This is a genomic window from Streptomyces sp. NPDC022910 (assembly GCF_055561075.1).
In genome coordinates, this window is the sequence record NZ_JBVHHL010000011.1 from 56341 (window position 1) to 113471 (window position 57131).

The window sequence follows — 57131 nt, forward strand, 5'->3', positions numbered from 1 at the left end:
GTGAGCCGCCAGGCGCGGCCGGAGCCGTCCACCTGGGCCACCCACAGGTCGTCCTCGGCGGCGAAGCACAGACGGTCGCCGTGCAGATGCGGGAAGCGGAGGTAGCCGGGTGCGTTTTCGAACACATCGCTCGCATCGCTCACCTACCCATGCTTTTCCCGTGGACGGGGCACGGCAACTCGTACGGCCGGGTGGGTTGCGGGCCCGTCCGCCGGTTGAGCGCCGGGCCCGTGATTCAAGACACGTACGAAACGGTTTCGTTTCGCTTGCTCGTCGGGGTATCGTCACTGACGTACGAAACCGTGTCGTTCGGCGTCCTGCGGCTCCGGGCGCGGAGCAGGAAGGTGAGTCAGGTGGCTGAGGCATCCAGGGGCGTGGCGTCAGCCGCTCCGGTGGAGCCGGTGCTTGCACCGGGGCGTCGCAGTCGGATCACCCCCGAACGCGAGGCCGAGTTGTACGAGGCCGTGCTCGACCTGCTCCGGGAGGTCGGCTACGACGCCCTGACGATGGACGCCGTGGCCGCCCGCACGCGGTCCAGCAAGGCGACGCTCTACCGTCAGTGGGGCGGCAAGGCCGAGCTGGTGGTGAAGGCCATCCGGCACGGCAAGCCGGGCCCCGTCGACGCGATCGACACCGGTTCGCTACGGGGCGATCTGCGCGCCCTGTTGGCGCGTGAGGACGACTGCGTCATGGAGCAGAACTCCGCCCTGATGCGGGGCGTCGCCATGGCGATGCACCACAACGACGACCTGCGCCAGGCGTTTCGGGAGCTGCTGATCGAACCCGAGATGGCCGGGTTGCAGCGCGTGCTGCAGCGCGCCATCGACCGGGGCGAGATCCGTGCGGACTGCCCGGCACTGGACTTCCTGGTGCACATGCTGATCGGCGGGTTCGTCACCCGTGCGCTGATCGACGACCAGCCGCCGACACAGGCCTTCCTCAAGTCGTACGTCGACGCCGTGGTCCTCCCCGCCCTCGGCGTGCCCACCACCTGAGCAGTCCCCCGAGCTAGCCCCCTCCTGACGTCACCGCTCACGTCGTCGGGCTGATCACCCCTGCCCTGAATACCCCACGACCTGACCGGGAGTACGCCCTCGTGGCCACATTCCTCTATAAACTCGGCCGGCTCGCCTTCCGGCGCCGGCATTTCGTCGCCCTGATCTGGGTGGCGCTGCTGACGCTCGCGGGCGTCGGCGCAGCCAGTGCCCCCGCAGCGGGCTCCTCGTCCTTCTCCATCCCGGGCACGGAGGCGCAGCAGGCCTTCGACCTGCTGGAACAGCGCTTCCCCGGCATGAGTGCCGACGGGGCCACCGCACGCGTCGTCTTCAAGGCGCCGGGCGGGGAGAAGGTGACCGCCAAGGACAACAAGGCGGTCGTCAAGGAGACGGTCAGGGAGCTGCGTGACGGCTCGGAGGTCACCTCCGTCGCCGACCCGTTCACCGCGCACGCCGTCAGCAAGGACGGCTCGATCGCCTACGCGCAGGTGAAGTACAAAGTCTCCGGCATGGAGCTGCAGGACGCCTCGAAGGACGCTCTGGAACAGGCCGCGCAGCACGCGCGGGACGGCGGGCTGACCGTCGAGATCGGCGGTGACGCGCTGTCGGCGGTACCGGAGACGGGTGCCACGGAGGTCATCGGCATCGCGGTCGCCGCCGTCGTCCTCATCATCACCTTCGGCTCGCTGGTCGCGGCCGGACTGCCCCTGCTCACGGCCCTGATCGGCGTCGGCATCGGCGTCTCCACGATCACGGCGCTGGCGAGCGCGCTGAACCTGGGCTCCACCACCTCGACGCTGGCGATGATGATCGGCCTTGCGGTCGGCATCGACTACGCGCTGTTCATCGTCTCCCGCTACCGGGCCGAGCTGGCCGAGGGCCGCGAGCGCGAGGAGGCGGCGGGCCGCGCGGTCGGCACGGCGGGATCGGCGGTGGTCTTCGCGGGTCTGACGGTCGTGATCGCACTGGTGGGTCTCGCGGTCGTGAACATCCCGATGCTGACGAAGATGGGTGTCGCCGCGGCGGGCACGGTAGCCATCGCGGTCCTGATCGCACTGACGATGATCCCGGCGCTGCTCGGCTACGCGGGCCGCAAGGTCAAGCCGGCGGGCGAGAAGAGCAAGCTGCTGGGCGGCGGCCGGACCGCCGCCAAGAAGGACCGGCCGAACATGGGCACGCGCTGGGCGAGCTTCGTCGTGCGCCGTCCGGTCGCCGTCCTGCTGCTGGGCGTCGTCGGACTCGGTGCCGCGGCCCTTCCGGCGTCGAAGCTGGAGCTGGGCCTGCCGGACGACGGTTCGCAGCCGACGTCAACGACGCAGCGCCGGGCGTACGACCTGCTGTCGGAGGGCTTCGGCCCCGGCTTCAACGGGCCGCTGATGGTCGTGGTCGACGCGAAGGCGAGCGACGATCCGAAGGCGGCGGTCGCGACGGTGACCGACGACATCAAGGGCTTGAAGGACGTCGTGACGGTGACGCCGGCGACCTACAACAAGTCCGGTGACACGGCGACGATCACCGTCATCCCCGGTTCCAAGCCTTCCTCCACCACGACCGAGGACCTGGTGCACGGCATCCGTGACGCAGGTGTCGGCATCAAGGCGGACACGGGCGCGGAGCTGCTGGTCACGGGTTCGACGGCGATGAACATCGACGTGTCGCAGAAGCTGAACGACGCGCTGGTCCCGTATCTGGCGCTGGTCGTGGGCCTCGCCTTCCTCCTCCTGATCGTGGTCTTCCGTTCGATCCTGGTCCCGCTGAAGGCGGCGCTCGGCTTCCTGCTCTCGGTGATGGCGGCGCTCGGCGCGGTGGTCGCGGTGTTCCAGTGGGGCTGGCTGTCCGGCCTGATGGGGGTCGAGGAGACGGGTCCGATCATGTCGATGATGCCGATCTTCATGGTGGGCGTCGTCTTCGGCCTGGCGATGGACTACGAGGTCTTCCTCGTGACCCGGATGCGCGAGGCGTATGTCCACGGGGAGACCCCGGGTCAGGCGATCGTGACCGGCTTCCGGCACGGCGCGCGGGTCGTCACCGCGGCCGCCGTCATCATGATCGCCGTCTTCTCCGGCTTCATCGGCTCCAGCGAGTCCATGATCAAGATGATCGGCTTCGGTCTCGCGATCGCGGTCTTCTTCGACGCGTTCGTGGTGCGGATGGCGCTCGTCCCGGCGGTCCTCGCGCTGCTGGGCCGGAAGGCCTGGTGGCTTCCGAAGTGGTTGGACCGTGCCTTGCCGAACGTGGACGTGGAGGGTGAGGGGCTGCGTGCGCAGGCCGGTGGTGGCCGCAGGGACCCGGACGCGGATCAGGACCGGGAGCTGGTAGGGGTCTGAGGCCCGCTTCACGGATGCGGATTGCCGTGCCATCGCGGCGAGGTGGCGCGGCAGTCGGCGTACGGCCGTAGGGGCGGCCCCTGTCCGCCGGTGCCGGCGGCGGACGGAATTCATTCGTGACCCACGTGACCGGCGGCTAGCCTGCCGTTCATGACGACGACCGACGCTGAGAATGCCGGAGCTCATCCACGGTTCGCCGAGGCCCTCGAAGAGCTCGGGCTCGGTGAGCTCCACGGACGGATCCGGCGATTCCCGGACGCCACCCGTACCGCCGCCGAGGCCGCCGCCGCGATCGGGTGCGACCTCGGTCAGATCTGCAAGTCGTTGATCTTCGCGGCATGGGGGTCCCCGCAGCTGGAGCAGAGCGTAGGGCTCGGGGGAGGGGTGCCCGTCGTCGTCCTCATGGACGGGGCGTCCCGGGTGGACGTGGAGCGCGTCCGGGAGGAACTGGGCGCCGAGAAGGTGACCCGAGCCAAGGCCGACGTCGTGCGGGAGACCACCGGGTACGCGATCGGCGGAGTGCCGCCCTTCGGGCACCGTACGAAGACACGCGTGCTCGCCGACCGCTCGCTGCTCGCCCACGACACGGTGTGGGCCGCGGCGGGCACCCCGTACACCGTGTTCCCGATGGACCCGAGGACGTTGATCGCCCACGCGGGCGGTACGCTGGTGGATGTGCGCGAGCAGTCCGTGTGACGTCGGCGGTCACCGTGGCGGTGCTGCTCGCCGCGTCACGCACGCCGGCTGGAACGCGATCGCGCACCGCATCACCGACAAGGCGGACGGCTTCACGCTGATCGCGGGCGGTGGGATGCTCATCGGGCTTGCCATGACCACGGTCACGGTCTTTCCCGCGCCGCGCGCGTGGCCGTACCTCTTCGCTCCCGCCGCCATCCACATCGCGTACGGCGGGGCTGGTGGTCGTGGGGACAGTGCTGATGCTGCACGCCGGCGGGCGCTACGGGCCGCCTTGTCCGTGGCGCCGCGGGCGCGCGCCTGAGCGAGCATAGGAAGCGCGCACTACCCACCGTACGGATCAGGAAGTTGACGTCATGACAGACAAGCTCACCGTGAGCGTCCTGGGCACAGGGATCATGGGTGCGGCGATGGCCCGCAACATCGCCCGCGCCGGACACACCGTCCGCGCCTGGAACCGCACCCGCGCCAAGGCCGAGCCGCTGGCCGCCGACGGCGCGCACATCGCCGACACCCCCGCCGAGGCCGTGCGGGGCGCGGACGTCGTCGTGACCATGCTGTACGACGGCAAGGCCGTGCTCGACGTCATGCGGGAGGCCGCCTCCGGGCTGCGCTCCGGCATCGTCTGGGCCCAGTCGACCACCGCGGGGATCGAGGACGTCGGCGACCTGGCGGCCGTCGCCCGGGAGCACGGCCTGGTCTTCTACGACGCCCCGGTGCTGGGTACCCGCCAGCCCGCGGAGGCCGGGCAGCTGACCGTCCTCGCCGCGGGTCCCGCCGAGGGCCGGGACACCGTGACGCCCGTCTTCGACGCCGTCGGCGCCCGCACCCTGTGGACGGGCGAGGACGGTGCGGCGGGCAGCTCCACCCGTCTGAAGCTGGTGGTCAACAGCTGGGTCCTCGCGGTCACCGCCGCGGGCGGCGAGGTCCTGGCCCTGGCCCGGGCCCTGGACGTGGACCCGCAGAACTTCTTCGATCTCATCGGCGGCGGCCCGCTCGACATGGGGTATCTGCGCGCCAAGGCCGACGTCATCCTGAACGACAAGCTGACCCCGGCCAGTTTCGCGGTGGCGACCGCGGAGAAGGACGCCCGTCTGATCGTGCGGGCCGGTGAGAAGAACGGCGTGCGCCTCGACGTGGCCGCCGCCACCGCGGAACGCCTCCACCGCGCCGCCGCCCAGGGTCACGCCGACGAGGACATGGCGGCCGCGTACTTCGCCAGCTTCGAGGAAGAGCCCCGTTCCTGAGCTGTGAGCCCGCTCCCTGTTCGGCCACGGCTGCCCCGGAAGCGTCGCACGGCCGCGCCGATCCTCACGAGCCGTGCCCGCACCGTGCGTCGGGGATCGAGGAGGAGCACCCTGGAATCAGCGGTTCCGGAGGTGATCGTGATGATGCACACCGCAGTCGGATGGCATGTGGAACTCGAATTCCAGGAGGACGATGAGCGGACGCGGGCGGCGGCGCTCGTACGGCTTCCCGACGGGAACGAGGTCCGGTCCCACGGGTACGCCAGCCGCCACCACTCCGACGCGAATCAGCCCCGTGTCGGGGAGGAGATCGCGGGGGCGCGTGCGCTCAACGACCTTGCCATGCAGTTGCTCACGAAGGCACATGAGGAGATCGACGAGGCGTCGGGGAGGACGTCTCACCCGCTGACGCACTGAGTGCGTTTCGGTGATGCCTGTACGCGGTGCCGCGTACAGGCATCACGCTGCCTGCCGTGGTCGCGGCTACGCCGACGACGTACGCACCGCCCGCACCAGCGCCTGCGCCCGTGGGTCCGCCGTCACGCTCTTGCGGAAACCGTTGGTGACGTAGCCGAAGGCGATGCCGGACTCGGGGTCGGCGAAGCCGAGGGCGCCACCGCGGCCCGGGTGGCCGAAGGAGCCGGGAGCGAGGAGCGGGGACGCGCTGCCGTGGAGCATGTAGCCGAGGCCGAAGCGGGTGGTGACCACCAGCACGCGGTCGGGGCCCGCCGAGGCCTCCGCGCGGGCGCGTTCCAGCGTCTGTGGTGCGAACAGGCGTACGCCGTCGACCTCGCCGGTCAGCGCCGCGTAGAAGCGGCCGAGGCCGTCGGCCGTCGCGATGCCGTTCGACGCGGGGAGGACCGCCGCGCGGTAGGCGGGGTCGTTCTCGTCGGGCAGCGGGGCGATCGCGGCGAAGGCGCGGCGGGTGAGGCTGTCGGGGTTCGCGTAGGCGTCGGCGACCGCGCGCTTGGGGCGGGTGCGCGGCGTGCCGTCCTGCGCGGGCGCCTCGACCGAACCCACCCGGCCCACGCGGTGCGCCTCGGCTTCAGGCAGCCCCACCCACAGGTCGAGGCCCAGCGGCCCGGCGATCTCCGTCGCGATCCACTCGCCGATCGAGCGGCCGGTGATCCGGCGCACCAGTTCGCCCGTCAGCCAGCTGTACGTCTGCGCATGGTAGCCGTGGTCCGTGCCGGGCTCCCAGGCGGGAGCCTGCGCGGCCAGCACGGCGGCGGCGAGATCGGGGTCCGCCGCCTCGGCGGGCGTGAGCGGACGGTCGAGCGCGGGTACGCCGGCCCGGTGCGCCAGCACGTGCCGCACCACGGCGCGCTCTTTGCCCTGTGCCTTGAACTCGGGCCAGTAGTGGCCGACGGGGGCGTCCAGGTCCAGCTCCCCACGCTCGGCCAGCATCAGCAGCACGGCCGCGGCGACGCCCTTGGTCGCCGAGCGCACGATGTGCGCGGTGTCCCGCTCCCAGGGCTCGGTCCCGTCGACGTCGCGCGTCCCGCCCCACAGGTCCACGACCTTGCGCCCGTCGCGGTACACGACGACCGCGGCCCCGCGCTCGCCCAGCGTCTCGAAGTTCCGCACGAACGCTTCCCTGACCGGCTCGAAGCCCTCGGCCACAGTGCCGTTCACGTCCACGCCCGTGTTCCCTTCACTCACCTACGACGGATCGCCTAGGACAGTGAGTGAAACACGGGTGCCCCGCCTTCGATTCCTCAGCCCAGCACGACCGTCACGTCGATGTTCCCCCGCGTGGCGTTCGCGTACGGGCAGACTTCGTGGGCCGCGTCCACGAGCTCGGCCGCGACCTCCTGGTCGAGGACGGGCAGCGAGACGCTGAGGGCGACCGCGAGGCCGTAGCCGCGCTGCTTGTTGGGGCCGATGCCGACCTTCGCGGCGACCGTGGAGCCGGTCAGGTCGTAGCCCGCGGTTGCCGACCAGGATGAGCGCGTTGTGGAAGCAGGAGCTGTAGCCGGCCGCGAAGAGCTGCTCGGGGTTGGTGCCGTTGCCGTCGCCGCCCATCTCGGACGGCATCGCCACCCGCAGCCCGATATGGCCGTCTGGCTGGTGACGTATCCCTCACGGCCGCCGTGCGCGGTGGCCTCTGCGACATACATGATCTTCGTCGGACGGGTGTCGACAGCGGCACCTTCGGTCACGGCAGGACCTCCCCAGGACGGACACATGGCAGGCAACACAAATGTGCGCAACTACATGGCGCACAAAGTACCCGTCGGTATATGGGGTCGTTACCAGGAGGTAGCAACCGTGGGTAACCCGGCCGGTGTCACGGACGGCCCATGCCGACCGGTACGGATCGGGGATCGAAGCCGAATGGCAGCTCCAGACGGTGCGCGCGCATGAGTGCGTCGTCGGCGAGCAGTTCGCCCGTCCTCCCGTCCGCCGCGATGACACCCTCGCTGAGGATCAGCGACCGCGGGCACAGCTCCAGTGCGTACGGCAGGTCGTGCGTGACCATGAGGACCGTGACGTCCAGCGACCGCAGGATGTCGGCGAGTTCGCGCCGCGACGCGGGGTCGAGGTTCGACGAGGGCTCGTCCAGGACAAGGATCTCCGGCTCCATGGCCAGGACGGTCGCCACCGCCACCCGGCGGCGCTGGCCGAAGGAGAGGTGGTGCGGTGGGCGGTCCTTGAAGTCCGCCATGCCGACCTGCGCGAGGGCACGGTCGACGCGGTCCTCCAGTTCGGTGCCCTTCAGACCGGCCGCCGCCGGCCCGAAGGCCACGTCCTCACGGACCGTGGGCATGAAGAGCTGGTCGTCCGGGTCCTGGAAGACGATGCCGACCCTGCGCCGGATCTCGGCCATGTGCCGCTTGCCGACGGGCAGCCCGGCGACCTTCACCGTTCCCGCGCCGCCGGTCAGGATGCCGTTGAGATGGAGCACGAGGGTCGTCTTCCCGGCGCCGTTCGGCCCGAGCAGCGCGACGCGCTCGCCGCGCGCGACGGTGAAGTCGACGCCGAACAGGGCCTGATGCCCGTCCGGATACGCGAAGGCCAGTCCGGCCACTTCCAGCGAAGGTGTCACAGGGTCCATCCCAGCAGGCAGACGACGAGGGCGGCGAAGGGCAGGGCGAGGGCGTACGACCACTGCGCGCGGGACGCGGTCACCTCGTCGATGACCGGCATCGAACCGGAGTAGCCGCGACTCACCATGGCCAGGTGCACACGCTCGCCGCGCTCGTAGGAGCGGATGAAGAGCGCGCCCGCGGACTTCGCGAGCACACCCCAATGGCGGATGCCCCGTGCCTCGAAGCCTCGCGACTCCCGGGCGATCCGCATCCGCCGCATCTCGTCGGTGATGACGTCCCCGTAGCGGATCATGAACGACGCGATCTGGACGAGGAGGGGCGGGAGCTTGAGGCGTTGCAGCCCGAGCAGCAGCTCGCGCAGCTCGGTGGTGGACGCGAGCAGGACGGAGGCAGCGACGCCGAGGGTGCCCTTGGCGAGCACGTTCCAGGCGCCCCACAGCCCGCCGACGCTCAGTGAAAGACCGAGGACGTCGACGCGCTGGCCCTCCGCCACGAACGGCATGAGGACGGCGAAGGCGACGAAGGGGACCTCGATCAGCAGGCGCTTGAGGAGGAAACCGGCCGGTATGCGGGCCAGGCGCGCGACCACGCCGAGGAGCGCGGCGTACAGCGCGAACGCCCACATCGCCTCGCGCGGCGTCGACACCACGACGACCACGAAGGCGAAGGTGGCGGCGAGCTTGGTGTGCGGCGGCAGGGCGTGCACGGGGGAGTGCCCGTGGCGGTACAGCCGGTGTGTGTGGCCCGCACCCATCAGGCGACCGGGGAGGTGTCGTGCGCACGGCGCCTGCGGACGGCCCAGAAGACCGTGCTGCCCGCGACGACGGTCACACCGACGCCGATCACGCCCGCGAGACCGCCGGAGAGACGGGCGTTGTCGACGTCCTTGACACCGTAGTCGGCGAGCGGGGAGTCGGCGGCCGCGTGCTTATGGGCCTTGCTGTCGATGCCCTGGTCGGTGGCGACCTTCTCCAGGCCGTCCGGGCTGGCGGAGGCGTAGAAGCTGACGAAGCCCGCGAGAACGAGGGACGTGACGAGGCCGGTGATCCACAGCCGGCGGCGGGACCGGGCCGTTGCGGGCACGGGCTCGGCGGCGGGCGCGTCGACCAGCTCGCCGCCGACCCGCAGCTTCAGACGCTGCTGCAGGCCCCGGGCGCCGTACACGAGATCCGGGCGTACGGCGATCACGGCGCCGACGGTGAGGGTGGTGATGGTGGCCTCGCCGAGGCCGATGAGGACGTGGACGCCGATCATCGCGGTGGCGACCTTGCCGATCGAGACGTCGGTGGTGCCGCCGACCGCGTAGATCAGGGTGAAGGCGACGGCGGCGGCCGGGACGGAGACCAGCGCAGCCAGGAAGGACGCGACGGTGACGGAGCGGCGGCCGCGCGGCAGGACCCTGACCAGTCCGCGGAAGACGGCGTAGGCGACGACGGTCGTCACGATCGCCATGTCGGTGATGTTGACGCCGAGGGCGGTGAGGCCGCCGTCGGCGAAGAGGATGCCCTGCATGAGCAGCACGACGGACACGCACAGCACCCCGGTGAAGGGGCCGACGAGGATGGCGGCCAGCGCCCCGCCGAGCAGATGTCCGCTGGTGCCGGCGGCGACCGGGAAGTTCAGCATCTGTACGGCGAAGATGAACGCGGCCACCAGGCCGGCGAGCGGCGCGGTGCGTTCGTCGAGTTCACGCCGGGCACCCTTGAGGCTGACGGCCAGGGCACCCGCGGCGATGACGCCGGTCGCGGCGGAGGTGGGGGCGTTGATGAATCCGTCGGGCACATGCACCGTTCGAGGATACAAAGTTATTGCGAACGCTTTGCAAGAGCCGGGAAGGTGTGAGTGTCTCACGTGAGCACCAGGCGCCGCATTTGTCCGCTTATGAGACATTAGAGAAGTAGCGGATTCACCTATCGCTTGGGTGACGCAGCGTGAGGAGTAGTCCGATGTCCGTTGTGGAACAGTACGCACGAGCTCATGTCGTCACGGACTCCCCGGAAGCTCCGGACGCCGTCCCCATAGTCCTGCGCTACGACCCCGACGCCGATCCGCGCTCCGTCCGTATCGGTCTGCCCGGCCCGCACGAGTGGGCCTTCTCCCGAGACCTCCTGGAAAGGGGCCTGCGCGCCCCCGCGAGCAAGGGCGACGTCAGCATCTGGCCGTGCGGCCGGGTCCAGGCGGTGATGGAGTTCCATTCGAAGCAGGGGGTCGAGGTGGTGCAGCTCGAGTCGAAGGCGCTGCTGCGCTTCCTGCGGCGGACGTACACGGCGGGCGCGACGGTGGGGCGGCCGGTGTCCTAGCCGAGGCGCGTGGCCGACAGGGGTGCGGGCCCGTGGCGACGGGCCCGCGATGCGCCGCCGGGTCAGCTTCCCGCGCGCAGCAACGCCGCCACGATCGGCCCCGCCGAGTCACCGCCGTGCCCGCCCGCCTGGACCACGCCCGCAGCGGCCAGGTCGCCCTTCCAGGCCGTGAACCAGCCATTGGGCTGCTGCTGGCCGTCGACCTCCGCCGAACCGGTCTTCGCGCCGTCGTCCGGGCCCAGGCCTGCCATCGCCTTGGCGGCCGTACCCGCCGCGGCCGTGTACTGGAGGACCTCCTTCAGCTGGGCCTGTGTCGACGCCGACATCGTGCGCGTCGCCTTCGGCAGCGTGCGGTCGTCCACCGACGGCGAGACCAGGTAGGGCTGATGGAAGACGCCCGTCTTGGCCGTCGAGACCACGGAGGCCATGTTCAGCGGGTTCATGCGCACGCCGCCCTGGCCGATCAGGGAAGCCGCCATCTGGGCCGCGCTCTGCACCGGGACCGAGCCGTCGAAGGACGGGACGCCGATGGCCCAGTTGTTCATGCTCAGGCCGTAGATCTGCTGGGCGACCTTGGTGAGGTCCTCGTTCTGCAGCTTCTGGGCCTGGCTGATGAAGGCGGTGTTGCAGGACGCCGCGAAGCTCGCCTTGAACGTGCCGTTCTTGATCTCGAACTTGTTGTCGTTCTGGAACTTCCAGCCGCCGTACGTCACGTACTTGGGGCAGGGATGCGCCTTGTCGGCCGACGCGAGGTTCTTCTCGAACAGGAGCGTCGACGTCACGATCTTCATCGTCGAACCGGGCGCGAGGGAGCCCTGGAACGCCACGTTGAAGCCATGGCTGGAGTTCGCCACCGCCAGGATCTCGCCCGTCGAGGGGCGCATGACGACCACGGACGCCTTGTCCTTGGTCGTCACCTCCTGCTCCGCCTTCGCCTGGAGCGTCGGGCTCAGCGTGGTCCTCACCGTGCCCGGTGTGCCCTCGCTCAGCGTCACCAGCGTCTTGTCGGGCGTCTTCTGGGTGCCCTTCGAGGCCGCCTTGCGCACGATGCGCAGCTCGATGCCCGCCTTGCCGCCGGCCTTCTTGCCGTACTTCTCGCGCAGGCCGTCAAGCACCGTGCCGAGGGACGGATACTTGGCGGTCGTCAGTGCTCCGCCGTCCCGGTCCACGGCCTTGATCGGGGGCGTACCGGCCTCGCCGGTCACCAGGCGGTCACCGTCGGTCAGGTCGGGGTGCACCACCGACGGCTGCCAACGCACCAGCGGCGCACCGTCGTGGGCCCGGCGCACCACCGTCAGCTTCGACTGGTACGCCAGTGGCTCGCTCTTGCCCTGGTACGACACCGTCGCTTTGACGGAGAACGGCACCGAAGTCCCCGACGGTGTGCCGCGGGTCAGCGTCACGCCCGTGATGTGCGCGTCCTTGCTGTAGCCCGTCAGGAGCTGCGTCGCCGCCGCCGAGTCGTCCGTGGCGGCCGCCGCCTTCGCCACGTTGCCCTGCTGCCAGGCCGTGAGGAACGCTGTGGCCGTCGTGCGGACCTCGGACGCGGACGGCGGGCCGGTCTTCGCGGGCTTGAGAGCGCCCGTGATCGCCTTGCCGTCGTCGGCCGCCGCGCCGCCGCCCAGCAGGCTGTAGGCGCCGACCGCCCCGGCCACGCCGACGAGGGCGATCAGCCCTCCGATCACCAGCGGCCGGCCCTTCTTGCGTTCGGTGACGCGCCTTCTCTTGCCCACAGCTCCCGATCCTCCGCAGTCCCCAGGCCCCCGGTGCCCTCACGCTCCTCAACGAGAGCAACCACACTAGAGTCCCGGGGTGACACGGGTGACTTCAGCCGCCCGTTCGTAGCACAGCTGCGACGATAGGACCGGCCGCGTCGCCGCCGTGCCCGCCCTCCTGGGTCATGGCCGCCGCCGCGATGTCGCCCCGGTAGCCGGTGAACCAGCTGTTGGACTTCGTCTGTCCGTCGACCTCCGCGGACCCCGTCTTCGCCCCGATGTCCCCTCCGAGCCCCGCCATGACATGCGCGGCCGTGCCCTGGGTCGCCGTCAGCCGCATCATCGCCTTCAGTTGGGCGACGGTGCCGGCGGACAGGCCCTTGGCGTCGGCCAGTTGGCGGTGGTCGAGCTTTGGCGAGACGAGGTACGGCTGCCGGAACGCGCCTGTGATCGCGGTGGCCGTCACCGACGCCATGTTCAGCGGGCTCATCTGGACCTGGCCCTGGCCGATCAGATTGGCCGCGGTGTCCGGGCCGCCGGAGGCGGGCACCGAGCCGTCGAAGGACACGATGCCGGTCTTCCAGTTGTTCTGCCCGAGGCCGAAGCGGTCTTCGGCCTCACGGGTGAGCGAGTCGACCTTCACCTCGTCCGCGTACTTCACGAACGCCGTGTTGCACGACCGCATGAAGCTGTTGGCGAGCGTGGCCTTCTCGTTGGGGACGAGGCCCGTGAGGTTGTGGAAGGTCTGGCTCTGCCAGACGGCCGTGTCGGGGCAGGGGGCCGGGCCGTTCATCGCTGTGATGCCGTTGTCGATGAGCGTCGCCGCGCTGATGATCTTCATCGTGGAGCCCGGCGCCAGCCGTCCCTCGAAGGCCGCGTTGAACTCGTCCTTGCGGTGGTTGGCGACCGCGAGCACCTCACCCGTGCTCGGCTTGACCGCCACGACCGACGACTCCGCGTACTGCTGCACGGCCCGTTCGGCCGCGGCCTGCGCGGAGGCGCTGAGCGTGGTGTGGAGTCTGCCCGGGGTGCCTTTGGCCAGAGTCAGCAGTGTCTTGCCGGGTGTGGTCTGGTCGGCGCGCTCGACGGAGAGCTCGATGCCCGGCCTTCCGCCGGCCTCGTCTCCGTACTTCTCGCGCAGCGCGTCCAGGATCGGGCTGAGGGACGGGTACTTCTCCCCGGTCAGCACCGTGCCGTTGCGGTCCACAGCCTCGATCGGCGGGACCTTGGCCTCACCGGTGACGAGCGTGTCGCCCTTCTGGAGGGCGGGATGGACGACCGACGGTTGCCAGTCGACCAGCGCGCGCCCGGTGGTCACTCCGCGCACGACCGTCAACCTGCTGTCGTAGTCCAGCGGTTTGGACTTCCCGTCGTAGGACACCGTCGCCTTCACGGAGAACGGCACCGAGTCCCCGCTGCGCGCGCCCGGAGTGATGTGCACCTTGGTGATGTGCGCGCTCGTGCCGTACGCGGTCAGCAACTGCTCCGCGGCCTCGGCGCTGTTCGTGTACGAGGCGGCGGTGGCCGCGTCGCCCTTCTCCCAGGCGGCGAGGAACTTCGCGCTCGCCTCCTTCACCTCGCTCGCGGACGGCGGCCCGGTCTTCACCGGTGCGGGCCCGTCGGAGTTGCTCCCCGTGCTCCCGTCGAGCGCGCTCACGACGTTGAACGCGCCGTACCCGGCGCCCCCCACCATGACCGCGAACACCCCGCCGACTATGGCGGCCTTGACCCCCTTGCGCATGACGCGTCGCCCCTCCCCGTAGATCTCGAACTGTAGACGGCCTGAGGGGTGGTTGTGAGGGCTGTGGTTGTTTGTTGACCGAAGAGTGATCAGAGGTGTGACCTGAACCCTCGTATCCAGTCACATTCGTGAACGTCGGAGGTCGGGAACCGTCGTGACCCCTTCTTCCAGGGGTCCGCGATGGACTCCGGTCCCTCGGCGGCCCCCGCCTCCAGCAGGAGCACCCGATTCCGCACCACGGCGCACCACACCGATCGGGCCACCACGGCGCGCCGACCCGAATAGTCGACGGGTCGGCCGGCTATGGCGTCGGTCGTGATACCCCTCGGACTCCGCAATACCTCGCCGACAACGCAAGCGCCGCAAACGTTCCGCTGTCTCCGGTCGACCTCGCCGACCTCGACGCCGTCCCGGCCCCCGTCGGCGCCCGGTACTGACCGTCCCGCCCCAGCGCCGAGCGCCCGCGCGTGCCGCCGCTCGCCACTTGAGTTGCTCCACGACCAAGGGGCCGCCGGACGGCCTTCGGCCGTCCGCGGGCGGTCGGCAGCAACCGCTAACGACCGCCAACGACCACGAGGGCGCGGCAGTCTGCCGCGCCCTCGTGGTCTGTCTGCCCAGCTAGACCCAGGTGTCCAGCCACATCCGCGACCGCCACTGGTCGATCGGGATCGCGGTTCCCGTGTACAGGGGCCAGAAGTAGATGAAGTTCCAGGCGATCAGCAGGACCAGGACGCCCGCGCCCGCCGCTCCCACCACCCGGCGGCGTTCGTCCGAGCCGGGTGGGCCGAGGACGGCGCCGATCATCATCGCGACCGCCAGGCACAGGAAGGGGACGAAGACGACCGCGTAGAAGTAGAAGATCGTCCGCTCCTGGTACATGAACCAGGGCAGATAGCCGGCCGCGATGCCGCAGGCGATCGCGCCCGCCCGCCAGTCGCGGCGGAACGCCCAGCGCCACAGGACGTACAGGATCGCGAAGCAGGCCGCCCACCACAGCAGGGGGGTGCCGATCGCCAGCACCTCGCGGGCGCACTTGTCGCCCGCGTCCGGGGGGCAGCCGGCCTGGCCGGGGGACGGGGACTCGTAGAAGTACGAGACCGGGCGGCCCACCACGAGCCAGCTCCAGGGGTTCGACTGGTACGTGTGCGGGGACGACAGGCCGACATGGAACAGGTAGACCTCGTGCTCGTAGTGCCACAGGCTGCGCAGCCAGTCGGGCAGGAAGGTCCAGTTGCCACCCTTGCCGTCGGTGGCCGCCCAGTTGCGGAAGTAGCCGCCGGAGCCGTTGGCGGGGGAGAGGATCCAGCCGGTCCAGGAGATGAGGTACACGACAAGTGCCACCGGGACCGTCGCCAGGAACGTGATGCCCGTGTCGCGCTTGAGGACCGTCACATAGGGACGGCGGTCGCCCGCGATCCGGCGCGCGCCCACATCCCACAGGAGGGCCATCACGCAGAAGGCCGCCAGGATGTAGAGCCCGTTCCACTTGGTGCCGATGGCGAGACCGAGCATCAGGCCCGCCATCCAGCGCCACGGCCGCCGGCCGAAGCGGGTCGTCTCGGCGGCGTACGGGTCGGGTCGCACCCGGCCGTCCGCGTCCGCCGGGAGTGCCGCAGCCAGTCTCGCGCGCGCCTTGTCCCGGTCGATGAGCAGACAGCCGAAGGCCGCCAGCACGAAGAACTCCAGGACGCCGTCCAGCAGCGAGGTACGGCTCATCACGAACTGCAGCCCGTCCACCGCCATCAAGGCGCCGGCCAGACAGCCCAGGAAGGTCGACCGGAACAGACGGCGGCCGATGCGGCACAGCAGCAGCACCGCCAGCGTGCCGAGCAGCGCCGTCATGAAGCGCCAGCCGAACGGATCGAATCCGAAGATCAGCTCGCCGAGCCCGATGACGTACTTGCCGACCGGCGGATGCACCACGTAGGAGGGATCCGTCGGGATCGCCACGTGGCCGTGGTTCTTGAGGATCAGGTCGTTGGCGTCCTTCGCCCAGTTCGCCTCGTACCCGTTGTGGACGAGCGCCCAGGCGTCCTTGGCGTAGTACGTCTCGTCGAATATCACCGCCCTGGGGCTGCCCAGGTTCCAGAACCGCATCAGCCCGGCCATCAGCGTCACGAGCAGCGGGCCGCCCCACCCCGACCAGCGCGTGATGCGGTCGGCGACCTCCTTGCGCAGGCCGAACGCCGCCCAGATGCGGGGACTGGGCTCGCTGTACGGCGGCACGAGCCGGTCGCGGACGTCGCCTCTCGGGCGCTCCGTGTGTCCGAAACGGCGCAGCCGCTGCTGCCACGACGGCCGCTGCTCTTCGGTGGCCTGGCCCTGCCGGGTGTCCGTGGAGGACGCGGTACTGGTCACCGCGCCATCGTAGGGAACACGTCTGTGTGAGTCCCGCGCTTGGGTCCTACCCGATCGGGTACGAGCGGTGCCTGGGAGGATGGAAAGGTGACAGTAACGCCCGGAACCCTGGTCCTCGCCGGCACTCCCATCGGGGACATCGAGGACGCGCCGCCGCGGCTCGCGCAGGAGCTGACCACCGCCGACGTGATCGCCGCCGAGGACACGCGACGGCTGCGCCGGCTCACCCAGGCGCTGGGCGTGCAGCCGGCCGGGCGTGTTGTGTCGTACTTCGAGGGCAACGAGTCCGCCCGGACGCCCGAGCTGGTCGAGGCACTGGTGGGCGGGGCGCGCGTGCTGCTGGTGACCGACGCGGGGATGCCGTCCGTGTCCGACCCCGGCTACCGGCTCGTCGCCGCCGCCGTCGAGAAGGACGTCCGGGTCACGGCCGTGCCCGGCCCCTCCGCCGTGCTCACCGCGCTCGCGCTGTCCGGGCTGCCCGTCGACCGGTTCTGCTTCGAGGGCTTCCTGCCCCGCAAGGCGGGCGAGCGGCTGTCGCGGTTGCGCGAGGTCGCCGAGGAGCGGCGCACCCTCGTCTACTTCGAGGCCCCGCACCGGCTTCAGGCGACGCTCGCCGCCATGGCCGAGGTGTTCGGCACGGGGCGCCGTGCGGCCGTCTGCCGTGAGCTGACCAAGACGTACGAGGAGGTCAGGCGCGGTCCGCTGGGCGAGCTGGCGGAGTGGGCGGCCGAGGGGGTACGGGGCGAGATCACCGTCGTCGTGGAGGGCGCGGGCGAGCAGGCCCCCGAGGAGCTGGACGCGGCCGAGCTGGTGCGCCGGGTACGGGTGCGCGAGGAGGCCGGGGAGCGCCGCAAAGAGGCCATCGCCGCGGTGGCCGCGGCGGCGGGCCTGCCGAAGCGGGAGGTCTTCGACGCGGTGGTGGCCGCGAAGAACGCCGCCGCGAAAGGCTGAGCGCGGCCGCCCGGTGCCGCTGCCGGTGCGCGGGGCCCGCACGCCCAGGGGGGCGGCTGCGGGGCGCACCCGGCCCGCGACGGGGCGCGACGGGCTCGCACCGCCGCTGAGCAGGGCGCATCTCCCATGAGCAGGCGCCCCATGGCCGGGCAAAGGGCTGTCGTGGAAGGCAAAGCCGAGACGGTGCGATCGGGTGGGTTTGGCAAGCAGAATCCAAATCGCCTCCAACACTCGACAGGCCTTGGTGCCTTCGCGCCGCTGTGGGCGTCCACTGGGTGAAGGGACGCACCCGTCCCTCGCCCACAGTGGGACCCCGCGGGATTCAGGGGGAACCCCGCCCCACCGGGGCGCTTGTCCAGCGGACAAGAGGAGCTGGCATGAGTGAGATCGCAGGGCAGACCGGCCAGGTCGCAGCGGCCGGTCCCGTCACCGGGCAGTCCGAGCGAGGCGCGGCGACCGCCGTCGTACACGAGTCCTACTCGTTTGCCTGTATGCGATGCGGGCACGGCTGGGAGCAGTCGTACGAGATAGAGCACCACCTCGACGGAGACGGCAACGAGTTCGTGATGTACGTCGCGGGCGGCCGCGTCGTGCCGTCGCCGCTGAGCCGGCCCAGCTGCGTGAACTGCGACAGCCATGTGGTGCGCATCATGCGCCCCGGCCAGGTGTCCTCCGTGCAGAACTCCATGCACCCGCACCACGGCGCGGCGCCGCAGACCACCGCGGAGACTCTCGATGAGCCGCCGAAGGCGGCCGGGTCCGAGGAACACCACCACTGGCACCTCTCGGACCTGCTCCACCCGTTCCTGCACCGCAAGGCCGGATGACGGGTCCTCCGTACGAGGGACGGCGTGCCCCTTTCGTAGGATCGGGGCATGCCTTCCCAAGCGTCCGACAAGAACGCGCCGCCGCCACTGCCCGAGCCCCTCGGCGTGCCCGTCGCCGACTCGCACACCCATCTCGACATGCAGTCCGGCACGGTGGAGGAGGGCCTCGCCAAGGCCGCGTCCGTCGGGGTGACCACGGTCGTACAGGTCGGCTGCGACGTGAAGGGCTCGCGCTGGGCCGCCGAGACGGCCGCGGCGTACGACTCCGTGCACGCGGCCGTGGCGCTGCACCCGAACGAGGCCCCACGGATCGTCCACGGCGATCCTGGGGGCACCTCCCAGCCCCCCGGGGCTGGGGGAGGCTGGTCCCGGCAGGGGGCGCGCGAGCCGGGTGGCGACGCGGCCCTCGACGACGCGCTCGCCGAGATCGACCGCCTCGCCGCTCTTGAGTACGTCAAGGGCGTCGGTGAGACGGGGCTCGACTACTTCCGCACAGGGCCCGAGGGCAAGGCCGCCCAGGAGCGGTCCTTCCGAGCGCACATCGAGATCGCCAAGCGGCACGGCAAGGCGCTCGTCATCCACGACCGAGACGCCCACGCCGACGTGCTGCGCATCCTCGAGGAGGAGGGCGCGCCCGAGCGGACGGTCTTCCACTGCTATTCGGGTGACGCTGCGATGGCCGAGGTCTGCGCGCGTGCCGGGTACTTCATGTCGTTCGCCGGCAACGTCACCTTCAAGAACGCGCAGCCGCTGCGCGACGCGCTCGCCGTGGCGCCCCTCGATCTCGTCCTGGTGGAGACCGACGCTCCCTTCCTGACACCCGCGCCGTACCGTGGTCGGCCCAACGCGCCTTATCTCATTCCGGTCACGGTCCGCGCGATGGCCGCGGTGAAGGGGGTCGAGGAGGACGTGCTGGCGGCAGCCCTGGCGCTGAACACGGCGCGTGCCTTCGGTTACTGACCGATCACGCTCACGGCGTCGTCGGTGGCCGGACGCCGCTCCCGGTGCCCAGGGTTCCGGCGCGGGATCGTGTCGCCACACCGAGTGACGGCGTTGCTTTGGAGAGTGACGACCAGGCGCTAGGTTCTGGTCTCCCGTTTCGGATCCTCTCTGGAGCGTGTCGTCGTGAGCAAACGGCAGTACTCGCCTTACAGGACGTACGACCCGACGCCGGCGTACGAGGACCATGAGCCGCACGTTCGGTCGTACCCGGACACGTACCGGCCCGCCTACGAGGCGCGGGCCCGCGTGGTGCGTGCCGGGGAGATAACGGAACCGATGCCGCGCCCGGAGACGGAGGGCGCCGGGCGCACCGGGGGCCGCGCCCAGGCGCGCCACGCCGCGCGGCGCAGGAAGGGCGGCGCGGGACCCGAGTCCGTGCGCCGTCTCCTCCCCCAGGCGCTGGTCGTCGCCTTCCTCGCGGGCGGAACCACCGCCTTCGTCGCCAACGACAAGGCGATCGAGCTCACCGTGGACGGCAGGCCGCGCGCGCTGCACACCTTCGCCGACGACGTGGGCGAACTGCTCGCCCGGGAGGGTGTCGCCGTGGGGGAGCACGACGTCGTCACCCCCACGCCCGGGACGCCGCTCGCCAGCGGCGACGAGGTCGCGGTGCACTACGGACGCCCCCTGTTCCTCACCATCGACGGGCACCGGCGCCCGATGTGGACGACGGCGCACACCGTGGACGACGCGCTCCAACAGCTGGGGGTACGCCCCGAGGGCGCGTACGTATCGACCTCACGCTCCCGGAAGATCGGCCGCGAGGGGCTCGTACTGGACGTCCGCACCGAGCGCACCGTGACGGTCATGGCGGACGGGTGGGCGCGCACCATCCGGACGAACGCGGCCACCGTCCGCGAGGCCGTCGAGCAGGCCGGCGTCACCCTGCGCGGGCAGGACACGACCTCCGTGACACCGGGGAGCTTCCCGCGCGACGGGCAGACGGTGACCGTGCTGCGGGTGAAGGGCTCGAAGGAGTTCCGGGAGGAGCCGATCCCGTTCGGCGTGCGGCGCACCCACGACCCGACCCTGTTCAAGGGCTCGCAGATCGTGGCGCGCGCCGGACAGCCGGGCACGCGCCGGGTGACCTACGCCCTGCGCACCGTCAACGGCGTCAAGCAGAAGCCGAGGCGGCTCGCGGCCGAGGTGGTGCAGGAGCCGAAGGCCCAGCTGGTCCGGGTGGGCACCAAGCCGCACCCGGACTCCGTGAACGGCGCGGAAGGCCTGAACTGGCGCGGCCTCGCGGCCTGCGAGTCCGGCGGCCGGCCACGCGCGGTCGACCCGTCCGGCACCTACGGCGGCCTCTACCAGTTCGACAGGCGCACCTGGCGCAGCCTCGGCGGCTCCGGCCGGCCGCAGGACGCCCCCACGGCGGAGCAGACCTACCGCGCGAAGAAGCTGTACGTGCGCCAGGGCACAAGCCCCTGGCCGCACTGCGGGTCGCGGCTGTACCGGTGAGCGTGCGGTGCGGTGCGGTGCGGTCGCCGCCGCCGTCCTCGGGGACGGGTGCCGTCTGCGGGTCCCCCGGGCCGTCCAGGCACCGGGGGAGGCCCGGCTGCCCGCGGCCACGCATGTACGGCCGTGTCGTGCCGCCCCGTACCCTTGGTCCGTGAGCAGCCCCACCCCCGACGCCCTCCTGGGCCCCGCCGACGTCCGTGAGCTGGCGGCCGCCCTCGGCGTACGCCCCACCAAGCAGCGCGGCCAGAACTTCGTCATCGACGCCAACACCGTGCGGCGCATCGTGCGCACCGCCGACGTGCGGCCCGACGACGTCGTCGTGGAGGTGGGGCCCGGGCTCGGATCGCTGACGCTGGCGCTGCTGGAGGTCGCCGGGCACGTCACCGCCGTCGAGATCGACGACGTCCTGGCGGCGGCGCTGCCCGCGACCATCGCCGCGCGCATGCCCGAGCGCGCCGGACGGTTCGCGCTGGTGCACTCCGATGCCCTGCACGTGAGGGAGCTGCCGGGTCCCGCGCCCACCGCGCTCGTCGCGAACCTGCCCTACAACGTCGCGGTGCCCGTTCTCCTCCACATGCTCGACACCTTCCCGGGCATCGAGCGGACGCTGGTGATGGTGCAGTCCGAGGTCGCCGACCGGCTGGCCGCCGCGCCCGGCTCGAAGGTGTACGGGGTGCCGTCCGTGAAGGCCAACTGGTACGCCGACGTCAGGCGCGCCGGGGCCATCGGGCGCAATGTCTTCTGGCCCGCGCCCAACGTCGACAGCGGGCTCGTCTCGCTGGTCCGGCGGGCCGAGCCGATCAAGACCTCCGCCTCGAAGACGGAGGTGTTCGCCGTGGTGGACGCCGCGTTCGCACAGCGGCGCAAGACTCTGCGGGCCGCCCTCGCCGGGTGGGCGGGGTCGGCCGCCGCGGCCGAGGCCGCGCTCGTCGCCGCCGGGATCTCGCCGCAGGCGCGCGGTGAGTCCCTGACGGTGGAGGAGTTCGCCCGCATCGCCGAGCACCGCGTCCCAGTGAACCGCGCCCCCGACAACCGCGTCACCGAGAACCGCGTCACCGAGAACCGCGTCACCGAGAACCGCGTCACCGAGAACGAGGAGCAGGCCCAGCAGTGAGCGTGACCGTACGCGTACCCGCCAAGGTCAATGTGCAGCTCGCCGTGGGCGGGGTCCGCCCCGACGGCTTCCACGACCTGGCGAACGTCTTTTTGGCCGTCGGCCTGTACGACGAGATCACGGTGACCCCGGCCGACGAACTGCGCGTCACCTGCTCGGGGCCGGACGTCGCGCAGGTGCCGCTCGACCGTACGAACCTGGCGGCTCGGGCGGCGCTGACCCTCGCCGGGCGCCACGGGCTCGAGGCGACTGTGCACCTCCACATCGCCAAGGACATTCCTGTCGCCGGCGGCATGGCGGGCGGCAGCGCGGACGGGGCCGGGGCGCTGGTGGCGTGCGACGCGCTGTGGGGTACGCGTGCCTCGCGCGAGGAACTCCTCGACATCTGCGCCGAGTTGGGCAGCGATGTGCCGTTCAGCCTGGTGGGCGGGGCGGCGCTGGGCACCGGGCGGGGCGAGAAGCTCACGCCGCTGGAGGTCGGCGGGACCTTCCACTGGGTGTTCGCGATGGCCGGCCGGGGGTTGTCGACTCCGGCGGTGTTCCGGGAGTTCGACCGGCTGAACGAAGGGGTGCGGATCCCCGAACCCGTCGCCTCGCAGGACCTGCTCGACGCCCTTGCGAAGGGAGACGCCGGGGCGCTCGCGGCGGCGGTCTCCAACGACCTTCAGCCGGCCGCGCTGTCCTTGTTCCCGGAGCTGGCGGACACGCTGGCCGCGGGGCGGGCGGCCGGAGCACTGGCGGCGCTGGTGTCGGGGTCGGGGCCCACGACGGCGTTTCTCGCACAGGACGCGTCCGGTGCGCAGAAGATCGCTCAGGCGCTGACGGCGTCCGGTACGTGCGGGTCGGCGCGGGTGGCCGTGTCCCCGGCGCCGGGGGCGACCGTGATCTGACACCACTGCTCGCAGTCGGCCAAGTCCACGTACTCAGTCCTCAGTTGAGTACGAGCGCCCTGTGGCTGCTGGTGGAGCGGGCGGGGCGGGGCCGCGGTACCCCCGCCTGACGGCGACCGGGGCTCAGAGGTTGTCGATGGCGGTCAGGTCGATGTCGATGGAGTAGGGCACGTCGACTTTGAGGTGATCGTGGTGAATTCCGGTCAAGGCGTACGTATGGGTGGTCTGGGCCAGCTCGTAGACCTGTACGACGGGGCGGCTGTCCGGACCGGTCATCTCGACCAGCCAGAAATGGCCAATGCCCGCTGCGGCGTACTTGTGCGGCTTGGTGTGGCGGTCGCGTGACTCGGACTCCGGAGAGATGACCTCGACGGCCAGCAGGACGTCCGTACCCTTGAAGTGGGTCTGCGTCGGCCCTGTTTTGGCACTCGCCTTGACAACGGAGATGTCCGGCTCGGGCCCGTTGCGTTCGTCCAGCACGACAGTCATCTCGCGAGCGACCCTCAGGTCGGGCGGCAGGGTGCTGCGCAAGCCGCTCACCAGCAGGTCGATCGCTGAGAAGTGGAAATAGCGCTGCGGACTCACGAAGACCAGGCTCCCGTCGATCAGCTCGGTGTGCGGCGGGAGATCCGGCAGCGTGAACAGGTCGTCCACCGTGTAACCGTCCATCGGCGGCATCGGCCAGCGAGGCTGCTCGGTGGACTCGGCAATCATGGTTCCTCCCATGGGCGGGATCCTGCGGCCTGCATTCCCACCGTAGCCGTCGATCACTGATCACGTCACCACAAAGAGTGACGATCCCCTCGCGCGCCGCCACCTCCCCCGCAGGCCCTACGCTTGAAGGCTGACCGACCCCCGCGAGCAGGAGTGAAATGGCCGTCAACCTGGTCAATGTCGAGAACGTCAGCAAGGTGTACGGCACCCGCGCCCTGCTGGACGGCGTCTCGCTCGGTGTGTCCGAAGGGGACCGGATCGGGGTCGTCGGGCGCAACGGCGACGGCAAGACCACCCTGATCCGGATGCTCGCCAAGCTGGAGGAGGCGGACACCGGCCGGGTCACCCACTCGGGCGGGCTGCACATCGGCGTGCTCACCCAGCACGACTCCCTCGACCCGGCCGCCACCGTCCGCCACGAGGTCATCCGGGACATGGCCGACCACGAGTGGGCGGGCAACGCCAAGATCCGTGACGTGCTCACCGGGCTGTTCGGCGGGCTCGACCTGCCCGGCTTCCCGCAGGGACTCGACACCGTCATCGGGCCGCTGTCCGGTGGCGAGCGGCGCCGGATCGCGCTGGCCAAGCTGCTCATCGCCGAACAGGACCTGATCGTCCTCGACGAGCCCACCAACCACCTGGACGTCGAGGGCATCGCCTGGCTCGCCCAGCATCTGCGGGGGCGCCGCTCCGCGCTCGTGTGCGTCACGCACGACCGGTGGTTCCTCGACCAGGTGTGCACACGGATGTGGGACGTGCAGCGGGGCACGGTCTACGAGTACGAGGGCGGCTACTCCGACTACGTGTTCGCCCGTGCCGAGCGCGAGCGCATCGCCGCCTCCGAGGAGGCCAAGCGGCAGAATCTGGTCAGGAAGGAGCTGGCCTGGCTGCGGCGCGGCGCACCCGCCCGCACCTCCAAGCCCCGTTTCCGAGTCGAGGCCGCCAACGAGCTGATCCAGGACGTGCCGCCGCCCCGGGACAGCAGCGAGCTGATGAAGTTCGCCAGCTCCCGGCTCGGGAAGACCGTCTTCGACCTCGAGGACGTCACCGTGCAGGCCGGACCCAAGGTGCTGCTCAAGCACGTCACCTGGCAGCTCGGCCCCGGCGACCGTATCGGCCTCGTCGGGGTGAACGGCGCGGGCAAGACCTCCCTGCTGCGTGCCATGGCCGACGCCGCGCGCAGCGAGGGGGAGCGACAGCCTGTCGGGGGCCGGATCGCCGTCGGCAAGACGGTCAAGCTCGCCTATCTGTCGCAGGAGGTCGTGGAGCTCGACCCCACCTGGCGGGTCCTGGAGGCCGTGCAGCGCGTGCGGGAGCGGGTCGACCTCGGCAAGGGGCGCGAGATGACCGCCAGCCAGCTGTGCGAGACCTTCGGCTTCAACAAGGAGAAGCAGTGGACGCCCCTCGGGGACCTCTCCGGCGGTGAGCGGCGGCGGCTCCAGCTGCTGCGCCTGCTCATGGACGAGCCGAACGTGCTCTTCCTCGACGAGCCCACCAACGACCTCGACATCGAGACCCTCACCCAGCTCGAGGACGTCCTCGACGGCTGGCCCGGCTCGATGATCGTGATCTCGCACGACCGGTTCTTCGTCGAGCGGACCACGGACAAGGTGTACGCCCTCCTCGGTGACGCCACGCTGCGGATGCTGCCCCGCGGTATCGACGAGTACCTGGAGAGGCGCCACCGCATGGAGGAGGCCGCCGCCGCGGCCGCCATCCCGGCACCCGTCGACCGGAAGCCCGCCGTCTCCGCCGCCGACACCCGCGCCGCCAAGAAGGAACTCCAGCGGATCGAGCGGCAGTTGGACAAGGTCTCCGAGCGGGAGACCAAGCTCCACCAGCAAATCGCCGACAACGCAACCGACTTCGAGAAGGTGGCCGGGCTGGACGCCGAGCTGCGCGAACTCGTCGGCGAGCGAGAGGAACTGGAGCTGCGCTGGCTGGAACTCGCGGACGACGCCTAGGCGTTCGGCGTGCGGCGCGCGCATGGGGTGAAGGGTCCGTGAAGGCGCGTAACGAGGGCATCACGGGCCGGTCCTCCCTTGGGAACAGGGGCAGGACCGGCCCCGTGTTCATGAGCCTCACAGTGGTAGAAAGGGCCGCCGAGACCAGTCTGAGCACCACCGGCGTGGGGGAAAAACGGGCACCACGGGTGTGGGGACACATCAGTCAAGAGGGGGAACGCGCTGATGACTCAGCCGCCCGATCAGCCGCCGCAGGGCGGCTTCGGAGCACCGCAGGACCCGCCGCCGCAGGGCGGCTTCGGAGCACCGCAGGACCCGCCGCCGCAGGGCGGCTTCGGAGTACCGCAGGACCCGCCGCCGCAGGGCGGCTTCGGAGTACCGCAGGACCCGCCGCCGCAGGGCGGCTTCGGAGTACCGCAGGACCCGCGGCAGGCCACGCCTCCGCCGCCCACCCGGCCCCCCGCCCCGCCGCAGCCGGGGTACGGCTATCCCGTGCAGCCCGGCCCCTATGCCCAGCCCCAGCAGCCCGGTCCGTACCAGCAGCCGGGCCCGTACCAGCAGCCCGGCTACGGTTATCCGCAGCAGCCCGGCCCTTACGCCACGCCCCAGCCCGGCTTCGGCTATCCGCAGCAGCCGCCCCTGTTCCCCGGCGCCCCCACACCGCCGCCCGGCGGCGGCTCCAGGAACCCCTTCAAGGGCAGGCCCGCGCTGGCCGTGGGCGCCGCGGTCGCCGCGCTGCTCGTCATAGGCGGCACCGTGTACGCGGTCAGCGGCGACGGCGGCGGGAGCAAGAAGCCCACGGCCGACAAGAACCAGAACGCCACACCGTCCGCGGGGGCCTCCGCCCCGGTCAACCCCGGTGACGGCAGCGGCGACGGTGGCACGGACCGCGAGAACCTCAATCAGGGCCGCAAGGCGGGCGAGGCGAAGGTCCTCTGGTACAAGGAGGCGCCCGACGCGCCCGGTTCCGGCGCCGACGCCCTCGGTATGTGGATCACCGGCAAGACGGCGGTGAAGGCCGCGTACAAGCAGGTCTTCGCCTACGACGTGGGCAATGGCGACCCCACGTGGAACCCGATCTCCTTCCCGCAGAAGATCTGCGCGGTCACCCCGCACAAGACGGCCGACGACAAGATCGTCGTGGCCTACATGAGCGGCGTCAGCGACAACGCCAAGTGCAACCAGCTCCAGGAGATCGACCTCGGCACCGGCGAGAAGGGCTGGAGCACACAGGTCGCCGACGGTGCCCTCTTCGACAGCACACTCGGCATCGGCCTCACCCTCACCGGCAGGACCCTGGTGGTGGGCCGCTCGCAGTCCGGCACCGCGTACGACGTCGGCACCGGCAAGAAGCTGTGGGACAAGAAGGTGTACAGCGGGACCTGCTTCCCGACCGCGTTCGCCGGCGGCGCGAAGCTGGTCTCCGTCGCCTCCTGCGGCGCCGGCGGTTCGAATGAACACGACGAGGTGCAGGAGCTCGATCCCGCGACCGGCAAGGCCAAGTGGACGAGGAAGATCCCCAAGGGCTGGAGGGTCGCGCACGCCTACTCCGTCGACCCGGTCGTCCTCTACCTCACCAACGAGGACAAGAAGCAGTGGAACATCTCCGCGCTGAAGAGCGACGGTTCGGTGCGTTCCCAGGTCGACGTCAACGAGTCCTTCGCGCCCGAGTGCGGCTGGGCCATCCTCGGCCGTGGCCTGCAGGGCTGCACGGGCGCGGTGGTCGACGCGAACACCCTGTACCTGCCGACCGAGGCGAAGAGCGGCCCGAACGAGATCGTCGCGATCAGCCTCGACACCGGCAAGGAGAAGTGGCGGGTGAAGTCCCCTGCGGACGAGTCGATGCTCCCGTTGAAGACGGACGGCACGAACCTGATCGCGTACGTCGAACCGTCGTACGACGCGGGCGGCCAGGTGGTCTCCGTCGCAACCGGCGACGGCAGCCACGGCACGACCAAGCTGCTGCAGAACCCTTCGGGCGCCGCGCAGGTCGAGAGCGGCTTCTACTCCAAGGCGATCGACTACGTGGACGGGCGCTTCTACCTCTCCACCACGCGGCTGAGCGGCAACAACCAGTCGAAGGAGAAGCTGATGCTGGCCTACGGCAAGTGACCCGGCTGCCGGCTCCTCCGTCCCTGCTCACCACTGAACCGTTCCCCGAGGTACTCACGTCATGAGCCAGCCGCCCCCACCCCCGAACCAGCCGCCGCCAGGCGGCTTCGGTGCGCCGCAGGACCCGCCGCCGGGTGGTTTCGGTGCGCCGCAGGACCCGCCGCCGGGTGGTTTCGGTGCGCCGCAGGACCCGCCGCCGGGTGGTTTCGGTGCGCCGCAGACACCCCCGCCGCCCGCACAGGGCCCGGTTTACGGCTACCCGCAGACCCCGCCGCAGCAGCCGTACGGCTACCCGCAGCAGCCCGGATACGGCTACCCGAACCCGCAGCCCGGCTACGGCTATCCGCAGGCACCGACCGTCCCCCTGCAACCGCAGGCCCCCCAGGGTGGCGGCCGCAAGGGACCGGGTGCCCAGGTGTGGATCATCGTCGCGGCGGTCGCGGCCATCGCGCTGATCGTGGGCGGCGGGGTCTGGTACGCGAAGTCGTCCGGCGGCGACAAGGGCAAGAACTCCGCGTCCGGCACCGGCGGCGGCAGCGGCGGCCAGGGGGACAAGGGCGGCTCGGGCGGCGGTGCGAAGGAGAAGGCGCCGGCCGACACCAGTGCCAAGGTCCTCTTCCAGCTGCCCGCGCCGGAGATCAAGGACAAGCAGGAGATCGACAGCGTCACCGGCTCCTGGCTCACCGGCTCCGTCTACGCCAAGGCCGGCATCAACAAGATCGTCGGCTATGACCCGGACACCGGCGCGACCAAGTGGACGCTGCCGTTGAACGGCCAGACCTGCGCGGGCTCGCCCGAGATCACCTCCTCCGGCATCGCCGCGGTGGTCAGCGAGTCGGGCAAGCGGACCAGCGCGAGGGACCACAAGCAGTGCAGCGACGTCACGGCGTTCGAGATCGCCACTGGCAGAAAGCTGTGGACCAAGTCGGTCAAGACCGGTGACACTCCGGTCGCGTTCGGCGAGGTCTCGATCAGCGGCAGTACGGTCGCGGTCGGCGCGGGCTACTACGGCGGCGCCGCCTTCGACGTGACCACCGGCAAGGTGCTGTGGCAGCCCAAGACCGGCTCCTGCACGGACGTCGGCTACGCGGGCGGCGAGCGGCTCGTCGCGGTGCGCAAGTGCGGCGACTACGGCAACGAGTCGTACGAGGTGCAGCTCCTCGAGCCGAAGTCGGGCGCCGTGAAGTGGACCTACAAGCTCCCCAAGGGCATCGACAACGCCAAGGTGATCTCCACCGAGCCCGTCGTGTTCGGCGTGGACTCCGGTGAAGTCACCGCGTCCGGCGCCACGGACGTCTTCTCGCTGGACGACACCGGCAAGCTGCGCACCAAGATCACGCTGGCGGACGGCAAGTACGAGCACGCGTGTGGCGTCGGCAAGGTCCACGGCTGCCACGCGATCACGGTCGGCAACGACAAGCTGTACGTGCCGACGAAGGAGCACGACGGCACGGCCCAGGGCGCCAGTACCAACGAGATCGTCGCATTCTCGCTGGCCACCGGGAACACCACCGGCGACAAGGCCGACGCAGGCGACGACTACGACATCTTCCCGATCCGTATGGACGGCGGAAACCTGCTCGCGTACAAGAAGGGCCCGTACGACAAGGGCGCCCAGGTGGTCTCGGTCGACGGCACGACCATGAAGCAGACCGAGCTGCTGGAGACGCCGGCCTCCCAGGAGGTGCTCGACGCGATCAGCAGCATGGTCCCCAAGACGTCGGAACTGCTCTACACCGACGGCCGGCTGTTCTTCGGCAAGGATCTGGTGAGCAAGCCGTACTCGTCGGACCAGAAGTCGTACACCGCGCTCGGATTCGGCGCGAAGTAGCGTGTACGGCGCGCACGGTGCAGGCCTCGCCCCTGTTCAGGGGCGGGGTCTTTCGCGTACGCCTCATCAGGCGCGAATGGGCGGGATTTCGGTAATCCGGGGCGCTTCTCACCGGTAGGGGAAGCGCAACGTCGAACAAGCGTGTAGCTTCCGGGGGCATGAAGGGCCGGGGGTGCGGCCGGGGGCTCTGTGCGTGCGGGCCAGTGGGCATCCATAGTGGGCATCCATGGGGGGAACTGGGGGGTTGCTCGATGGGAGTGCGGCTCATGGTGGTCGACGACCACCGATTGCTCGCCGAGGCGCTGGCCTCGGCGCTGAAGCTGCGGGGGCACCGGGTGCTCGCCGCGGCGGCGCCCACCGCGGGCGCGGCGGAACTGGTGATCACCAGGGCACCCGAGGTGTGCCTGCTGGGCACGGCGACACCGGCCGAGCCGGGAGTCTTCGACCCGGTGGTGCGGATCAAGCGGGAGCGTCCTCAGGTGGCGGTGCTGGTCCTCGGGCCGGTCCCGAACCCACGCGGTATAGCGGCGGCGTTCGCCGCCGGTGCCTCGGGCTACGTACGGCACGACGAGCGCATCGAGGGCGTCGAGCGGGCGATCATGAAGGCGCGGGCGGGTGAGGCGGCGGTGGCGCCGCAACTGCTGCAGGGCGCCTTCAGTGAGCTGCTCAATCCGGCGGCACAGCCGGACGACGAGGGGCAGCGCCTGCTGCAGATGCTCACTCCGCGCGAGGTGGAGGTCCTGGTGCGGGTCGCCGACGGCGAGGACACGCGGCTGATCGCGGCCGGTATGGGCATCGCCTCGTCCACGGCCCGCACCCATGTCCAGCGGGTCCTGATGAAACTCGGCGTGGGCTCCCGCCTGGAGGCTGCCGCCCTCGCGGCCCGCACGGGTCTGCTGGACCGCGCGGGCCCGCTTCATGCGTCCCGTACGGACTCGCCGCCCCGTACGGACACGGCGCCGGAGTAGCCGGGCGCTGCCGGCGGTCGTCGCGCGGGCGGTTCCCTGCGCCCTTCACGGGGGGAATGTCCCCGCTGCCCACGTACGGGCCTTCCCGTGGTGGTGCGCCGCCGACGCCCCGGCGGAGCCGCCGGGGTCCCGTGAAGCGGACCCCGGCGCCTGTCCGTACCGGCGTTACTCGGACGGCCTCTCCTCCGGCGGGCTCTCCACAGGCAGCGGAGCCATCGGCCGCAGCTTCAGCCAGATGAGGAAGAACAGGCCGAGCAGCAGCATGCCCAGGCCGGTCCACAGGTTGATGTTGACGCCCTGGGCCTTGCGGATGGCAGCGTCGGAGGCCGTGAAGCCCGCGATCATGACGATGACGCCGTAGATCACGAACAGGCCGCCGATGATGCGGCGCAGGTCGAAGATGCGGGCAGCGGTCGCGGACTTGCCCTCCAGATCGGTGACTGCGCGCTGGACGTCACGCTCTGAGTACTCGGACATGGTCTCTCAATCCTCCCGCGGTCAGAGCGAGAACGGGATGTAGCAGGCGGCGGCGAGGACGACGGCACCCCAGCCCAGCAGGGCCGGCTTGCGGTACCAGGCGTCGTCTCCCGCGGCGGGCGGCTCGGCCATGCCGGGGGAGCGGGTGCCGTACACCAGGCCCTGGAGTTCCTCCGCCGGCTTCGGCGCGGTGAACAGGGACACCACCACCATCACGACGGCGCCGGCCACGAAGCCGGCGATCGCGGAGACGAAGTTGGCGCCCTGGTCGGAGGGAATGCCGATGATGCCCTGCTTGTAGATGACGAAGTAGTTCACCATCGCCGCCGTGGTTCCGGCGATCAGGCCCCAGAAGCCGGACTTCCTGGACGCGCGCTTCCAGAACATGCCGACGATGAAGACGACGAACATCGGTACGTTGAAGAAGGAGAACAGGGTCTGCAGGTAGCTCATGATGTTCGAGAACGACGAGGCCAGGAAGGCCGTGCCGACCGACGCCAGCACACCGATGGCGGTGATGAGCCGTCCGAACTTCACGTAGTACGCGTCCTCGCGGTGCGTGACCACGTACTTCGCCCAGATGTCGTTGGTGAACACCGTGTTGAAGGACGACACGTTGGCCGCCATGCCCGCCATGAAGGCGGCCAGCAGACCGGTCACCGCGATGCCGAGCACGCCGTTGGGCAGGAGTTCCTGCATCAGGTACGGGATCGCGTCGTTGTACTGCAGGCCGGAGGCCGGGGTACCGAACTTCGGCACGAGGACCGCGGCGACCAGGCCCGGGATCATCACCAGGAAGACGATGAAGATCTTCGGGAAGGCGGCGATCAGCGGGGTGCGCTGGGCGGCGGACAGGTTCTTCGCGGACAGTGCGCGCTGCACCTCGGCGAAGTTGGTCGTCCAGTAGCCGAAGGACAGCACGAAGCCGAGGCCGAGGACGATCGTCAGCCAGTTGGCGCCCAGGGGGTTGGTGTGGCCGATGCCGGTGCCGCCCCAGGCGGTGACGAAGTCGGGGCCGTGGGCCGCGGTGAGCTTGTCGGTCAGGCCGCCCCAGCCGCCGACCTTCTTCAGGCCGAGCACGGTGATCGGGATGAGGGCCGCCAGGATCACGAAGAACTGGAGGACCTCGTTGTAGATCGCGGACGACAGACCGCCGAGGGTGATGTACGCGAGGACGAAGAAGCCGGCGACCACGATCGCCACCCACTGCGGCCAGCCGAGCAGCGCCTCGACGACGATCGCGAGGGCGTAGAGGTTCACGCCCGCGATCAGGATGGCGGCGAAGGCGAACAGGATCGAACTCAGCAGATGCGCACCCTTGTCGAAGCGGAGCAGCAGGAACTCGGGGACCGAACGGACCTTGGAGCCGTAGTAGAAGGGCATCATCACCAGGCCCAGGAAGACCATGGCCGGGATGGCGCCGATCCAGTACCAGTGCACGGTGTAGGCACCGTACTGCGCGCTGTTGGCGGCCATGCCGAGGATCTCGGTGGCTGCCAGGTTGGCCGAGATGAACGCCAGACCCGTGATCCAGGCGGGCAGTGAGCGCCCGGACAGGAAGAAGTCGAGGCTGGTCTTCACCGAGCGGCGGGCGGCGAAGCCGATGCCCAGCACGACGGCGAAGTAGATCCCGAGGATCGTGTAGTCGAGCCCGTTCGTGGGGAGCCGCAGCCCGACGGCGAGATATGTGGGGGTTTGCATAAGCACTCGCTTCGTTGCGTAAACCAAACAGAGCGGAACCTACGCCTCCGCGTTCGATCTTTGAACACTTCTGATGATGCTCTTTGTTTGATTGTGATGTTGACGCTGGTGATGCATTGTGGTTTGTTGTGTTGAGTTATGTTTGATGAGTGGTTTCGGGTGCGGATGACGAGTCCGGCAGTGCAGCAGAAAGGCAAGTTGTCGTGAAGAAGACCTCGACCCGGTTGGCCGACGGTCGTGAGCTCATCTACTACGACCTGCGCGACGACGCCGTGCGGGACGCGGTGGACCGCCGGCCGCTGGAGCGGACCGTCACGACCTCCGAAATCCGCCGCGACCTGCTGCTCGGCGACTCCGTCGCCATCGCCTCCCACCGACAGGGCCGCACCTACCTCCCGCCGGCCGACGAGTGCCCCCTGTGTCCCTCCCAGGGCGAGAGACTGAGCGAGATCCCCGACTCCTCGTACGACGTGGTCGTCTTCGAGAACCGCTTCCCCTCCCTCGCCGGTGACTCCGGCCGCTGCGAGGTCGTCTGTTTCACCTCGGACCACAACGCCTCCTTCGCCGACCTCACCGAGGAACAGGCGGCCCTGGTCCTGGATGCCTGGACCGACCGCACCGCGGAGCTGTCCCACCTGCCCGCAGTCGAGCAGGTCTTCTGCTTCGAGAACCGGGGCCGGGAGATCGGCGTGACCCTCGGCCACCCGCACGGTCAGATCTACGCCTACCCCTTCACCACCCCGCGCACCGCCCTGATGCTTCGTTCGCTCGCCGCCCACAAGGAAGCGACCGGCGGCGAGAACCTCTTCGACGCCGTCCTGGAAAGCGAGCTTGCCGACGAGCGGGTCGCCCTCGAGGGAGAACACTGGGTGGCCTTCGTGCCGTACGCGGCGCACTGGCCGTACGAGGTCCACCTCTACCCCCGCCGACGCGTGCCCGACCTGCTCGCGCTGGACGAGGCGGCACGCACAGAGTTTCCCCAGGTCTATCTGGAACTCTTGAGGCGCTTCGACCGGATCTTCGGTGAAGGGGAGCCTCCGACGCCGTACATCGCCGCCTGGCACCAGGCGCCGTTCGGCACGCTGGACGCGTTCGGGGGGGTGACCAGGGACGACTTCGCGCTCCACCTCGAGCTTTTCACCATTCGCCGCACTTCCGGCAAGCTGAAGTTCCTCGCGGGTTCCGAGTCCGGCATGAATGTGTTCATCAACGACGTGCCGCCGGAAGCCGCGGCCCAGCGACTGCGAGAGGTAGCGAGTTCATGAGCGGGAAGTACCTGGTGACCGGCGGCGCGGGCTATGTGGGCAGCGTGGTCGCGCAGCACCTGCTGGAGGCGGGGCACGAGGTTGTCGTCCTCGACAACCTCTCCACCGGCTTCCGCGAGGGCGTGCCGGCCGGTGCTTCCTTCGTCGAGGGCGACATCCGCGACGCCGCCAAATGGCTGGACCCGTCCTACGACGCGGTCCTGCACTTCGCCGCGTTCTCGCAGGTCGGCGAATCGGTCGTGAAGCCCGAGAGGTACTGGGACAACAACGTCGGCGGCACCATGGCGCTGCTCGGCGCGATGCGTGAGGCGGGCGTGCGCAAGCTCGTCTTCTCCTCCACCGCGGCGACCTACGGCGAGCCGGTCAACACCCCGATCACCGAGACCGACCCGACCGCGCCGACCTCCCCGTACGGCGCCTCGAAGCTGGCCGTCGACCACATGATCACCGGTGAGGCCGCCGCGCACGGCCTGGGCGCCGTGTCCCTGCGCTACTTCAACGTGGCGGGGGCCTACGGCAGCTGCGGCGAGCGGCACGACCCGGAATCCCACCTCATCCCGCTCGTGCTCCAGGTCGCGCAGGGCCGCAGGGAGGCGATCTCCGTCTTCGGCGACGACTACCCGACGCCGGACGGCACCTGCATCCGTGACTACATCCACGTGGCGGACCTGGCCGAGGCGCACCTGCTGGCGCTGGACGCCGCCACCCCCGGCGAGCACCTGATCTGCAACCTCGGCAACGGCAACGGCTTCTCGGTGCGTGAGGTCATCGAGACGGTGCGCCAGGTCACCGGACACGCGATCCCGGAGGTCGTGGCCCCGCGCCGGGGCGGCGACCCGGCGGTCCTGGTCGCCTCCGCGGCCACGGCCCGCGAGCGGCTCGGCTGGAACCCGTCCCGCGCGGACCTCGCGGGGATCGTCGCGGACGCGTGGGAGTTCGCGCGGCACATCGCAAGCAACGCAAGGGAGCAGTAGGTGGGCGTACGTGAGGGCTTCGAGGAGCTGTTCGGGACGGCTCCCGAGGGCGTCTGGGCGGCACCGGGCCGGGTCAACCTGATCGGCGAGTACACGGACTTCAACGAGGGGTTCGTGATGCCCTTCGCGCTGCCGCACACGGCGGTCGCGGCGGTCTCGCGCCGCACCGACGGCGTGCTGCGTCTGCACTCGGCGGACATCGAGGGTCCGATCGTCGAACTGCATGTGGACGAGCTGCAGCCGCTGACGAACACCAGCTGGGCCGCCTACCCGGCGGGTGTGGTCTGGGTGCTGCAGGAGGCGGGCCACGCGGTCACCGGCGCGGACCTCCATCTGTCCTCTACGGTGCCGACGGGCGCGGGGCTTTCCTCGTCGGCGGCGCTGGAGGTGGTCACCGCCCTGGCGCTGAACGACCTGTACGACCTCGGCCTGACCCGCCCCGAGCTGGCCAGGCTCGCCCAGCGCGCCGAGAACGACTTCGTGGGCGTGCCGTGCGGTGTCATGGACCAGATGGCGTCGGCGTGCAGCACCGAGGGCCACGCCCTGCACCTCGACTGCCGCGATCTGACCACCCGCCAGATCCCCTTCGACCTGGCCTCCCAGGACCTCGCGCTGCTCGTCGTCGACACCCGGGTGAAGCACGCGCTGGGCGACGGGGCGTACGCCGAGCGGCGCGAGGGGTGCGAGGAGGGCGCACGGCAGCTCGGGGTCTCGCATCTGCGGGACGTCGCCTACGAGGATCTTCAGGCCGCGCTCGCGCGCCTGTCCGACGAGCGGGTGCGCCGCTATGTGCGTCACGTCGTCTGCGATGACCACCGCGTCGACGAGGTCGTCGCCCTGCTGGACGCGGGCGATGTCCGGGCGATCGGCCCCGTGCTGACGGACGGCCATGTCTCCCTGCGGGACGACCTGCGCATCTCCTGCCCGGAACTGGACCTGGTGGTGGACACGGCGAACGCCTCCGGCGCGCTCGGCGCCCGGATGACGGGCGGCGGCTTCGGCGGTTCGGCGATCGTCCTGGCCGAGGCCGCCGAGGCGGACACGATCACGAAGGCGGTCGAGGAGGCGTTCGCTGCCGCGGGCTATACGGCGCCTCGCGTATTCCCGGCGGCGCCGTCGGCCGGCGCCCGGCGGTTGAGCTGACCGTCGATCCTGGGGGCCGGGGCCGCGCCCCCAGACCCCCTTTCGGCCCCGACCGGTCTCGTCCCGAGGGGCCGGACGGGCTGAGTCGGCTCAGCCCAGCTGCTTGGTGAGTGTGTACTCCGTGATCCCCGGCGGGTAGTCGGGGATCACGCACACCACCTTGTAACCCTGCTTCCTGTAGAACTCCGGGGCCTGGAAGTCCCATGTCTCCAGGCGCGCGGCCGTGCAACCGCGCCCCTCGTACGCAACGCGCTCCGCCTCGGCCAGGAGGCGGGTGCCGAGTCTCCCGCCGCGGTGGCGGTCGTCCACCCACAGGTACGTGACGTGCAGCCACGTCGTCCAGGTGTGGCCGACCAGTCCGCCCGCCAGATCGCCGACCTCGTCCAACGCCCAGACGTGGAGCGGTACTTCGCGCTCGCCAGGGGTTCCGCGCAGCGCGCACAGCACCGGGGACGCCGCCGTGTTCGTCTCGCGCAGCCGAGCGCGGAGCAGATCCCGCCGCTCCTTGTCGACTTCTGTCTCGATACGAAACATGCGGCTCACCATAAACGCGCCGGCCAACCAGTTCTGCAAATTTCCTTCCGCTCCCGCCCCCTGGCCCTACCCTGTGAACAGCGCCGGTGGGGGCCGGTGCTGATCAGGGGGCGAGACAGTCGGGTACGACGCCCGGAGTGGGGGTAGCAGTTCCAGCACGGCGGCGGCCGTGCGGCTGCGTCGCCCTGTCCCGGTGAAGCACCGGGAGCACTCAGGGCGCCGTACCCGCGCCGGTCGTCCCCCGAGCAGTGGGGGTTTCAGTGGTTCGCATCCGAGTCCTGGTCGTCGACGACCATCGCATCTTCGCCGAGTCGCTCGCCGCCGCCCTGGCGGCCGAACCCGACGTAGACGTGTCCGCAGCCGGCAGCGGTCCGGCCGCGCTGCGCTGCCTCGAGCGGGCGGCCGCGGAGGGCCGCAGATTCGACGTGATGCTCGTCGACGCGGACCTCGGGGGCAACGTCCCGGGCTCGCGCCCTGCGGTCCCCGTCCAGGAGGGCAACGAGGACGGACTCGTCGATGGCATCTCCCTCGTCGCCGGGGTCCGCTCCGGGCAGCCGAGCGTGCGGACCGTCGTCCTCGCCGAGAAGGACGACCCGCGCCGCGCCGCCCTGGCCCTGCAGGCAGGCGCGTCCGGGTGGGTCGCCAAGGACTGCTCGCTGTCCCGGCTGCTGACGGTCATCCGGGGTGTGCTGCGGGACGAGACACATCTTCCGCCCGCCCTGCTCACCGGGGTGCTGCGCGAGCTGACCGCGGCCCGTAAGCACCGCACCGAGAGCGAGCGGCTGGTGGAGTCCCTGACGCCCCGGGAGCGGGAGGTGCTGCGCTGCATGGTCGCCGGGCTCGGCCGCAAGGCCGTCGCGGAGCGGCTGTTCCTCTCCCCGCACACCGTCCGCACCCATATGCAGAACGTCCTCGGCAAGCTGGGTGTCCACTCCACCCTCGCCGCCGTCGCCCTCGCCCGCCGCGCCGGGGTCGGACCGGTCGACCTAACCGGGGATGTTGTCGAACGGGGCGGTCAGCTGGCGTAGCAGTGCCGCCAGTTCACCCCGCTGGGCCGAGCTGAGCTCCGACAGGATCGCGCGCTCCTGGTCGAGCAGTCCGGCGAGCGCCTGGTCCGCGCGGTCCCGGCCCTCGTCGGTGAGGCGCACCAGCACGCCCCGGCGGTCGCTGGGGTCGGGCAGCCGCTCGACCAGGCCCTTCTTCGCCAGGCGGTCGATACGGTTCGTCATCGTGCCGGAGGTGACCAGCGTCTGTGTCAGCAGCTGGCCGGGGGAGAGCTGATAGGGGTTGCCGGCCCGCCTGAGCGCGGTGAGAACGTCGAACTCCCAGGGCTCCAGGCTGTGCTCGGCGAACGCCAGCCGGCGTGCGCGGTCCAGGTGCCGGGCCAGTCTGCTCACCCGGCTGAGCACCTCGAGCGGTTCCACGTCGAGGTCCGGGCGCTCCCGGCGCCACGCCGCGACCAGCCGATCGACCTCGTCCTCCATGACGATCAGTGTAGTGGTTGTGTCGACATGAAGTCTCTTGATATCAAGTCTCTTGACGTCGAGATGACTGAGGTGTGAGCCTGGGAGAACCGGGACCACAACTCGGCCGTGACATCCGGTGACTTCGAGGAGGGCCACACCCATGCCTGCCACCACTCCCACCTGGGACCCCGGTCAGTACCTTCGCCACGCCGGCCATCGTGCCCGCCCCTTCGCCGACCTGCTCGCCCGTGTCCCCGGACTCCCCGGCGACCCGCCCCGGATCGCCGACCTGGGCTGCGGACCGGGCAACGTCACCGTCCTGCTCGCCGACCGCTGGCCCACCGCGCACATCACCGGGTACGACAACTCGCGTGAGATGCTCGACAAGGCCCACACTGACCACGAGGGCCCCATCCGGGGCGGTGGCCGCCTGGACTTCGCCCACGCCGACGCCCGCACCTGGACGCCCGCGGAGCCATGCGACCTGATCATCAGCAACGCCACCCTGCAGTGGGTGCCCGGACACGCCGACCGCTTCGCCGACTGGATCGCGGCCCTCGCCCCCGGCGGCACCTTCGCCTTCCAGGTCCCCGGCAACTTCGACTCCCCCAGCCATCAGTTGATGCGCGAGATCGCCCACTCGGCCCGCTGGAAGGACCGCCTCGCCGACACCCTGCGCCACGACGACGCCGTGCTCACCCCCGAGGCCTATCTGGAGCACCTCACCGCTGCCGGCTGCACGGCCGACGTCTGGGAGACGACGTACCTGCATCTGCTTCAGGGCGAGGACCCGGTCCTCGACTGGGTGAAGGGCACCGGACTGCGGCCGATCCTCACCGAGCTGGGCGAGGAGGCGGAGGAGTTCCTCGCCGACTACCGGACGGCCCTGCGGGAGGCGTACCCCGCGACGGACCACGGCACGGTGTTCCCGTTCCGGCGCATCTTCGCCGTCGCCACGAAGGAGGCGTGAGCGGTGCTCGCCGCCGTCGACCACGTCCAGCTCGCGGCCCCGCCCGGCTCGGAGGACCGGCTGCGGGCGTACTACGTCGACGTCCTCGGCATGACCGAGATTGCGAAGCCGCCGGTGCCGGCCGCACGCGGGGGTTGCTGGTTCCAGGCGGGGGTGGTGCAGCTGCATCTGGGGATCGAGGAGGACTTCAGGTCCGCGAAGAAGGCCCACCCCGGGCTGCGGGTCACGGGGATCGAGGCGTACGCGGCGCGGCTCGCCGAGCACGGAGCGACGGTCGCCTGGGACGACGACCTGCCGGGGCACCGGCGCTTCTACTCCGAGGACCCGGTGGGGAACCGGCTGGAGTTCCTGGAGCCGATGTCTACAGACGCCTGAGAGCGTCCATCGTGATGTCGATGTCCATGGCGAACGACTCAGACAGTTCGAGCTTGTCGTGGTGGATGCCGGTGAGCGCGTAGGTCTTGTTGACCGGGTCCAGCTCGTAGGTGCGGACCACCGGGTGCTGATCGCTTTCGGCCATCTCGACCAGCCAGAAATGAGGGATCCCGGCGGCCGCGTACTTCAGGGGCTTGGCGTCGTGGTCGCGCGCTTCGGAGTCCGGGGACACGACCTCCACGGCGAGTACCAGGTCCTCCGCATCGAACCGGGTCTGCTCGAGTCCGGTGTCCGCGTCCGCACGGATCACGCTGATGTCCGGTTCAGGAGCGTTGCGACGATCGAGTACCACCGTCATCTCATGCTTGACCTTGAGATGGCCGGGTACCGTCAGCCGCAGCCCGTGAGCCAGCAAGTAGATCATCAGCATGTGGAAATTTCGCTGCGGGCTCACGAAGACGAAGCTCCCGTCGATCAACTCGGTGTGCGGCGGGAGGTCCGGCAGGGTGAACAGATCATCGACCGTGAAGCCTTCGGGCGGCGGCACGGGCAGGTGGATGCCGGGCTCGGACTCGTGTGCGGCGAACGGCTCGGCAGACATGGTGATTCCTCCCATGAACGGGATTCTCGGACCGTGTACCCACCGTAGCGGCCGAGACCGACAAAGGTCATCACATAGGGTGATCACGCACCCCGCGCCTCAGCTCTTCCGGTGCCCGATCAGCCGCGGCTTCGGCTCCAGACCGTCCAGACCGTGCCACGCCAGGTTCACCAGATGCGCGGCGACCTCGGCCTTCTTCGGGCGGCGCACGTCCAGCCACCACTGGCCCGTCAGTGCCACCATGCCCACCAGCGCCTGCGCGTACAGGGGAGCGAGTTTCGGGTCGAAGCCGCGGCTCTTGAACTCGCGGCCCAGGATGTCCTCCACCTGCGTGGCGATGTCCGAGATGAGCGACGCGAAGGAGCCCGTCGACTGCGGGATGGGGGAGTCGCGGACCAGGATGCGGAAACCGTCGGTGTACTCCTCGATGTAGTCCAGGAGCGCGAAGGCCGCCTGCTCGCACAGCTCACGGGGGTGCCCGGCGGTCAGCGAGCTGGTCACCATGTCCAGCAGGCGCCGCATCTCGCGGTCCACCACCACCGCGTACAGGCCCTCCTTGCCGCCGAAGTGCTCGTACACCACCGGCTTGGAGACCCCGGCCTTCGCCGCGATCTCCTCCACCGACGTGCCCTCGAACCCCTTGGCGGCGAACAGCGTGCGACCGATCTCCAGCAGCTGCTGGCGGCGCTCCGCACCGGTCATCCGGGTGCGGCGGGTGCGCCGCGGCTTTTCGTTGCTGGGGGTGCTGGAGGAGTCGGTCGCCACGCGTCAATCATGCCGCGTCGGCGGTCGCCTTCCTGCGCCGGGAGCCGTTCCCGTCGGTGCTGCGGCGGGAATCGATACGCGAGCGTGACGGCCAGCGCACGTCATACGCCCAGCCGAACTGCTCGAACCAGCGGATGATCCGCGCCGAGGAGTCCAGCTGGCCGCGCTCCACGCCGTGCCGCGCCGAGGTCGGGTCCGCGTGGTGCAGGTTGTGCCACGACTCGCCGCAGGACAGGATCGCCAGCCACCAGACGTTGCCGGAGCGGTCGCGCGACTTGAACGGGCGCTTGCCCACCGCGTGGCAGATCGAGTTGATCGACCAGGTCACATGGTGCAGCAGCGCCACCCTGACGAGTGACCCCCAGAAGAATGCCGTGAAAGCGCCCCACCAGGACATCGTGACCAGCCCGCCGATCAGCGGCGGCAGCGCCAGGGACCCCACCGTCCACAGGACGAACTGCCGGGAGATCATCCGCAGCGCCGGGTCCTTGATCAGGTCAGGGGCGTACTTGTCCTGCGGCGTCTGCTCCTCGTCGAACAGCCAGCCGATGTGGGCCCACCACAGGCCCTTGACCAGAGCCGGAAGCGTCTCGCCGAATCGCCACGGAGAGTGCGGGTCGCCCTCGGCGTCCGAGAACTTGTGGTGCTTGCGATGATCGGCCACCCAGCGCACCAGCGGGCCCTCGACGGCCATCGAGCCCGCGATCGCCAGGGCGATCTTCAGGGGCCGCTTGGCCTTGAAGGAACCGTGGGTGAAGTGGCGGTGGAAACCGATCGTGATGCCGTGGCAGCCCAGGAAGTAGAAGAAGACCATCAGGCTCAGATCGAGCCAGCTCACGCCCCATCCCCAGGCCAGCGGCACCGCCGCCAGAAGCGCCAGGAAGGGGACCGTGATGAACAGCAGCAGGGCGATCTGCTCGATCGAGCGCTTCTGCTCACCGCCCAGCGTGGCGGAGAGCAGGGGGGTGTCGTCGTTCGCCTGGGGGGCGTCTTCAATCACATCGGAGCTTGTGGTCATGGGGGCGTCCCCTGTGGGGTCGAGGGTTGAGGCAGGTGCCCGGATACGGTCCACAGTGCTCCCGGGAGCTGACGGAAGACCCTACGGTTCCGTAACCTACGGCGTCGTAAGTATGGCAGCGCGTCGCCCGGCGGCAAGAGCCCGGGAGACTGCGCGTCCGCCCGGACACCTATCCTTGGAGTCGGTCGGACAGCGCGGTCCGCTCTGTTTTCTTCCCGGATGCCCGGTCCGTATGCGGCACCCGCCGCGCGGCACCCGTCCGGGTCCCCTCCCAGACGAGCTTCAACACTGCAAGGAGCCGCACCTGTGAGCAGTGCCGACGACCAGACCACGACGACCAGCAGTGAGCTGCGCGCCGACATCCGCCGACTGGGTGATCTGCTCGGCGAGACTCTCGTCCGCCAGGAGGGCCCCGAGCTCCTGGAGCTGGTCGAGCGGGTCCGCCGGCTGACCCGGGAGGACGGCGAGGCAGCCGCGGAGCTGCTGCGCGGCACCGAACTGGAGACCGCCGCCAAGCTGGTGCGCGCCTTCTCCACCTACTTCCACCTGGCCAACGTCACCGAGCAGGTCCACCGGGGCCGCGAACTGCGCGCCAAGCGCGCCGCCGAGGGCGGACTCCTCGCCCGTACGGCCGACCGGCTCAAGGATGCCGACCCCGAACACCTGCGCGAGAGCGTCAAGCACCTCAACGTCCGCCCGGTGTTCACGGCGCACCCGACGGAGGCCGCGCGCCGCTCGGTCCTCAACAAGCTCCGGCGCATCGCCGCGCTCCTGGAGACCCCCGTCATCGAGTCCGACCGCCGCCGCCACGACACCCGCCTGGCCGAGAACATCGACCTCGTCTGGCAGACCGACGAGCTCCGCGTCGTGCGCCCCGAGCCCGCCGACGAGGCCCGCAACGCCATCTACTACCTCGACGAGCTGCACGCCGGCGCCGTCGGCGACGTCCTGGAGGACCTCACCGCCGAACTGGAGCGCGTCGGTGTCAAGCTGCCCGACGAGACCCGCCCCCTCACCTTCGGCACCTGGATCGGCGGCGACCGCGACGGCAACCCCAACGTGACCCCCGATGTCACCTGGGAGGTGCTGATCCTCCAGCACGAGCACGGCATCAACGACGCGCTGGAGATGATCGACGAGCTGCGCGGCCTGCTCTCCCAGTCCATCCGCTACACCGGCGCCACCGAGGACCTGCTGGAATCCCTCCGCGCCGACCTGGAGTTGCTCCCCGAGATCAGCCCCCGCTACAAGCGCCTCAACGCCGAGGAGCCCTACCGCCTCAAGGCCACCTGCGTGCGCCAGAAGCTCGTCAACACCAAGCGGCGCCTCGCGCGTGGCACCCAGCACGAGCCCGGCCGTGACTACCTCGGCACCGCCGAACTGCTGCACGACCTCAGACTCATCCAGACCTCGCTGCGCGCCCACCGCGGCGGCCTGTTCGCCGACGGCCGGCTCGCCCGGACCATCCGCACCCTCGGCGCCTTCGGCCTCCAGCTCGCCACCATGGACGTCCGCGAGCACGCCGACGCCCACCACCACGCCCTCGGTCAGCTCTTCGACCGGCTCGGCGAGGAGTCCTGGCGCTACGACGACATGCCGCGCGAGTACCGCCACAAGCTGCTCGCCAAGGAGCTGCGCTCGCGCCGGCCCCTCGCCCCCACGCCCGCCCCGCTGGACGCGGCCGGCGCCAAGACCCTCGGGGTGTTCGAGACCGTCAAGCGGGCCCTGAAGGTCTTCGGCCCCGAGGTCATCGAGTCCTACATCATCTCCATGTGCCAGGGCGCCGACGACGTGTTCGCCGCCGCCGTCCTCGCCCGCGAGGCCGGCCTCATCGACCTCCACGCCGGGTGGGCGAAGATCGGCATCGTCCCGCTGCTGGAGACCACCGACGAGCTCAAGGCCGCCGACACCCTCCTCGAGGACATGCTCGCCGACCCGTCCTACCGCCGTCTCGTCGCCCTGCGCGGCGACGTGCAGGAGGTCATGCTCGGCTACAGCGACTCCTCCAAGTTCGGCGGCATCACCACCTCCCAGTGGGAGATCCACCGCGCCCAGCGCCGCCTGCGCGACGTCGCCCACCGCTACGGCGTACGGCTGCGCCTCTTCCACGGCCGCGGCGGCACCGTCGGCCGCGGCGGTGGTCCCACCCACGACGCGATCCTCGCCCAGCCCTGGGGGACCCTGGAAGGAGAGATCAAGGTCACCGAGCAGGGCGAGGTCATCTCCGACAAGTACCTCATCCCCTCCCTGGCCCGCGAGAACCTGGAACTCACGGTCGCCGCCACCCTCCAGGCCTCCGCCCTGCACACCGCCCCCCGCCAGTCGGTCGAGGCCCTCGCCCGCTGGGACGCGGCCATGGACGTGGTGTCGGACGCGGCCCACGCGGCCTACCGCGAGCTGGTCCAGGACCCCGACCTGCCCGCCTACTTCTTCGCCTCCACCCCCGTCGACCAGCTCGCCGACCTCCACCTCGGATCCCGGCCTTCCAGGAGGCCGGACTCGGGGGCCGGGCTGGACGGTCTGCGGGCCATCCCCTGGGTGTTCGGCTGGACCCAGTCCCGGCAGATCGTGCCCGGCTGGTACGGCGTCGGATCCGGCCTCAAGGCACTGCGCGAAGCCGGCCTCGACACCGTGCTCGACGAGATGCACGAACAGTGGCACTTCTTCCGCAACTTCATCTCCAATGTGGAGATGACCCTCGCCAAGACGGACCTGCGGATCGCCCGCCACTACGTCGACACCCTCGTCCCCGACGAGCTGAGGCACGTGTTCACCGCGATCGAGGCCGAACACCAGCGGACGGTCCGTGAGATCCTGCGCGTCACCGGCGAGAAGGAACTGCTGGACGCCCAGCCGGTCCTCAAGCAGACCTTCGCCATCCGCGACGCCTACCTGGACCCGATCTCCTACCTCCAGGTCGCCCTGCTCAAGCGCCAGCGCGACGCGGCGGCCGCCGGCACCGAGCCCGACCCGCTGCTGTCCCGCGCCCTGCTGCTCACCGTGAACGGCGTCGCGGCCGGCCTGCGCAACACCGGCTGATCCGTCCCGCACACGACGGTGCCCCCGTACTCGTCACTCGTACGAGCACGGGGGCACCGTCATGCACGTCAGCCCTGGGTGGCCCTGCGGCGGCGGAAGGCCAGGTAGCCGCCCGCGGCGACCAACACGGCCGCGGCGGCCGACAGCAGGCCGACCGGGGCACTGCTGCCGGTCTCGGCGAGGTCACCGCTGCCGCCCTGCGCGGACGGGGACGCGGCGGCCGACGGACTCGTCCCGCCCTCACCCGAGGACGAACTCGGGGAGGCGGTCGCACCGGCCGAGGACGAGGGCGAGACGGAGGCGGACGGCGTCGTACCGCCACCGCCCTCGGAGCCCTTGCAGTCCGTCCAGAACACCTTGGGCTTGGCGGCGCCGTTCTCGCCGTCGAAGTTCCAGAACAGCTTGTAGTGACCGTCGGGCAGCGACAGGTCCTCCGTACGGCCGTGGCCCTCGGCATCCAGGGTGAGGGCACCGGTCTTCACGGTCTCGCCCTTCGTGGCGGCCGTCGGAGCCCAGGCCTCGATGTGCCAGTCGACCTTCTGGGCGCCGTCGAAACCGAAGGCGTCCAGATAGAACGTGCAGACGTGCGGCTCGTTGCGGCGGAGCTCTTCGCCGGTCCTGGCGTCGTGGATCTTCACCGTGCCGTTGTCACCGGGAGCGGTGGCGTGCGCGGCCGGCGCGAGGAACAGCGCGGCCGAAACGCCGGCGGTCAGCGCGCCGGCGCGGATGAGGGTACGCATGAGGCAGGTCCATCTTCGAGATGCGAATGGGAAGATGTGGAGGGGGCGGCTCAGCATCCAGCCCAACCCGACGAGCGGTCAATCACGAGCAGAGAACAAACCATCTCTCCACAAACGTGGAATCCCTCCGAACCCCCTCACAACGCCACGAAAGCAGCCGTCAGCAGCGCGACCCCCGCCCCCGCCAGCACCCACGCCGCACTCGTCAGCCGCAGGCCTCCCGCCACCACGACCGACGCCAGCAACAGCGCCCCGCCCAGCGGAACCCACGCGTACAGGATCCCCGCCGGACCCGAGCGCACGACGTCGTCCGAGCCGGGCTTCACGACGACCGCGTACGTCTGCCCCTGCTTCACCGCGACCGTCTTCTCGATCACGACGCTCCGGCGCGCCGTCGCCCCGGCCGACAGCGGCGTGAACGGACCACTGCACGTCTCCGCCCCGCACCGGGCCACCTCGATCGTGCCGCGGTCACGGCCCTTGGTCAGCATCACGTACTGCGCGGTGCCCCAGGAACCCCAGACGCCGGCGATCAGGATCAGCGCGGCGACCGTACCCGTCGCCGCGAGCCGCCCGAACCGCAGCACCGCGACAGCACCCGGGGAGGAGGAGACGGCAGAAGGCATGGCCGCGATCCTTGGCCATGCCTGCGCGCCCGGTCAACTCCGGCCAGGACCGGTGGGTGGACAAGTCGGGAGTGGTATGACATCAGCGAGCGGCGGAACCGCCCACCCCGACGCCACCGCCGAGCACTCCCACCCGGAATGCCGCCTCACGGCCCGCGTCACGAGTTGTATACGCTCTGCGCCCGCTCCAGACCCTCTGCGACCAGACACTCCACCGCGTCCGCCGCACGGTCCACGAAGTGGTCCAGCTCCTTGCGCTCCGCCGACGAGAAGTCCTTCAGCACGAAATCCGCGACCGGCATACGCCCCGGAGGACGCCCGATGCCGAACCGCACCCGGTGATAGTCCGCACCCATGGCCTTCGTGATCGACTTCAGCCCGTTGTGGCCGTTGTCGCCGCCGCCCAGCTTCAGACGCAGAGTGCCGTAGTCGATGTCCAGCTCGTCGTGCACGGCCACGACGTTCGCCACGGGCACCTTGTAGAAGTCCCGCAGGGCGTTCACCGGACCGCCCGACAGGTTCATGTACGACATGGGCTTCGCAAGGATCACACGACGGTTCGCCGGACCCGGCGGACCGATCCGCCCCTCCACGACCTGCGCCTGCGCCTTGCCCGCCCGCTTGAACTTCCCCCCGATCCGCTCGGCCAGCAGATCGGCCACCATGAACCCCACGTTGTGCCGGTTCCTGGCGTACTCGGGTCCGGGATTGCCGAGGCCCACGATGAGCCAGGGGGCGTTTGCCGGGGTGGTCACGTCCATGTCTCCTTGATACGCGCCAGCCGCTGCCCCTCGCGGGAACAGCGGCCGACGAAACGACGACAGTGAGGATCAGGCCTCGGCGGCCTCTTCGCCCTCGGTCTCCTCGCCCTCCGGAGCCTCCTCTGCCTGCGCGGCCAGGACCTGCAGGACCACCGCGTCCTCGTCGACCGCCAGGGTCACACCCGACGGCAGAGCGATGTCCTTGGCGAGGACCGAGGCACCGGCCCCCAGACCCTCGACCGAGACCGTGAACGCCTCGGGGATGTGCGTGGCCTCGGCCTCGACCGGCAGCGCGGACAGCACGTGCTCCAGCAGGTTGCCACCCGGGGCCAGCTCGCCCTCGGCGTGGACCGGAACCTCGACGTTGACCTTCTCGCCGCGCTTCACCAGCAGCAGGTCGACGTGCTCCAGGAAGCCCTTCAGCGGGTCACGCTGCACGGACTTCGGGATCGCCAGCTCGTTGGTCTTGCCGTCGATGTCCAGGGAGATCAGAACGTTCGGCGTACGCAGCGCCAGCAGCAGGTCGTGGCCCGGAAGGGTCAGGTGCAGCGGAGCCGAGCCGTGCCCGTACAGGACACCCGGGACCTTGCTGGCACGACGGATACGACGCGCGGCACCCTTGCCGAACTCGGTGCGCGTCTCGGCGGTGAGCTTCACCTCGGACATGATCACTCCTCGTAGAAACCAGAAAACGGACGGAGTCACCCGGCCACGAACGGCCTGCTACGAAGAGCGCGTCGATTACGGACCGCCATACCCCATGAGTACGGCCTCCCTCGCCGAGCAACTGCTGCAGTCTACTCGGGGCGGGAGGCCGCACCAAAAACGATCTCTACCGGAGCATCATCACTGCTCGTCGAACAGGCTCGTCACCGAACCGTCCTCGAACACCTCGCGCACCGCGCTCGCGATCGTCGGCGCGATCGACAGCACCGTGATCTTGTCCAGTTCCAGCTCACCCGGCGTCGGCAACGTGTTCGTGAAGACGAACTCACTCACCTTCGAGTTCTTCAGGCGATCCGCCGCCGGCCCCGAGAGCACACCATGCGTGGCCGTCACGATGACGTCCTCCGCGCCGTGCGCGAACAGCGCGTCCGCCGCCGCACAGATCGTGCCGCCCGTGTCGACCATGTCGTCGACCAGGACGCACACCCGGCCCTTCACCTCACCGACGACCTCGTGAACCGTCACCTGGTTCGCGACGTCCTTGTCACGCCGCTTGTGCACGATCGCCAGCGGCGCACCCAGACGGTCGCACCAGCGGTCGGCCACGCGCACACGACCCGCGTCCGGAGAAACGACGGTCAGCTTGTCACGGTCCACCTTCTGGGCCACGTAGTCCGCCAGCAGCGGCAGCGCGAACAGGTGGTCCACCGGGCCGTCGAAGAAGCCCTGGATCTGATCCGTGTGCAGGTCCACCGTCAATATCCGGTCCGCACCCGCCGTCTTCATCAGATCGGCGATCAGACGCGCCGAAATCGGTTCACGTCCACGGTGCTTCTTGTCCTGCCGTGCGTAACCGTAGAACGGCACGATCACGGTGATAGAACGCGCCGACGCACGCTTCAGTGCGTCGATCATGATCAGCTGCTCCATGACCCACTTGTTGATCGGAGCCGTGTGGCTCTGGATCAGGAAGCAGTCGGCACCACGCGCGGACTCCTGGTAACGGACGTAGATCTCGCCATTGGCGAAGTCGAAGGCCTTCGTCGGGACGACCCCGACACCCAGCTGGTGGGCGACCTCCTCGGCAAGCTCGGGGTGGGCGCGGCCGGAGAAGAACATCAACTTCTTCAAGCCGGTCGTCTTGATCCCGGTCACAGCACTGTCTCCTCAGAGGTGATCTCAGCTCGGTGTCGAGCGACCGTCACGGCTGGATGCGGACGACCGTCTCAGCTGGTGGGGGTGCGGGTGTGTGCACTTATCACGGTACGCCGTGTCAGACGCGCCTGATTCCGGTCAGGCTTCGCCTTCCGGCTCCCGGGCAACCGCCTCGGCCGCCTTCGCAGCCGCGCTCCCAGGGCGCTTACGAGCCACCCAACCCTCGATATTCCGCTGCTGACCACGGGCCACGGCCAGCGAACCGGGCGGCACATCCTTCGTGATCACAGAGCCGGCAGCCGTGTAGGCACCGTCCCCGACCGTGACAGGAGCCACAAACATGTTGTCCGAACCAGTACGGCAGTGAGACCCCACCGTCGTGTGGTGTTTGTCCTGTCCGTCATAGTTCACGAAGACACTCGCCGCGCCGATGTTCGTGTACTCACCGATCGTCGCGTCCCCCACGTACGACAGATGCGGCACCTTCGTGCCCTCACCGATGGAGGCGTTCTTGGTCTCCACGTACGTGCCGACCTTCGACTTGAGGCCGAGCCGCGTGCCGGGACGGAGATAGGCGTACGGGCCCACAGAGGCCTGCGGCCCTACGACGGCACCGTCGGACACGGTGTTGTCCACCCGCGCCCCCGCACCCACCTCGGTGTCCTTGAGCCGGGAATGGGGGCCCACCTCGGCGCCCTCCCCGACATGCGTCGAGCCGAGGAGCTGCGTCCCCGGGTGCACGACCGCGTCCTGCTCGAAAGTGACCGTCACATCGACCCAGGTGGTGGCCGGGTCGACGACCGTGACTCCCGCGAGCATCGCGTCCGCCAACAGCCGGTCGTTCAGGATGCGACGGGCCTCCGCCAGCTGCACACGGTTGTTGATACCCGCGATCTCACGGTGGTCGGCGGCCACGCAGGCCCCCACGCGATGCCCGGCCTCACGCAGAATCCCGAGGACGTCGGTGAGGTACTCCTCACCCTGGCTGTTGTCCGTCCTGACCTTCCCGAGCGCCTCGGCGAGCAACTGCCCGTCGAAGGCGAACACCCCAGAGTTGATCTCCTTGATCGCCCGCTCGGCCTCGCTCGCGTCCTTGTGCTCGACGATCGCGGTGACGGCACCGGTGTCGCCGTCGCGGACGATACGGCCGTAACCGGTGGCGTCGGGCACCTCGGCGGTCAGCACGGTGACGGCGTTGCCGTCCTCCTCATGTGTGCCGGCGAGCTGCCGGAGCGTTTCGCCGGTGAGCAGCGGGGTGTCGCCGCACACCACCACGACGGTTCCGTCGACGGACCCGCCCAGCTCCTCCAGGCCCATCCGGACGGCGTGGCCGGTGCCGTTCTGCTCTGCCTGGACGGCCGTCCTCACATCCGGGTCGACCCCGGCGAGATGGGCGATGACCTGCTCCCGGGCGTGGCCCACGACCACGACGAGGTTCTCGGGCTTCAACTCGCGCGCGGCGGCGAGCACATGCCCGACGAGGGAACGGCCACAGATCTCGTGCAGAACCTTGGGTGTGGCCGACTTCATACGGGTGCCCTCACCCGCTGCGAGAACAACGACGGCGGCCGGGCGGTTGGCGCTCACGGGGATGCCCTTCGGCTTCAGGGGGCTGGGGTGGACATCCGCAGGATACCGGGGTGTTTCTGAGGAGACATGAGAGCGGGCCCTGACGGTGCTGTCGGGGCCCGGACGCGAGCAGCTCCCCCATCAGGATTCGAACCTGAACTTAAGGGACCAAAACCCTCAGTGCTGCCTGGTTACACCATGGGGGAAGGAACTCGGCTATACCGGACATTCGGCTAGATCGCCGAGTTGGCACCCAACACTATGCCGTACCGAGACCCCTCGATGCGACGGTACAAGTCGGCTCCCTTCAGGACTTTGATCACCAAACAGCCCCGGTAGGTGTCGCCGATGTTCTTGCGAACCGTCTTGTGGTTGCGCTTCTTGAGCGTCGTCTTGTTGAACGCCGAGCTGTCGGCGCCGACGAGAGCGGCCCAGTACCGTTCGGCCTCTGCGACGTCCGCGGTTTCGCGGATCATGACGGCGTAGCGTCGGTGCTGCAGCTCGACCCCCATGAGGTCGAGCCAGGCGAGAAAGACCTTGATCGTTCCCGGATCGCTGTTGACGAAGGTGACCTGCTCCCGGCGGGCATACGGCTTGTCCTTGCCGCCCTCGGCCCAATACAGACTCACACCCACAAGGAACAGCTCGCGGGCTGAGAGGCTGCCGATCGCCCGCTTGGCCGCGTCCTTGGTTCGCTGCCGCTCCTCGTCCCGGATGCGCAGCTTCGCCTCCCGGCCCCGCCGGGCAATCGCCACAGCTTCCTCTCGGCTGCGCTTGCGTTCCGGCTTCGGGAGATCCCTCACCCACAGCGAGACCGAGTCTTCGAGCACCCGAGTTCCGCCTCGATCCGGTCGTACGTCCAGCCTTGGAGCCGCAGCTCCCGTGCCCTCGTCCGCAGGTGGTCCTTCGCCGTTGGGTGCTTCGTCCACTCCGGTGGCGGCTCCCCCTTCACCAGCTGGTTGAGGATGTCGTTGTTGTAGATCTTCAGTTCGTCGCGGATCTGCCGAAGGCCGTAGCCGCCGCGCCGCAGCGCCACCGCCCTCTCCCTCAGCCCCTCGAAGTCCGCGTACTTGCCTTGTGCGAGTGCCCTGGGTATACCGTCCGGGCGGAATGCGGGCGTCCGGGGTCGAACAATGAGCGATTCAACAGTTCGAGCGATTCCGGCGAGTTTCGAATCTGTTCGATTATGCAGCGTGGTGTGACGCAGCAGTGGAAACTCGCCGGAAAACCCCGGCCCCCCGCCCTTAGGCTGGACGCATGACCACGACGGGGGAAGTCCACACCGGGGCCGGGGACGGTCCCTGGTGGTGGGCGCGGTGGCGCAGTGCCGTGCTCGACATATCGCTCGCGGCGGCGTCCGCCGCGGAGTGTGCGCTGGAGGGGATCCAGTTCTCGCGGGACGCGGGGCTGCCCGTTCCGGTCGGGATGGTGTTCGGGCTCTTCGCGGGGGTCACGCTGCTGCTGCGGCGCAAGTGGCCCATCGCCGTCGTCCTCGTCTCGATCGCGATCACACCGGCCCAGATGGGGTTTCTGCTGGGTCTCGTCGGGTTGTACACGCTTGCCGCGTCCGAGTTGCCCCGGCGGATCATCGGCGCGCTCGCGGGGATGTCGTTCGTCGGGATGTTCATCGTGACCTATGTGCGGGCGCATCAGGGGATGGTCCGCGGGGATCTGGCGATCGCGGGCGGGTTCATTCCCTTTCTGTCCGTGACCACGGCGATCGGTATGACCGCTCCTCCGGTGCTGCTGGGGTTGTACGTGGGTGCCCGGCGGCGGCTTATGGAGAGTCTGCGGGAGCGTGCGGACTCGTTGGAGCGGGAGTTGATGCTGCTCGCGGAGCGGGCGGAGGAGCGGGCCGAGTGGGCGCGGAACGAGGAGCGGACGCGGATCGCGCGGGAGATGCATGACGTCGTCGCGCATCGGGTGAGTCTGATGGTGGTGCATGCGGCCGCTCTCCAGGCTGTCGCCCGGAAGGATCCGGAGAAGGCTGTCAAGAATGCCGCTCTGGTCGGGGACATGGGGCGGCAGGCGCTGACCGAGTTGCGTGAGATGCTCGGTGTGCTGCGGACGGGGGAGGGATTCGTGGCGCGGTCCGCGCGGACCGCCGTGCCGCTCGCCGCCGTCGGGGCGGCGGCTGCGGCTGCCGCGTCCCGGGCCGTCGACGACTCCGCCGACGGTCCGCGTCTGGCCGAGCTGGAGGAGTTGATCGGGCAGTCGGCTGCGGCCGGCATGGTCGTGCAGCTGTCGGTGGAGGGTGAGGTGCGTTCGTACGCGCGTGTGGTCGAACAGACCGCGTATCGCGTGGTGCAGGAGGCGCTGACCAACGTGCACAAGCATGCGGCGGGTGCGAAGACACATGTGCGGCTCGCGCACCGCTCGGCGGAGATCGCGATGCAGGTGGAGAACGAGCCGCCGCCCGAGCCCGGTTCGGCGGAGGCCGCCCGGCTGCCGAGCGGGGGCAATGGCCTGGTCGGGATGAAGGAGCGGGTCGGCGCGCTCGGCGGTGTCTTTGTGTCGGGGCCGACGGATGCGGGCGGCTTCCGGGTGTCGGCGGTGATTCCGGCCGAGGCGGCGTGAGGCGACCTCGGACCTCATGGGCCGGCGTTACGTCCCTCGCCGTCAGCCGGCCGTGAGCCGTACCGGTTCGATTCCGGTGAGCAGCGCGGTGAGGCCGTGGTCGATGTCGGGGCCGAGGTACCAGTCGCCGGTGTGGTCGAGGGCGTAGACGCGGCCTTCGGTGTCGATGGCGAGCAGGGCGCGGCTGTCGGTCTCTTCGCCGAGGGGGCAGACCTCGGTGTCGAGGGCGCGGCCGAGGTCGCCGAGGGTGCGGGCCATGTGGAGGCCGTGCAGGGGGTCCAGGTGGAGGGCGGAGGGGGCGAGTCGGCGGCCGGGTCCCTGTGCGGTGATGTGCAGGCCGCCGAACTCCGCCCACGCCTCGACGGCCGCGGGGAAGACCGCGTGCCGGTGGCCTGCGGGGGATTCGTGGCCGCGGAGGGTGTCGGCCCAGACTTCCGCCTGCTTTATGTCCCAGCGGCCCGGTTGCCAGCCCGCGGCGCGCAGTGCGGTGTCGACGGGGACGGAGAAGCGTGATGGGGGTGCCCCCTGCTGGAGCGGAGCCGAGAGCTTGGGGGAGGAGGAGCGGTCGGTGTGCATCTGCCCTTCGTTCGTCGAGTGTCATGGTCCGGCGCGGGCGCCGTCGTGTGGGGGGAGTTGGGGGGTTGGTCCTGCACTGTTGGGTCAGTCCTGCGCCGTGGGGTCGACGATGCGTACGCCGAAGTGGTCGCTGAGTGCGGTGCAGGCGCGGCAGGGCGCGGCGAAGCTGCCGTGCAGGGGGTCGCCGTCCTCGCGGATGCGGCGGGCGGTGAGCTTGGCCTGTTTGAGGGCTTTGCGGGCTTCGCCGTTGGTCATGGGTTTGCGGGCGGCGCGTTTGCTGCGGGCGGCGTCGGCGGCGGCGATGTGCCGTGAGATGAGGATCGCTTCGGCGCAGCGGCCGGTGAAGCGGTCGCGCTGGCCGCTTGCGAGGGTGTCGAGGAAGTCCTGGACGAGCGGGTGCAGGACGGGTGGCTGGTCGCCGCGGGCGGCCGTGCCCGTGAGGGTGGCGCCGCGGACGGAGAGGGCGGCGGCGACGGTGGGGAGTATGCCGTCGCGGCGGTGGCGGAGGGTGGGGGTGGGGGCGGCCTCGGTGCCGCTCCAGTCGACGCGTGGGTCTCCCGACGTGCCTGTTTGTGTCGCGGTCATGATCGTCTTCCCCTCCCTTGCATCCCCCCTGGGAGGACACAGACTGCCAAATGCCATGGCTGCTGCGGAAGCTGGGGCGCTGCGACACGCCAGGGCTCGGGCGTACGGTCACGGCGGGGTGACGGCTGGTCACGGTGGCGGCGGGTGGCCTTCGGGTGCGGAACCGAGGCCCGGTGACCGGTGTCGCCGTACCGCATAGGCTGTCGGCATCCGCGATCCATCGCCTTAGAGGCCAGACAGAACGCCGCAGGGGGAAACCGCCATGACGACAGGTCGGCTCGGGCTGGGGGCACCGCCCAGCCGCCAGGCTGGGGGACAAGCCGCGCCGCCGAACGCGGCTTATGCCGGGCAGGTCGTGCGCTTTCCGGACCCGGTGAGGGCTGCCCGTCACCCGAGAGGGGTACGGGTCGACGAGCACGGCTACCCCGACTTCTCGCACTACGCCCGTGCGGCCGCGGAGATCGCGGAGCCGCCGGAGGGTTTCGGCGTGGACGAGTTGCGGCTGACGGACTATGTGTCGGCGAACGCGGCGCTGGCGGCGTCCGGGCACGATCTGTGGGACACGATTCCGGCGGTGGCGACGCCGCACGGCTGGACGTGGCATCACGTTCGGGGCACCCGGCGCCTGGAGTTGGTGCCGGTCGAGGTGAAGGCGCTGCTGCGGCATCACGGTGGGATCGCGACGGCGAACGTCGATCAGAACAAGCGGGGCACGCGGCCGTTGCAGGAGACGCGTCCGGCGCACTTCGGGCTGCCGAAGTCGTCGGTGGCGGTGACGGAGCAGCAGGTGCAGGGTGTCGAGGAGGATCTGGGGTACCGGCTGCCCGGCTCCTACCGGTCGTTCCTGAAGGCGGCGGGCGGTTGTGCGCCGGTGGGTGCGGCGCTCGACGCGCCGCTGGGGCTGCTGGTCGACCAGCCGTTCTTCACGGTGCGCGACGAGGCGGCGGTCAATGACCTCGTGTACGTGAACAAGTGCCTGCGTGACCACCTGACGAAGGATTACCTGGGCGTCGGTTTCGTGCAGGGCGGTCTGCTGGCAGTGAAGGTGAAGGGTGACCGGGCCGGTTCGGTCTGGTTCTGCGCGTACGACGACGCGCGTGACGTCGATGCGTCGTGGACACCGGCGGAGCGTGTGCAGCGGCTGCTGTTGCCGTGCGGGGACGACTTCGACCAGTTCCTGTCCCGGCTCGCGGGCAATCCGCCGGAGTTGGAGACGGTGGCGAATCTGATGGTGGACGGCGGTTTCGCGCGTGCGGTGCCGGTGTCGCCGGCGTCTTCGGTGGGGGAGTGAGTCGAAGCGATGGTGACGTTCGCGCAGGCGCAGGAGCGTGCGGAAGAGTGGATCAACGGGGATGTGCCGTCGTACCAGCATCGTGAGGTGCGGGTGCGGGAGTTCGAGCTCGGGTTCGTGGTGTGGGCGGAGGACCGTGCCGAGGGGCCGCGGTCGGACGGGGGCGCGCAGCGGCTCGTGATCGCCCGCGACAGCGGTGAGGCGACGCTGTGGCCGGGGCTGCCGGTGGGTGAGGTGATCCGCCGGTACGAGGAGGAGTACGGGGCGACGGACGCGGTGGCGCAGTCGGCGCCTGCGCCGGCCGCCCGGGTGGATCTGAACCAGACGTCGTTCTTGTTGAGCCCGCCGGAGTGGCTCCAGGAGGCGGCGGACAGGATGGGTGTTCCGGATCGCCGTCGGGGCGGCGGGGCGTCGGACGGTGCGGGGTCGCCTCCGGCCGCGGCCGCGGATTCCCCGGTTGCGCCGGCTGCTCCGGTCCCCCCGGGTGCGGCGTCGGGTACGCCGTGGCCCGCCGCGGGGGGCGGCGACGGGGTGCGGGACGGGGCGCCGGGTGTGCCCGCAGGGGCGACGCCGTGGGCGGGGACGGACACCAACGCCGAGGGCGGCGAGGACCGTTCGGTTCCGCTGCCGGCGACGGTGTTCGCGCCGCCGCTCGGCGATGCCGGCGACGGCGGTACTACGCCGCCGCCCGCGTCCGTCCCGGATGCGAAGACCGCGCTGATGACGGGCGGCAGCCAACTGCCGCGTACGGCGGTGGCCCCGGCGGTGGACGAGCCGGGTCCGGGTGGACCGGGTGGGGTTCCGGGTGCGCCGGGTACTCCGCCTCCTGGTGTGCCCTCGTACGGTTATCCGCAGGGGCCGGGTGGGGTTCCGGGTGCGCCGGGTACTCCGCCTGCTGGTGTGCCCTCGTACGGTTATCCGCAGGGGCCCGGTGGTGTGCCCGGTACGCCTCCGCCGGGTGTCCCGCGGGCGCCCGGGGCGCCCAACACCCCGCAGTCTCCGGTGGGTTCGTCCGGGCCCGGGCGGCGGTTCGCGGCGAACGCCGAGGACATCGCCGACGCCGCGACCAGCAAGGCGGCGCCGCCGCGGCCTGCGCGCGCCGGTAGTGCGCCCCATCCGCCGGGTGCCCCCGGCACGCCTGGAGCGCGGCCGGGTGCCGTGCCTCCGCCGCCGGGTGGTGCGCCGGGCGGCTATGTGCCCACACAGCTCGTCTCGCAGCTCGGCCCGGACGGGCCCGAGGCCGTGGCGGGCCCGGGCACGTCCCCGCCGGGAGCGCCGCAGCCGCCGGGTGCCCCTCAGCCTTCGGGGATGTCGAACCAGCCGGGTGGTGCGCCTCCGGGTGGTGTGCACCATGCGGCCACGATGTTTGCCGGTCCGGCCGCCGGTGGTCCGGGTGCGCCGCAGCCGCCGGGTGCCCCCGCCGCGTCGGGCATGCCCCCGGGCGCTCCAGGCGCCATGGGTGCGCCTGGTACGCCCGGTGCTCCGGGCGCCCCCGGTGTCGGGCATCACGCCGAGACCATGCCGGCCGGGCCTCCGCTCGGTGGTCCCGGTGCGCCTCCGCCGCCGCCCCAGGGCGTGCCGGGCGCGCTGCCTGGGGTCCCGCAGCCGGTGCCGGGGCAGCCGTTGCCCGGGCAGCAGCCGTCGTACGGGTATCCGTCTGCCGGCCAGCCGACGGTCGGCCCCGGCTATCAGGCCGTGCTGCGCTACCGCGCGCAGGACGGTTCCGAGCAGCAGCTGATCCGGCGTTCGGCGCCGGGCACCCCGCACCCGGAGTGGCAGATCTTCCACGAGCTGCGTGCGATGAACGTCCCGCCGGACCAGGTGCTGGAGCTGCACACGGAACTGGAGTCGTGTGAGCTGCCGGGCGCTTACTGCGCGCGGATGATCCGGGAGAACTGGCCGCAGGCGCGGATCACCAGCATCGCTCCCTACGGCACCGACCATGCCTCGCGTCAGCAGGGAATGCAGCAACTGCTCGCCCACCAGGGGGAGTT

The 57131-nt window shown here is 70.4% G+C and carries 50 protein-coding genes and 3 pseudogenes (2 of these 53 only partly in view); 27 read left to right on the forward strand and 26 right to left on the reverse strand.

Features of this window, described 5'->3' with window-relative positions; translation table 11 throughout:
- Positions 1-143, reverse strand: partial view of a S41 family peptidase gene (locus ACZ3TS_RS13530; protein ID WP_467617043.1) — the 5' end (the start) only. The gene continues 3220 nt to the left of window position 1, outside the view; 143 of the gene's 3363 nt are visible here — the first part of the coding sequence; its start codon is at positions 141-143; its stop codon lies off the left edge, out of view.
- 258 nt (positions 144-401) lie between these two features.
- On the opposite strand from ACZ3TS_RS13530, the gene ACZ3TS_RS13535 reads away from it, so the two are divergent.
- The 6 genes and pseudogenes from ACZ3TS_RS13535 (at position 402) to ACZ3TS_RS13560 (ending at position 5682) form a co-directional block, all read left to right on the forward strand.
- The gene (locus ACZ3TS_RS13535) at positions 402-995 is read left to right on the forward strand and encodes a TetR/AcrR family transcriptional regulator (protein WP_467617292.1); all 594 of its coding nucleotides are present in this window, start codon (positions 402-404) and stop codon (positions 993-995) included.
- 101 nt (positions 996-1096) lie between these two features.
- Positions 1097-3322 (forward strand): MMPL family transporter, encoded by a 2226-nt coding sequence (locus tag ACZ3TS_RS13540; protein WP_467617046.1) that lies wholly within the window; start codon positions 1097-1099, stop codon positions 3320-3322.
- A gap of 150 nt (positions 3323-3472) precedes the next feature.
- Positions 3473-4018 (forward strand): YbaK/EbsC family protein, encoded by a 546-nt coding sequence (locus ACZ3TS_RS13545; protein WP_467617049.1) that lies wholly within the window; start codon positions 3473-3475, stop codon positions 4016-4018.
- Positions 4015-4229 (forward strand): annotated as a pseudogene (locus ACZ3TS_RS13550) (EamA family transporter); the annotation flags it as partial. The gene ACZ3TS_RS13545 and the pseudogene ACZ3TS_RS13550, both read left to right, overlap by 4 nt.
- 145 nt (positions 4230-4374) lie before the next feature.
- Positions 4375-5265: an NAD(P)-dependent oxidoreductase gene (locus ACZ3TS_RS13555; protein ID WP_467617051.1), complete on the forward strand. Its 891-nt coding sequence runs from the start codon at positions 4375-4377 to the stop codon at positions 5263-5265.
- Positions 5266-5406: 141 nt separating this feature from the next.
- Positions 5407-5682 carry a DUF1876 domain-containing protein gene (locus tag ACZ3TS_RS13560; RefSeq protein WP_467617053.1) on the forward strand — a complete coding sequence of 92 codons (276 nt, stop codon included), beginning with the start codon at positions 5407-5409 and terminating at the stop codon, positions 5680-5682.
- Between the two features lie 66 nt (positions 5683-5748).
- On the opposite strand, the gene ACZ3TS_RS13565 is transcribed toward ACZ3TS_RS13560, so the two are convergent.
- The 5 genes and pseudogenes from ACZ3TS_RS13565 to ACZ3TS_RS13585 all read right to left on the reverse strand — a co-directional run bounded on the left by ACZ3TS_RS13565 (position 5749) and on the right by ACZ3TS_RS13585 (position 10106).
- A complete protein-coding gene (locus ACZ3TS_RS13565) occupies positions 5749-6906 on the reverse strand; it encodes a serine hydrolase domain-containing protein (RefSeq protein WP_467617295.1) in 1158 nt (385 codons plus the stop codon).
- Between the two features lie 77 nt (positions 6907-6983).
- Positions 6984-7427: pseudogene (locus tag ACZ3TS_RS13570) on the reverse strand (organic hydroperoxide resistance protein).
- A gap of 128 nt (positions 7428-7555) precedes the next feature.
- The gene (locus ACZ3TS_RS13575; protein WP_467617056.1) at positions 7556-8323 is read right to left on the reverse strand and encodes an energy-coupling factor ABC transporter ATP-binding protein; all 768 of its coding nucleotides are present in this window, start codon (positions 8321-8323) and stop codon (positions 7556-7558) included.
- Positions 8311-9072 carry a cobalt ECF transporter T component CbiQ gene (gene cbiQ, locus ACZ3TS_RS13580; protein WP_467617058.1) on the reverse strand — a complete coding sequence of 254 codons (762 nt, stop codon included), beginning with the start codon at positions 9070-9072 and terminating at the stop codon, positions 8311-8313. Before cbiQ ends, ACZ3TS_RS13575 begins: the two co-directional genes overlap by 13 nt.
- Complete coding sequence (locus tag ACZ3TS_RS13585) at positions 9072-10106, reverse strand: energy-coupling factor ABC transporter permease (RefSeq protein WP_467617060.1); 1035 nt, start codon at positions 10104-10106, stop codon at positions 9072-9074. The genes cbiQ and ACZ3TS_RS13585 overlap by 1 nt, the downstream gene beginning before the upstream one ends.
- A gap of 158 nt (positions 10107-10264) precedes the next feature.
- Between ACZ3TS_RS13585 and ACZ3TS_RS13590 the strand changes: the two genes are divergently transcribed.
- Entirely contained in the window at positions 10265-10618 is a 354-nt protein-coding gene (locus ACZ3TS_RS13590) for an SsgA family sporulation/cell division regulator (protein WP_467617062.1), read from the forward strand.
- Between the two features lie 62 nt (positions 10619-10680).
- Here ACZ3TS_RS13590 and ACZ3TS_RS13595 read toward each other — a convergent pair whose 3' ends face one another.
- The 3 genes from ACZ3TS_RS13595 to ACZ3TS_RS13605 all read right to left on the reverse strand — a co-directional run bounded on the left by ACZ3TS_RS13595 (position 10681) and on the right by ACZ3TS_RS13605 (position 16432).
- Entirely contained in the window at positions 10681-12351 is a 1671-nt protein-coding gene (locus ACZ3TS_RS13595; protein ID WP_467617064.1) for a penicillin-binding transpeptidase domain-containing protein, read from the reverse strand.
- A 94-nt stretch (positions 12352-12445) separates the two neighbouring features.
- A complete protein-coding gene (locus ACZ3TS_RS13600; RefSeq protein ID WP_467617066.1) occupies positions 12446-14074 on the reverse strand; it encodes a penicillin-binding transpeptidase domain-containing protein in 1629 nt (542 codons plus the stop codon).
- A 618-nt stretch (positions 14075-14692) separates the two neighbouring features.
- Positions 14693-16432 (reverse strand): dolichyl-phosphate-mannose--protein mannosyltransferase, encoded by a 1740-nt coding sequence (locus ACZ3TS_RS13605; protein WP_467617067.1) that lies wholly within the window; start codon positions 16430-16432, stop codon positions 14693-14695.
- An 87-nt stretch (positions 16433-16519) separates the two neighbouring features.
- On the opposite strand from ACZ3TS_RS13605, the gene rsmI reads away from it, so the two are divergent.
- From rsmI to ACZ3TS_RS13635, 6 genes are all read left to right on the forward strand, one after another.
- The gene (gene rsmI / locus ACZ3TS_RS13610) at positions 16520-17383 is read left to right on the forward strand and encodes a 16S rRNA (cytidine(1402)-2'-O)-methyltransferase (protein ID WP_467617070.1); all 864 of its coding nucleotides are present in this window, start codon (positions 16520-16522) and stop codon (positions 17381-17383) included.
- Positions 17384-17760: 377 nt separating this feature from the next.
- Positions 17761-18210 carry a hypothetical protein gene (locus ACZ3TS_RS13615; protein WP_467617072.1) on the forward strand — a complete coding sequence of 150 codons (450 nt, stop codon included), beginning with the start codon at positions 17761-17763 and terminating at the stop codon, positions 18208-18210.
- Between the two features lie 48 nt (positions 18211-18258).
- On the forward strand, positions 18259-19170 hold the full coding sequence (locus ACZ3TS_RS13620) for a TatD family hydrolase (protein WP_467617073.1): 912 nt from the start codon (positions 18259-18261) through the stop codon (positions 19168-19170).
- Positions 19171-19335: 165 nt separating this feature from the next.
- Positions 19336-20670, forward strand: coding sequence for a ubiquitin-like domain-containing protein (locus ACZ3TS_RS13625; RefSeq protein ID WP_467617075.1), 1335 nt, complete (start codon positions 19336-19338; stop codon positions 20668-20670).
- A gap of 151 nt (positions 20671-20821) precedes the next feature.
- Complete coding sequence (gene rsmA, locus ACZ3TS_RS13630) at positions 20822-21784, forward strand: 16S rRNA (adenine(1518)-N(6)/adenine(1519)-N(6))-dimethyltransferase RsmA (protein WP_467617077.1); 963 nt, start codon at positions 20822-20824, stop codon at positions 21782-21784.
- The gene (locus tag ACZ3TS_RS13635; protein WP_467617079.1) at positions 21781-22674 is read left to right on the forward strand and encodes a 4-(cytidine 5'-diphospho)-2-C-methyl-D-erythritol kinase; all 894 of its coding nucleotides are present in this window, start codon (positions 21781-21783) and stop codon (positions 22672-22674) included. Before rsmA ends, ACZ3TS_RS13635 begins: the two co-directional genes overlap by 4 nt.
- A gap of 123 nt (positions 22675-22797) precedes the next feature.
- Here the strand turns inward: ACZ3TS_RS13635 and ACZ3TS_RS13640 are convergent, their stop codons facing one another.
- Complete coding sequence (locus ACZ3TS_RS13640; RefSeq protein ID WP_467617298.1) at positions 22798-23388, reverse strand: Uma2 family endonuclease; 591 nt, start codon at positions 23386-23388, stop codon at positions 22798-22800.
- A 158-nt stretch (positions 23389-23546) separates the two neighbouring features.
- Between ACZ3TS_RS13640 and ACZ3TS_RS13645 the strand changes: the two genes are divergently transcribed.
- The 4 genes from ACZ3TS_RS13645 (at position 23547) to ACZ3TS_RS13660 (ending at position 30263) form a co-directional block, all read left to right on the forward strand.
- Positions 23547-25352, forward strand: coding sequence for an ABC-F family ATP-binding cassette domain-containing protein (locus tag ACZ3TS_RS13645; RefSeq protein WP_467617081.1), 1806 nt, complete (start codon positions 23547-23549; stop codon positions 25350-25352).
- 225 nt (positions 25353-25577) lie between these two features.
- Positions 25578-27464: an outer membrane protein assembly factor BamB family protein gene (locus ACZ3TS_RS13650; RefSeq protein ID WP_467617082.1), complete on the forward strand. Its 1887-nt coding sequence runs from the start codon at positions 25578-25580 to the stop codon at positions 27462-27464.
- Positions 27465-27525: 61 nt separating this feature from the next.
- The gene (locus tag ACZ3TS_RS13655; protein WP_467617084.1) at positions 27526-29295 is read left to right on the forward strand and encodes an outer membrane protein assembly factor BamB family protein; all 1770 of its coding nucleotides are present in this window, start codon (positions 27526-27528) and stop codon (positions 29293-29295) included.
- A 251-nt stretch (positions 29296-29546) separates the two neighbouring features.
- Positions 29547-30263, forward strand: a complete 717-nt coding sequence (locus ACZ3TS_RS13660; RefSeq protein WP_467617087.1) for a helix-turn-helix transcriptional regulator — start codon at positions 29547-29549, stop codon at positions 30261-30263.
- A 165-nt stretch (positions 30264-30428) separates the two neighbouring features.
- On the opposite strand, the gene ACZ3TS_RS13665 is transcribed toward ACZ3TS_RS13660, so the two are convergent.
- Both ACZ3TS_RS13665 and ACZ3TS_RS13670 read right to left on the reverse strand, forming a co-directional pair.
- Positions 30429-30740, reverse strand: a complete 312-nt coding sequence (locus ACZ3TS_RS13665) for a hypothetical protein (protein WP_467617088.1) — start codon at positions 30738-30740, stop codon at positions 30429-30431.
- Between the two features lie 21 nt (positions 30741-30761).
- A complete protein-coding gene (locus ACZ3TS_RS13670; RefSeq protein ID WP_467617091.1) occupies positions 30762-32441 on the reverse strand; it encodes a sodium:solute symporter family protein in 1680 nt (559 codons plus the stop codon).
- A 203-nt stretch (positions 32442-32644) separates the two neighbouring features.
- Between ACZ3TS_RS13670 and galT the strand changes: the two genes are divergently transcribed.
- The 3 genes from galT to galK are packed head-to-tail and all read left to right on the forward strand — an operon-like array spanning position 32645 to position 35823.
- Positions 32645-33706: a galactose-1-phosphate uridylyltransferase gene (gene galT / locus ACZ3TS_RS13675; RefSeq protein ID WP_467617093.1), complete on the forward strand. Its 1062-nt coding sequence runs from the start codon at positions 32645-32647 to the stop codon at positions 33704-33706.
- Entirely contained in the window at positions 33703-34680 is a 978-nt protein-coding gene (gene galE / locus ACZ3TS_RS13680) for a UDP-glucose 4-epimerase GalE (protein ID WP_467617095.1), read from the forward strand. The genes galT and galE overlap by 4 nt, the downstream gene beginning before the upstream one ends.
- On the forward strand, positions 34681-35823 hold the full coding sequence (galK, locus tag ACZ3TS_RS13685) for a galactokinase (protein ID WP_467617097.1): 1143 nt from the start codon (positions 34681-34683) through the stop codon (positions 35821-35823).
- 90 nt (positions 35824-35913) lie between these two features.
- Here galK and ACZ3TS_RS13690 read toward each other — a convergent pair whose 3' ends face one another.
- Positions 35914-36369 carry a GNAT family N-acetyltransferase gene (locus tag ACZ3TS_RS13690; protein ID WP_467617300.1) on the reverse strand — a complete coding sequence of 152 codons (456 nt, stop codon included), beginning with the start codon at positions 36367-36369 and terminating at the stop codon, positions 35914-35916.
- Between the two features lie 248 nt (positions 36370-36617).
- Here ACZ3TS_RS13690 and ACZ3TS_RS13695 point away from each other — a divergent pair, with 248 nt between their 5' ends.
- Positions 36618-37385, forward strand: a complete 768-nt coding sequence (locus tag ACZ3TS_RS13695; RefSeq protein WP_467617098.1) for a LuxR C-terminal-related transcriptional regulator — start codon at positions 36618-36620, stop codon at positions 37383-37385.
- Here ACZ3TS_RS13695 and tamR read toward each other — a convergent pair.
- On the reverse strand, positions 37344-37841 hold the full coding sequence (gene tamR, locus ACZ3TS_RS13700; protein WP_467617101.1) for a MarR family transcriptional regulator TamR: 498 nt from the start codon (positions 37839-37841) through the stop codon (positions 37344-37346). The two genes, ACZ3TS_RS13695 and tamR, sit on opposite strands and share 42 nt — an antisense overlap.
- A gap of 142 nt (positions 37842-37983) precedes the next feature.
- Here tamR and ACZ3TS_RS13705 point away from each other — a divergent pair, with 142 nt between their 5' ends.
- Both ACZ3TS_RS13705 and ACZ3TS_RS13710 read left to right on the forward strand, forming a co-directional pair.
- Positions 37984-38793 carry a trans-aconitate 2-methyltransferase gene (locus ACZ3TS_RS13705; RefSeq protein ID WP_467617103.1) on the forward strand — a complete coding sequence of 270 codons (810 nt, stop codon included), beginning with the start codon at positions 37984-37986 and terminating at the stop codon, positions 38791-38793.
- Positions 38794-38796: 3 nt separating this feature from the next.
- Complete coding sequence (locus tag ACZ3TS_RS13710; protein WP_467617105.1) at positions 38797-39168, forward strand: VOC family protein; 372 nt, start codon at positions 38797-38799, stop codon at positions 39166-39168.
- Here the strand turns inward: ACZ3TS_RS13710 and ACZ3TS_RS13715 are convergent.
- From ACZ3TS_RS13715 to ACZ3TS_RS13725, 3 genes are all read right to left on the reverse strand, one after another.
- Complete coding sequence (locus tag ACZ3TS_RS13715) at positions 39155-39769, reverse strand: Uma2 family endonuclease (RefSeq protein ID WP_467617108.1); 615 nt, start codon at positions 39767-39769, stop codon at positions 39155-39157. The two genes, ACZ3TS_RS13710 and ACZ3TS_RS13715, sit on opposite strands and share 14 nt — an antisense overlap.
- 99 nt (positions 39770-39868) lie before the next feature.
- Positions 39869-40534, reverse strand: coding sequence for a TetR/AcrR family transcriptional regulator (locus tag ACZ3TS_RS13720; RefSeq protein ID WP_467617109.1), 666 nt, complete (start codon positions 40532-40534; stop codon positions 39869-39871).
- A 7-nt stretch (positions 40535-40541) separates the two neighbouring features.
- Complete coding sequence (locus ACZ3TS_RS13725) at positions 40542-41552, reverse strand: acyl-CoA desaturase (RefSeq protein ID WP_467617112.1); 1011 nt, start codon at positions 41550-41552, stop codon at positions 40542-40544.
- 306 nt (positions 41553-41858) lie between these two features.
- On the opposite strand from ACZ3TS_RS13725, the gene ppc reads away from it, so the two are divergent.
- Positions 41859-44591 carry a phosphoenolpyruvate carboxylase gene (gene ppc / locus ACZ3TS_RS13730; protein ID WP_467617114.1) on the forward strand — a complete coding sequence of 911 codons (2733 nt, stop codon included), beginning with the start codon at positions 41859-41861 and terminating at the stop codon, positions 44589-44591.
- A 68-nt stretch (positions 44592-44659) separates the two neighbouring features.
- On the opposite strand, the gene ACZ3TS_RS13735 is transcribed toward ppc, so the two are convergent.
- The 7 genes and pseudogenes from ACZ3TS_RS13735 to ACZ3TS_RS13765 form a co-directional block, all read right to left on the reverse strand.
- Entirely contained in the window at positions 44660-45331 is a 672-nt protein-coding gene (locus tag ACZ3TS_RS13735) for an LPXTG cell wall anchor domain-containing protein (protein ID WP_467617116.1), read from the reverse strand.
- 137 nt (positions 45332-45468) lie between these two features.
- Complete coding sequence (locus ACZ3TS_RS13740) at positions 45469-45957, reverse strand: hypothetical protein (RefSeq protein ID WP_467617119.1); 489 nt, start codon at positions 45955-45957, stop codon at positions 45469-45471.
- 158 nt (positions 45958-46115) lie between these two features.
- A complete protein-coding gene (gene pth, locus ACZ3TS_RS13745; RefSeq protein ID WP_467617121.1) occupies positions 46116-46718 on the reverse strand; it encodes an aminoacyl-tRNA hydrolase in 603 nt (200 codons plus the stop codon).
- Positions 46719-46787: 69 nt separating this feature from the next.
- Entirely contained in the window at positions 46788-47384 is a 597-nt protein-coding gene (locus ACZ3TS_RS13750; RefSeq protein ID WP_467617123.1) for a 50S ribosomal protein L25/general stress protein Ctc, read from the reverse strand.
- Positions 47385-47564: 180 nt separating this feature from the next.
- Positions 47565-48539 carry a ribose-phosphate diphosphokinase gene (locus ACZ3TS_RS13755; protein ID WP_467617125.1) on the reverse strand — a complete coding sequence of 325 codons (975 nt, stop codon included), beginning with the start codon at positions 48537-48539 and terminating at the stop codon, positions 47565-47567.
- Between the two features lie 138 nt (positions 48540-48677).
- Positions 48678-50126 carry a bifunctional UDP-N-acetylglucosamine diphosphorylase/glucosamine-1-phosphate N-acetyltransferase GlmU gene (gene glmU / locus ACZ3TS_RS13760; RefSeq protein ID WP_467617126.1) on the reverse strand — a complete coding sequence of 483 codons (1449 nt, stop codon included), beginning with the start codon at positions 50124-50126 and terminating at the stop codon, positions 48678-48680.
- Positions 50127-50341: 215 nt separating this feature from the next.
- A pseudogene (locus ACZ3TS_RS13765) lies at positions 50342-51204 on the reverse strand (hypothetical protein).
- A 161-nt stretch (positions 51205-51365) separates the two neighbouring features.
- Between ACZ3TS_RS13765 and ACZ3TS_RS13770 the strand changes: the two are divergent.
- Positions 51366-52685, forward strand: coding sequence for a sensor histidine kinase (locus tag ACZ3TS_RS13770; RefSeq protein WP_467617128.1), 1320 nt, complete (start codon positions 51366-51368; stop codon positions 52683-52685).
- A gap of 42 nt (positions 52686-52727) precedes the next feature.
- Here ACZ3TS_RS13770 and ACZ3TS_RS13775 read toward each other — a convergent pair whose 3' ends face one another.
- On the reverse strand, positions 52728-53261 hold the full coding sequence (locus ACZ3TS_RS13775; RefSeq protein WP_467617129.1) for an SUKH-3 domain-containing protein: 534 nt from the start codon (positions 53259-53261) through the stop codon (positions 52728-52730).
- Positions 53262-53345: 84 nt separating this feature from the next.
- Positions 53346-53846, reverse strand: coding sequence for a YwqJ-related putative deaminase (locus tag ACZ3TS_RS13780; protein WP_467617131.1), 501 nt, complete (start codon positions 53844-53846; stop codon positions 53346-53348).
- 262 nt (positions 53847-54108) lie between these two features.
- On the opposite strand from ACZ3TS_RS13780, the gene ACZ3TS_RS13785 reads away from it, so the two are divergent.
- Both ACZ3TS_RS13785 and ACZ3TS_RS13790 read left to right on the forward strand, forming a co-directional pair.
- The gene (locus tag ACZ3TS_RS13785; RefSeq protein WP_467617134.1) at positions 54109-55137 is read left to right on the forward strand and encodes an SMI1/KNR4 family protein; all 1029 of its coding nucleotides are present in this window, start codon (positions 54109-54111) and stop codon (positions 55135-55137) included.
- 9 nt (positions 55138-55146) lie between these two features.
- Positions 55147-57131 carry the 5' portion of an SUKH-4 family immunity protein gene (locus ACZ3TS_RS13790; RefSeq protein WP_467617136.1) on the forward strand. The gene runs 646 nt beyond the window's last position, so only the first 1985 of its 2631 coding nucleotides appear in the window; the start codon lies at positions 55147-55149; the stop codon falls past the right edge of the window.

Bases quoted from the DNA above. Each gene is read 5' to 3' on its own strand.
- ACZ3TS_RS13545 (WP_467617049.1), top strand. From the start codon at position 3,473: ATGACGACGACCGACGCTGAGAATGCCGGAGCTCATCCACGGTTCGCC.
- ACZ3TS_RS13555 (WP_467617051.1), top strand. From the start codon at position 4,375: ATGACAGACAAGCTCACCGTGAGCGTCCTGGGCACAGGGATCATGGGT.
- ACZ3TS_RS13560 (WP_467617053.1), top strand. From the start codon at position 5,407: ATGATGCACACCGCAGTCGGATGGCATGTGGAACTCGAATTCCAGGAG.
- ACZ3TS_RS13575 (WP_467617056.1), bottom strand. From the start codon at position 8,323: ATGGACCCTGTGACACCTTCGCTGGAAGTGGCCGGACTGGCCTTCGCG.
- cbiQ (WP_467617058.1), bottom strand. From the start codon at position 9,072: ATGGGTGCGGGCCACACACACCGGCTGTACCGCCACGGGCACTCCCCC.
- ACZ3TS_RS13590 (WP_467617062.1), top strand. From the start codon at position 10,265: ATGTCCGTTGTGGAACAGTACGCACGAGCTCATGTCGTCACGGACTCC.
- ACZ3TS_RS13600 (WP_467617066.1), bottom strand. From the start codon at position 14,074: ATGCGCAAGGGGGTCAAGGCCGCCATAGTCGGCGGGGTGTTCGCGGTC.
- ACZ3TS_RS13615 (WP_467617072.1), top strand. From the start codon at position 17,761: ATGAGTGAGATCGCAGGGCAGACCGGCCAGGTCGCAGCGGCCGGTCCC.
- ACZ3TS_RS13620 (WP_467617073.1), top strand. From the start codon at position 18,259: ATGCCTTCCCAAGCGTCCGACAAGAACGCGCCGCCGCCACTGCCCGAG.
- ACZ3TS_RS13640 (WP_467617298.1), bottom strand. From the start codon at position 23,388: ATGATTGCCGAGTCCACCGAGCAGCCTCGCTGGCCGATGCCGCCGATG.
- ACZ3TS_RS13645 (WP_467617081.1), top strand. From the start codon at position 23,547: ATGGCCGTCAACCTGGTCAATGTCGAGAACGTCAGCAAGGTGTACGGC.
- ACZ3TS_RS13650 (WP_467617082.1), top strand. From the start codon at position 25,578: ATGACTCAGCCGCCCGATCAGCCGCCGCAGGGCGGCTTCGGAGCACCG.
- ACZ3TS_RS13655 (WP_467617084.1), top strand. From the start codon at position 27,526: ATGAGCCAGCCGCCCCCACCCCCGAACCAGCCGCCGCCAGGCGGCTTC.
- ACZ3TS_RS13660 (WP_467617087.1), top strand. From the start codon at position 29,547: ATGGGAGTGCGGCTCATGGTGGTCGACGACCACCGATTGCTCGCCGAG.
- ACZ3TS_RS13665 (WP_467617088.1), bottom strand. From the start codon at position 30,740: ATGTCCGAGTACTCAGAGCGTGACGTCCAGCGCGCAGTCACCGATCTG.
- ACZ3TS_RS13670 (WP_467617091.1), bottom strand. From the start codon at position 32,441: ATGCAAACCCCCACATATCTCGCCGTCGGGCTGCGGCTCCCCACGAAC.
- galE (WP_467617095.1), top strand. From the start codon at position 33,703: ATGAGCGGGAAGTACCTGGTGACCGGCGGCGCGGGCTATGTGGGCAGC.
- ACZ3TS_RS13690 (WP_467617300.1), bottom strand. From the start codon at position 36,369: ATGGTGAGCCGCATGTTTCGTATCGAGACAGAAGTCGACAAGGAGCGG.
- tamR (WP_467617101.1), bottom strand. From the start codon at position 37,841: ATGGAGGACGAGGTCGATCGGCTGGTCGCGGCGTGGCGCCGGGAGCGC.
- ACZ3TS_RS13705 (WP_467617103.1), top strand. From the start codon at position 37,984: ATGCCTGCCACCACTCCCACCTGGGACCCCGGTCAGTACCTTCGCCAC.
- ACZ3TS_RS13715 (WP_467617108.1), bottom strand. From the start codon at position 39,769: ATGTCTGCCGAGCCGTTCGCCGCACACGAGTCCGAGCCCGGCATCCAC.
- ACZ3TS_RS13725 (WP_467617112.1), bottom strand. From the start codon at position 41,552: ATGACCACAAGCTCCGATGTGATTGAAGACGCCCCCCAGGCGAACGAC.
- ACZ3TS_RS13735 (WP_467617116.1), bottom strand. From the start codon at position 45,331: ATGCGTACCCTCATCCGCGCCGGCGCGCTGACCGCCGGCGTTTCGGCC.
- ACZ3TS_RS13740 (WP_467617119.1), bottom strand. From the start codon at position 45,957: ATGCCTTCTGCCGTCTCCTCCTCCCCGGGTGCTGTCGCGGTGCTGCGG.
- pth (WP_467617121.1), bottom strand. From the start codon at position 46,718: ATGGACGTGACCACCCCGGCAAACGCCCCCTGGCTCATCGTGGGCCTC.
- ACZ3TS_RS13750 (WP_467617123.1), bottom strand. From the start codon at position 47,384: ATGTCCGAGGTGAAGCTCACCGCCGAGACGCGCACCGAGTTCGGCAAG.
- ACZ3TS_RS13770 (WP_467617128.1), top strand. From the start codon at position 51,366: ATGACCACGACGGGGGAAGTCCACACCGGGGCCGGGGACGGTCCCTGG.
- ACZ3TS_RS13775 (WP_467617129.1), bottom strand. From the start codon at position 53,261: ATGCACACCGACCGCTCCTCCTCCCCCAAGCTCTCGGCTCCGCTCCAG.
- ACZ3TS_RS13780 (WP_467617131.1), bottom strand. From the start codon at position 53,846: ATGACCGCGACACAAACAGGCACGTCGGGAGACCCACGCGTCGACTGG.
- ACZ3TS_RS13785 (WP_467617134.1), top strand. From the start codon at position 54,109: ATGACGACAGGTCGGCTCGGGCTGGGGGCACCGCCCAGCCGCCAGGCT.